This is a genomic window from Dechloromonas sp. CZR5 (assembly GCF_008711155.1).
Classification (GTDB): Bacteria; Pseudomonadota; Gammaproteobacteria; order Burkholderiales; family Rhodocyclaceae; genus Azonexus.
On record NZ_VUYQ01000001.1, the window covers coordinates 55,715 to 111,709 of the forward strand.

Here is a 55,995-nt window from a genome sequence, read left to right on the forward strand (position 1 = left end):
ACGACGATCGCGTTGCCGCCGAGGGTTACGGTTTGGGACATCGGATGCTCCACAGGGTTGAATGAGCAGGTTGGACGAAGCGTGCCGGGGTTGGTTCAATCGGGGCGGCGACCGCCGGGTCGTCGCCCCGATTCGTGGCGGATGCGTCAGGCGCCCAGTCCGAGCGCCTTGGCTACGCCGGCGCCGTAGGCCGGATCGGCCTGGGTGCAGTTGGCGATGTGGCGGCGCTTGATTTCCTCCGGCGCGTCGCCCATGGCGCGGGCGGTGTTCTCGAAGAGGCGCTGCTGCTCGTCGGCCTTCATCAGGCGGAAGAGGTTGCCGGCCTGCGAGAAGTAGTCGCCGTCCTCGCGGTGGTTCCAATGGTCGGCCATGCCTTCGATGGACAGCGGCGGCTCGCGGTAATCCGGCTGTTCATCCCACTGGCCGTAGCTGTTGGGCTGGTAGCCGAGGGTGGCGCCGTGGTTGCCGTCGATGCGCATGGCGCCGTCGCGGTGATAGCTGTGGAACGGGCACTTGGGCGCATTGACCGGAATCTGGTGGTGATTGACGCCGAGTCGGTAGCGCTGCGCGTCGCCGTAGGAGAACAGCCGGGCCTGCAGCATCTTGTCCGGCGAGAAAGAAATGCCGGGGACGACAGCGGCCGGGTTGAAGGCCGATTGCTCGACTTCGGCGAAGAAGTTCTCCGGGTTGCGGTTCAATTCCATGACGCCGACTTCGATCAACGGGTAATCCTTGTGCGGCCAGACCTTGGTCAGGTCGAAGGGGTTGTACGGCACCTGCGAGGCATCCTTCTCCGGCATGACCTGGATGTAGAGCGTCCATTTCGGATAGTCGCCGCGGTCGATGGCGTCGAGCAGGTCGCGCTGGTGCGATTCGCGGTCGCGGCCGATGATCTCCGTCGCTTCGGCATCGGTCAGGTTCTTGATGCCCTGCTGGGTGCGGAAGTGGAACTTGACCCAGTAACGCTCGTTGGCGGCGTTGATGAAGCTGAAGGTATGCGAACCGAAGCCGTGCATGTGGCGGTAGGTGGCCGGGATGCCGCGGTCGGACATGACGATGGTCACCTGATGCAAGGCTTCCGGCAGCGAGGTCCAGAAATCCCAGTTGTTGCGGGCCGAGCGCATGTTGGTGCGCGGGTCGCGCTTGACGGCGTGGTTGAGGTCCGGGAACTTGAGCGGATCGCGCAGGAAAAAGACCGGGGTGTTGTTGCCGACCAGATCCCAGTTGCCTTCCTCGGTGTAGAACTTGACGGCGAAGCCGCGGATGTCGCGTTCGGCATCGGCTGCGCCGCGCTCGCCGGCCACGGTGGTGAAGCGGGCGAAGAGCTCGGTCTTCTTGCCGATCTGGCTGAAGATCTTGGCGCGGGTGTATTGGGTAATGTCGTGGGTGACGGTGAAGGTGCCGTAGGCGCCGGAACCCTTGGCGTGCATGCGCCGCTCGGGAATGACTTCGCGGTCGAAGTGGGCGAGCTTTTCGAGCAGCCAGACATCCTGCAGCAAAACCGGGCCGCGCGGGCCGGCGGTCATCGTGTTCTGGTTGTCGACAACCGGCGCGCCGGCAGCAGTCGTGAGTTTCTTACCTTGCATGGTTCTCTCCTTGAGTGGCGGATGGGTCAGAAGTTGTCCGGCAGGGTGGCCAGCACATCGACGCAGATGTCCCAGCTGACGAAGGTATCGAACCAACGATCGATGTAACGGGAAATCATGTTGTCCTCCTGGGTTTAACAAGGTCGGTCTGACCTGATGGACTCAGTGTAGGGAGAGATGTTTCATTGAGCCAATTGATTGAGTGAATTTGGCTGATTGCTATTGCTAATTGAGTGGCGGGCGGGCCGCCATAAAGAAAATGGCGCATCGGATGGATGCGCCATGGCTTGTCGGGCGGGCCCCGCGAGGTGGCGGGGCGGGAGTCTGCTTACTCCGGGGTGTTCTGGCGGGCGCCGGGGCGGGCCTTCTCGGGCGACATCAGCATGACGTGCAGCAGGCGGTTGCAACGGTCCAGCGTCCAGGCGATGGCTTTGGCGCCGCTGGAGATGATCAGGTTGCGGGTGGCCTTGCGGAAGTGGAAGAGGGTCTGGACGAGAATCATCGTGACGACCATGCCGATGACCAAGTGGGTGACGTAGAGGTGGAGATCGCTGTTCATCGTGTGTTCCTTTTCTTGTTGGGGTGGGGCGGTCGCCACTGTAAGAAAGATGTTGCGCTGCAACAAACGATGATTTGTCAGTCGATGCATGAGAAAATCTCAGTCGTATGCCTTATCGACTTCCTCCCCTGAATTCCTTGCGTGCCTTCGAGGCCGCGGCCCGCCACCTCAGTTTCAAGCTGGCGGGAGAAGAACTGTCGGTCACGCCGACGGCGATCAGCCATCAGATACGCAGTCTGGAGGATGCGCTCGGTTTTCCCTTGTTCCATCGGCTGACGCGCGCCATCGAACTGACCGCCAAGGGACGCGCCATGCTGCCCAAGGTACGCGAGGGGCTGGACGCCTTTGCGGCCGCCATCGAGAGCACGCGCTGCGACGAACAGAGCGGGCGCCTGCACGTGTCGTCGCCGCCCACCTTCCTGTCGCGCTGGCTGATCCGGCACCTGCCCGGGTTTGCCGTCCGGCATCCGGAAATTCAACTGCACATGGCGGCATCGCTGGGCATGATCGACTTGCCGGACGGTTCGGCGGGAACGGTGCCGGAGGCGCTGCCCGAGCATCCCGGGCGCGAGGACGAGGCGGAAATCTCCATCCGCTTCGGCCGGGGAAGCTACCCCGGTTGCCAGGTCGAGCGGCTGTTTTCGCCGGTCTATGCGGCGGTGTGCAGCCCGCGCCTGCTGTTCGGTACGCAAGCCCTGAAGGTGCCGGGCGATCTGGCCCACCAGGTCTTGTTGCACGACGATACGATTCCCGAACTGATGGTCCGCCCGACCTGGGCCGAATGGTTGGCGCTGGCCGGGGTGAGCGGTGTCGACAGCGATGCCGGGATGCATTTCAGCGACTCGGGCCTGGTCCTGTCGGCGGCCATCGACGGCGTCGGTATCGCCCTCGCCTCGACGCCGCTGATCGAGGCCGAGGTGGCGGCCGGCCGCTTGGTGGTGTTGTTCGACATCGTGATCCGTCGGCCGCAGTCCTACTTTCTGGTCATTCCGGACGCGGTTGCCGGGCGCCCGGTGGTCCGGGCCTTTCGCGCATGGCTGCTGGAAGAGGCCGGACGGATGGCGGCGGCGCAGGCGGGCTGAACCGCCAGCCGGCCCTCAGTGTGAAGCGGTGTGCAGGCGCCGGTGCAGGCGGCGGATGCCCAGCCAGGTCGCGGCGGCGATCAGCGGCAGGAGCAGGCCGACGGCCTGGTCTACCGGAATCCCGATTCCCCAGCCCTTGAGCGCCTTCAAGGCATACGAGGCAAGACCGAGGCCGTAATACGAAATGGCCACCACCGACAGGCCTTCGACGGCCTGCTGCAATTGCACCTGCCGGTTGGCGCTGCGGCTCAGGCTGGCGAGAACGCTCTGGCTCTGCCGTTCCTGGGCCAGATTGACGCGGGTGCGCAGCATGTCGTTGGAGCGCCCGATCTTGCCGGCCAGCGCTTCCTGGCGGGCTGCCACCGACAGGCAGGTATCCATGGCCGGGGCCAGCCGCCGCTCCATGAATTCGCCGATGGTCGGCACGCCTTCGATGCGGTGCTCGCGCAGTTCGCCGATGCGGGTGCCGACGATGCGGTAATAGGCTTGCGCCGCGCTGAAGCGATAGCCCGTGCGGAAGGATTGGGCGCGGACACGGGTATCGAGACGGGAGAGGTCGCGGAGCAGCCCCTCGGCATCGCCGTCGATGTCGAGGCTGCTCATCCGGCTGCCCAGTTCGGTCAGATCTTCCTCGATATCGCCAAGCAGGGTCGCGCCCTCGCGGGCCAGCGGCAGGGCGAGCAGGGCCATCATCAGGTAGGTCTCGATTTCGCCGAGGCGCTGAACCAGCCGGCCCATCTGCGATTCGCGCAAGTCGATGTCGCGGATCAGGAATTTGGAGAAACCATCCGGCCCGACCTGAAAGTCGGTCCATATTTCGCCACCCGACAAGACCTGGCTGCCGACCAGGGGCGGTACCGGGAACAACTGCTTCAGGCGGCGGTCGGCGATGCCCAGCGGGCTGCCGCGTTCGGCGATCAGGTGCGAGGCGACGATCACCGAACCCTGCAGCGTCGCCAGCCAGTCGGCCGGCACGTGGCGCAGGGCGGTGAGCTGGAAATCGCCGCCATCCTCGCCGGCCTCGACGAAACTGAAGGTCGAGAACTCGCTATGTCTCTCCCACTTCAGCCGGAAATGGCCGAAGTCGTGAAAGAAATGCTGCGCGCCGGCGGCCGGCGCCGCCACGCCGAAGCGTGCGCACAACGTGGCGAGCCGGCTGTCGTGCATGGCCGGGTCGTCGTCGGTGTGAATGGCCAGGTGCGAAATGCGGGCCGGCGCCTCGAGCACCATGAAGGGCCGGGCGTGGATTTCGCCGGCCAGGCGCAGGCGCAGCGGGTGGTTGAGGTGGCCGGCAAGGCACAGCATGGCGCGGCGCTCTCAGTTGTAGCCGAGGATGGCGTCCGGACTGTCGTCGGTCTGGGCGGGATTGGGGGCGCCGATCGCCGGCACGCCTGCTGCGTCGTCGCACCCCTCCTGGATGGGCAATTGCTCGGACGGCACGGCGGGCTGGCGAGGTGTCACGGGGGTGGCTGGGTTCATGGCTTGTCTCCGGTTGTGGTGATGGATCGTTTGTGGCGCCAGGCCAGGTAATAACGGCAGAGCAGCGGGGCGCAGGCGGTGAGCAGCACGACGCGCAGCACGTGGGTGGCAGTGACCAGCGGTACGCTGAGGTGCATTTCGCGGGCCGTGATGCTCATCTCGGCCATGCCGCCCGGCGATGCGGCGAGCAGCAGCGAAGCGAAGGGAATGGGAATCAGCCAGCCGATGGTGCCGACGAAGAGGGCGCAGAGCACCAGCGTCAGTGCCGTGGCGCCGGCGCTGACGCTGAGGAAGCGGGGCGCGGCGCGGAAGAAGCTGGGCGAGAAGCGGGTGCCGAGCGCCGTGCCAAGCAGCAGTTGACCGCCATTGACCAGCCAGCCGGGCAGGCTGGTCAATGGCAGGTTGGCGGCGGTCAGCACGCCGATGCAGAGCAGCGGGCCAAGCACCCAGGCGTTGGCGATGCGCAGTTTGGCGAACAGGACGACGCCGGTCAGCGAGGCGGCGAGCAGCAACGGAAAGCGCATCCAGTCGACGGTGCCGGCCAGGGCACGGAAGGTTTCGTGGCCTTCGCGGGCGCCGTGGTGCAGCGCGAAGGGAATGATGCTGACGACGAGCATGACGCGCAGGGCATGGGCGGCGGCGATGCGGTCGATCTGCCCGCCGTGGCGCTCGGCCAGCACGACCATTTCCGAGGCGCCGCCGGGCAGTCCGGCGAAAAAGGCGGTGGCCGGGGTGACCTGTCCCCAGCGTTCGAGCAGGCGGGCGGCGGCAAGCCCGAAGATGACGGCGCTGCCGGCCATGAGCAGGATGGCCGGCATGTGGCGGCCGAGTTCGCCGAGCACGGCGGGGGTGAAATAGAGGCCGAGGGCGGTGCCGATGGCCCATTGCCCGGCCTGGCGGCCGCCGGGCAGCGCCAGCAGGGGCAGCCCGGCGACGCGCAGGATGGCGATGGAGAACAGCGGGCCGAGCATCCAGGGCAGCGGCAGGTGGGCGGCAGCGGCGGCCCAGCCGGCAACGGCGGCAATGACGAGGGCGGCGGCAGTCCAGACGGTTTGTCGGGTGCGGGAGGTGGGCATGGTGGCTCTCAGCCGGGCAGGTGAGGCGACAGGAAAAAAAGGCGCCCCGCCGAGAGGGAAAGGCGGGGCGCAAAGTGCAGCGACATTGCGTTACTGCAGGGAGAGAGTCAGAAAATCCATACCGCGTCGCCGGGCAACTCCAGCCAGCGCTTGCCCGGTGCTTCGTGGCGCTTGCCCCAGGCGCGCAGCAGATCGTTGCCGGCGTGGAAGACGTATTCGTAGCGGTCGCCGAGGAACATCGAGGTGACCAGGTCGACTTCCGCCCGGTTGTGGCCGCTGGCGTCCGCCAGGTGAGCCTGTTCGACGCGGACCACCGCCTTCGCCTCGTGGCCGATGGCGGCGTTGGTGCGACGCAGGCCCCACACCGACACGCCGTTGTCCAGATCGATGCGCGCCTCGCCGCCTTTGATGTCGCCGATACGCCCGGTCATGATGTTGTTGCTGCCCATGAAGTCGGCGACGAAGAAGGTCTGCGGCTGGCCGTACATCTCGGTCGGCGTGCCCTGCTGCTCGATGACGCCGCCGTTGAGCAGCAGGATGCGGTCGGACATGGCCATCGCTTCCGACTGGTCATGGGTGACGACCAGTGCCGAGAGCTGCAGCTCGACGATCAGGTTGCGCAGCCAGGCGCGGGCCTCTTCGCGCATCTTGGCGTCGAGGTTGGAAAGCGGCTCGTCGAGCAGGATGACCGGCGGGTTGTAGACCAGCGCCCGGGCGATCGACACGCGCTGTTGCTGGCCGCCCGAGAGCTGGTGCGGATAGCGTTCGGCGAGGTGGTCGAGGCCGAGGTTCTTGAGCGCCGCATGCACGCGCTGGACGATCTCGTTCCGTGCCACCTTGCGGAGGACCAGCGGGTAGGCGACGTTGTCGAACACCGTCTTGTGCGGCCACAGCGCGTAGGACTGGAAGACCAGGCCGAGATCGCGCTTTTCGGCCGGGATGTCGATGCCGGCGGCGGCATCGTAGATCGTCCGGCCGGCGATGGTGACGCTGCCCTGGTGCGGTTGCTCGAGGCCGGCGACGGCGCGCAGCAGGGTGGTCTTGCCGGAACCCGACGGGCCGAGCAGCGAGACGACTTCGCCGCGGCGCAATTCCATCGAGACGCCCTTGAGGATGGGGTTGCTGCCGTAGGACAGGGCGAGGTTGTCGACGGTGAGGATGGTCTTGTCAGTCATGAAGTTTTACTCCGAAGCGCAGCGCGACAGCCAGGCCGATGCCGACCAGCGCCATGTTGATCAGGGAAAGGGCGGCGACCACATCGACGGCGCCGGAAGCCCACAGGGAGACGATTTGCGCACCGATCACCTCGGTGCCGGGGGAGAGCAGATAGACGCCGGTCGAGTACTCGCGCTCGAAGATCATGAAGACGAGCAGCCAGGCACCGAGCAGACCGTTGCGGATGAGCGGCACGGTGATGTCGCGCGAGACGCGGGCGCGGGAGGCGCCGACCAGGCGGCCGGCTTCTTCCAGCTCAGGGCCGACCTGCATCAAGGCGCTCTGGATCAGGCGCATGCCGTAGGCCAGCCAGACCACGGCGTAGGCGAACCACACCGAGAACAGGGTCGAGCGGGCCGGGGACAGGAAGGGTACGAACAGGAAGACCCAGAACACGGCCAGACCGGCCATCAGGCCCGGCACGGCGCGCGGCGTCAGGACGATGTAGTCGACGAAGCGGGAGATAGCGTCGTTCTGGCGGTGCGTGGCCAGGCCGACGGCCAGGTAGCAGCCGACCGCCAGTGCGCCGCCCAGGGTGCCGATGAGGATGGAGTTGATGATCGAACGGATCATCGTCTGCTCCTCGAACACGGCGTGGAAGTGGTCGAGGGTCAGCACGTCGAGCAGATTGACGCCCTGGCCCCAGCTGCTGACCACCGAGCGCAGTGCGATGCCGGCCACCGGGACGACGACGGTGACGAACAGCCAGACGAGGATGAGCGCCAGTGCCAGCCATTTCCACGGGCCGAGGGAGAGCGGACGCTGGCGGGCCGACTTGCCCTTCATCGCCACGAAGCGCTGCGCCGACTTGAGCAGGAAGCGCTGCAGCAGCACCAGCGGGAAGGTGACGGCGATGATGCAGGTCGCCACCGCCGCCATCAGGTGATAGGACGGGGTGCCGAGCTTGTTGGTCAGCTTGTACAGGTAGGTGGTGAGTACCAGGTGGCCTTCCGGATCGCCGAGGATCAGCGGCAGGCCGAAAATCTCGAAGCCGAGGAAGAAGACCAGCACGCCGACGTAGAGCAGGGCCGGCGACACCATCGGGATGGACACATCGCGGGCGACGCGGAAGGGGCTGGCGCCGGACAGGCGGGCCGCCTCCTCGACGTCGGAACCGAGATTGCGCAGGGCCGACGACGAGTACAGATAAACGTGCGGTACGTGGGTCAGGCCGGCGATGACGATGATCGACGCCAGCGAATAGATGTTCCATGGCACGCTGCCGAAGAACTTGGCGAACCACACCGAGAAGAAGCCGACCGGGCCGAGCGACACGACGTAGCCGAAACCGAGGACGACCGGCGAGACGAAAATCGGGATCATGATCGGCGTTTCCAGCCACTTGCGGCCGGGCAGGTCGGTGCGGACCATGATGAAGGCGAGGATGGCGCCGAGCGGAATCGCGATGGCGCCCATGCCGAAGGCGACGGCCATGGTGTTCTTGGCGGCTTGCCAGAAGTCCGGGTCGTCGAAGATGAAGGCGTAGGACTCCAGGCTCGGCATGGCGGCCGGCATGAAGAAGGGGCCGGACAGGACGCTCTGGTAGATCACCAGGCCGATGGGGAAGAAGACGGAGAGGGCGAGCAACGCCACCACTACCCGTCGGGGCAATGTTTGCAACATGGGAGTACCTCGGAAGAAAGGGGGAGGCGGTTGGTCGCAAGGTCCCCGTCACTCCCGGCTGAGCGGGAATCCAGGCGGGGGGTCCTGGGCGCCCGCGGGGGCGGGAGCGACGGGGGCTTGCCGGTCGGCCGGGGCTTACTTGCCCTTGACCGTGCTATTCCACTGCTTGAGGAATTCGAGACGCTTGGCCTGGTCGAGATAGGTGAGCAGGCCGGTATTGATGGCCACCGGGCGCAGTGCGTCGCCGAGCTGCTTCTTCAGGCCGCTGGCCGTGGTGTCGCCTTCGACATCGGGGCGAATGGCGTAGAGATCGGCCTTGCTGGCGATGATCTCCTGGCCTTTCTTGGACAGCACGAAATCGAGCCACAGCTTGGCGGCATTCGGGTTCTTCGCCTTCTTGGCGATGAACATCACGCGGCTGATGACCAGCGTGTAGTCCTTGGGCAGCACGATGCCGATCGACGGGTCCTTCTGGGCGCGGGTCAGCGCGTAGGCGGCATTGAGGTTGTAGCCGATCAGATTCTCGCCGGAGGCGATGCGCTCCATCATCGTGCCGGTCGACGCCTGCACCTTGGCCTGTACCGCACCGAGCGCCTTCTGCAGCTCGGCGAAGCCGGCGGCGTTGACCTGCTTGTCCTGGGTGACCAGCATGAAGCCGACGCCGGACTTTTCCGGATCGTAGGTGTTGACCTTGCCCTTGAACTTCTCGGTCTGCGTGTTGAGCAGCTTGATGAAGTCGGCGTGGGTCTGCGGCACGTCGGCGGCCGGGATCAGGCGCTTGTTGTAGACGAAACCGATCGGCTCGTAGGTGGTGCCGAAGGCCTCGTTCTTCCAGTTCGCCCAGTCGGGCAGCTTGGCCGTCTCGGGTGACTTGTGCGGCTGGGCGTAGCCGTCGTTGACCAGCTTGATCTGCAGGTCCATCGACGACGACCAGGTGACGTCGGCCGAGCTGCCGGCGGCGGTTTCGGAGATGAAGCGGTTGTACAGCTCGGTGGTGCTCATGTTGCTGTATTCGACGTTGACCGCCGGGTACATGGCACGAAATTCGCGGATCAGGTGGTTGGCCTGTTCGTTGTCGGTCACGCCGTAGATGACCAGCTTGCCTTCCTTTTGTGCGGCAGCGGCGAGTTCGGCCGTGGATTGGGCCAGGGATGGGGCAATGCCGAAGGCGGCATTGAGGGCGGCCATGGTCAGGCCGGCGAGCAGGCCGCGCTGGAAGCGGCGACGGGTTGTATTCATGTTTGTCTCCTCAGTTCGATTCTGGCATCCGGTCCGGGCTTTGTCAGGCGCCGGCCGGATCGCTCAGTGTCCAATTTACGTATTGCAGCTTTCGATTCGCTTTCGCTGGAGCGGGGAAAACGATTTATTTTTACGGCTTCCGTTTTCCCCGTGCCCGCCGCTTAGAAGCGGTAGCGGGCGCCCATCATCAGCGACGACGGCGAGAAGTTCGGCGGCAGGCCGGAATCCTTGTCGTAGCCTTGGCAGGTGCCGCCGGCGCACAGCGAGTTCTGGCCGCCGTTCTTGTTGGTGACCTTGGCGTAGTAGGTGTAGAGGTCGGTCTGCTTGTCGAGCGCGAACTCGTAGCCGACGCCGTAGTGATCGGAGTCGCGGTCGGTGCTCAGGCGGTCGTCGAGGTGAGCATAGACGGCACGCACGGTATGGCGCTCCATGAAGGGCACGGCGGCGCCCAGCCACCAGACGTTGCGATCCAGACTCTTGTTGGTGACGGCACCGGACTGGGTGTCTTCGCCGTGCAGGAACTGGGCGTACAGCTTGGCAAACTTCAGGTCGTAGGTGGCGGCCAGGTTCCACGACTTGCGGTGGGCGTTCTCGGTGGCCGGGGCGGTGACGGTGCCCATCTTGGCGTAATCGAGGTAGCCGGCGCCGACGAAGAGCGGACCGTTGCTGTAGGTCAGGCTGGCGCTGACCCCCTTGCCTTCGCCCTCGGGGCCGGTGCTGCTGTTGCCGGGGGTGCCGCCGGTGACGCCGACATCGGCCTTGTTGTTGTTCTCCATGCCGGCCGAGTAGGCAATCTTGCCCTGGAAGCCGGCCAGCTTCGGGGTGGCGTAGAACACGGCGTTGTCAAAACGGCTGGCCGCCGCCGAGGACCACAGGCGGAAGGCGGTGGCGCCGCCGATGGTGAACGGATCGGACGCGCTGGTGATCGAGTAGATCGGTGCGTAATCGCGACCGAAGCGGATGTCGCCGAAGGTCTTGCTGTTCAGGCCGAGGAAGGTGTTGCGCGAGAAAATGGCGACGCCGGTGCTGTTGACCGAGGCCGACGAGGCGCTCCCCTGGCCGGGGTTGCTGACGTTGGACGAGTGGCCGGTGTTCTGCCCGTTGTCGATGGAAACGCCGGCTTCGAGCTGGAAGTAGGCGGAGAGGTCGTTGCCGAAATCGCGTTCGCCCTTGAAGCCGAGGCGGCTGGCCGAGCCGAGGCCGCTCTGGATGCGTGCCCGGGAGCCCTGGCCGTAGTTGCCGTATTCGACGCCGGCGTCGATGATGCCGTAGATGGTCAGGCCGGCCGGCATGGACAGGCCCTTGCTCTTGGCCGGCGCACTGGCGGCCTGGGCGGCGCTCTGGGCCGACTTGCTCGCCTCGTCGGCCTTCTTGGTCGCTTCTTCGGCTTTCCGGGTGGCGGCGCTGGTGGTGGCCGCGGTGGCTTGCAGCATTTCCTCCAGCTTTTCCAGGCGGGCTTTCTGGGCGGCGATTTCGGCGCGCAGATCGTCGAGCGGGGCGGCGTGGACGGTGCCGGCGATGGCCAGCGGTGCAAAGCAGGCCAGGACGGCCCGGTACAGGGATTGTTGACGCATTGTCTCCTCCTGGAGGTTGTTGTGGATGTGCAATTGAGCCGACGGGTGCCGGCTGGGAATGCATTAAAGGGGGGGAAGCTTTCGATTTGCTTTCGGTCGGCCGGCGCGGAACAATGCCGTCAAAGAGCCTGCCTTGAGCGGGCCAAAAGACAAGAATCGGAGACAAACATGAAGATCCTGCTGGTCGAAGACCATCCGGAATTGTGCGAGTGGGTGGCCAAATCCCTTCGTCAGTCCGGCTATGCGGTGGATATCGCCGACTGCGGCGAACACGCCGAACACTACCTGCTGACCGGGGAGTACGACGGCGTGCTGCTCGACCTGTCGCTGCCCGGCAAGGATGGCCTGGACGTGCTGAGAAGCCTGCGTGCCCGCGGCTCGCAGGTGCCGGTATTGATCTTCACGGCGCGCGGTTCGGTCGACGACCGCATCCGCGGTCTCAACCTCGGCGCCGACGACTACCTGCCCAAGCCCTTCGAGCTCGGCGAACTGGAAGCCCGCCTGAAAGCCCTGCTGCGTCGTTCCTCCGGGCAGACGCCGGTGGTGCGCCTGGGGGCGCTGGCCTTCGATACGGTGAGCCGTCTGCCGACGGTCAATGGCGTACTCCTATCACTTACGCCGCGCGAACTGGCGGTGCTGGAGGCGCTGCTCGGCCGCATCGGCCGTCCGGTGGCGCGCGACGCGCTGTTCGAAAAGCTGTTCAGCATGGAGCAGGATGCCCGTCCCGAAGCCATCGAAATCTACGTGTCCCGCTTGCGCAAGAAGCTGGAAGGGAGCGGCGTGGCGGTGACGACGGTACGCGGCCTCGGCTACCTGATCGCGACAACCGGCGAGGGGGCGGCTTGATTTCCCGCGTGCGCAGCCGCCTGCCGGCCAAGAGCCTCAAGCGCGGCCTGGCGGTCTGGCTGGTCGGCGTCCTGTCGGCCTTGTTGCTGATCGATGCCTGGTTCAGCTATCGCGATGCGCTGGCCGCCGCCAACCAGGCCTATGACCGTTCGCTGTCGGCTTCGCTGAAAGGCATCGCCGAACGCATCTACGCCACCGACAGCGAGGTGGTGGTCGACATTCCCTATTCGGCGCTCGAGCTGTTCGAGGCCGGGAGCTCGGATCGCGTGTTCTACAGCGTCGGGCATCCCGGTGACGAAGCGATTACCGGCTACGAGGGGCTGCCGGCGCCCAAGGTGCTGACCCCCAATGTCGCGGTGTTTTACGACGGCGTCTACAAAGGCCATACCCTGCGCCTGGGGGCGATGCTGAAACCCTTGTATCGCACCGAGTTTCCCCGGCCGGTGCTGGTCATCCTGGGCGAGACGACCAACTCCCGGCAGGAGGTGGTGCAGAGTCTGTTCTTCGGTGAAGTCGGCCGCAAGACGCTGCTCGTGGTCGTTGCCCTGGTCGTCGCGCTGGTCGCTACCCGGCAGGCGGTCAAGCCGGTGGAGCGGCTGGGCCAGGCTATCCGCAACCGCCCGGACGACGATCTGACGCCGATCCAGGCCACCGAACTGCCGCGCGAAGTGGTGCCGCTGGTCGATGCCATCAACCTGCACATGGATCGCATCGAACGCATGGTCGAGGCGCGCCGCCGCTTCATCGCCGATGCCGCCCACCAGCTGCGCACGCCGCTCGCGGTCCTCAATACGCAGGCCGAATACGCCTTGCGGCAAAGCGAGGTCGGCGAAATGCGACCGGCTGTCGAGGCTTTCCACAACAGCCTGGGCAGCGCCATCCGCCTGACCAACCAGTTGCTGGCGCTGTCGCGGGCGGAACCGGTCAACGGTCTGGTGGCGCCGCCGCAAAGGGTCGATCTGGCGGTCGTGGCACGCGATACGGTGGTCGAGTTGCTGCCCCTGGCCGTACGCAAGCAGATCGACCTCGGTTACGAAAGGGAGGACGACCTCCCGGCCATGGTCAGCGGGCAAACGGTCCTGCTGCGCGAGATGATCGCCAACCTGATCGACAACGCCCTGCGCTATACGCCGGAGGGCGGCTTGGTCACGGTCACGGTGGCGCACCGAGAGGATGGCGTCTACGTCATGGTGCGCGACAACGGGCCGGGCATCCCCGAGGCCCAACGGCAGAACGTGTTCTTGCGCTTCTTCCGCCTGGAGACCACCGACACGCTGGGGAGCGGGCTGGGCTTGTCCATCGTCCGCGAGATCGTGCTCGCCCATGATGGCGAGATCGAGCTCGCCGATGCGCCGGGAGGCGGTCTGCTGGTGAGCGTGCGCCTGCCGGCTGCCTGATCGCCGTCGGCCAACGGCTCCCGGGAGGGCTGGCCGGGCGCGCGGTGCCGGGGACAATGAGCAGGACCGGGCACGCGCTCCGCAGGGATGGCCGGCGTATGGCTATCCGGCGTGTTCCGCGTGGGACAGGCGAAACGCATGGCTGGCCTGGCGCAGGCGATCGGCCAGCTCGCTCAGGTCGTCGGCGGCGAGCGAGGTATCGTCGACCGCCCCGAGGCATAGTGCGCTGCGTTCGCCGATGCTGCCGGCGGCATCGGCGATGCGGGCGGCAGCCTGGTGTTGCGCGAGCAGGCCGCCGGCAATCTCGGCAATGAGGGCGTGCATGGTGTCGGCATCGCGGCGGATGGCGTTCATCGTCTGGTGCGCCGACTTCACTTCGCCGACCCCGCCTTCGACTTCCTGCTGCCCGAGGGCGATATCCTCCATCGCCGACGTGATGTTTTTCTGGATGTCGGCGATGATCTCGGCGATATAGGTGGTGGCGCTCGTTGTCCGGTCCGCCAGCTTGCGAACCTCGTCGGCAACGACCGCAAACCCTCTTCCCTGCTCTCCGGCGCGTGCCGCCTCGATCGCCGCATTGAGCGCCAGCAGGTTGGTCTGCTCGGCAATCTCCCGAACGGTGGTGACCATTTGCGAAATGTCGAGCGATCGCTGCCGGAGTTCGTTCATCGTCGCTGCCGCGTCGCCCACGCGGCGGGCGCTGTTCTGTATGCTGTCCAGGGCGCTGTCGATCACTCGCTCCCCATCCATCGCGCCGGCCTTGGCCTGGTCCACCGATTGCTGGGTCTGGCCTGCCTTGTCGGCAAGCTGCCCGGCGTTTCCGATCAGTTCGGCGACGCAGGCGGATATCGCGCTGGCGGCATCGCTCTGGGCGGCGACCTGGTCGTTCAGTCGCCTTGCCGACTGCCCGATGGCCCCGGCGGCAGCGCATGTCCTGTCACCATGGTCGCGCATGCCCCGAATCAGTTCCGACAGGCCTTGCTGCATGCGACCCAGTTCGCCGATCAGGCTGTTGCGGTGGCCCGCTGCATGGCTGATTTCCTGGCCCAGGTCGCCAGCGGCGATGGTCTGGACGATGCGCTGGGCCTGCTGCGGTTCTCCGCCCAGCGTCCGGATGATCGAGCGCGGAATGTGGGTGGCGAGAAGCAGGCCGGCGAGGAGGGCGACCAGGCCGCAGGCCATCAGCAGGGTGGTGCGCTGGCTCGACTCGTCGGCCGCCGCCCGGGCTTCTTCGGACATCGCCCTTTCCTGAAGGCGGATCAGCCTGTCGATGGTCTCCAGATAGGCAGCCTGCGCCTTCTTCAGTTCATTGGCGAGAATTTCCTGTGCGCTGTCCTTCCAGTTCTTCGCCATGAAATCGAGGAAACGCTTTTCCGGGTCGCCATAGGCTTGCTCCGAAGAGCGCATGCTGTGCAGCAGTCCCCGCTCCTCGTCGTTGAGCGGGAAGGCGGCGAGCTGGCCCTGCAGTTCCTGGCGGGTGCCGGTTGCCGCCTGAATGTCCTCCATGAGCCGGCGGGCGGCGGCCGTATCCTCCTCGCTGAGCAGGGTATGGGTCAGGAAACGGGTTTCGTGCAGGCTGTTGATGAGTTTCTGGGCGATGGCCGTTTTTGGAGCCCGCTCGCGGGCAACGCTATCGACCATGTCGCGGATGCTGAACAGGCTGGAGACGGCCAGGCTCAGGGTGAGGGCCAGGAGGAGCAACATGCCGGCGAAGCCGCCGGCAATCAGGTAAGTCAGTCGGATTCTGGGCATCGGAGTCGGTCTTTTCGAAGAAATGGCGGGGCCGCCCCGGGTGGGGACGGTACGACGAAAAAGGTGACGATGCCTAGCGCGCGCCAGCCGGCAGGCGGGCACGATGGCTGGATGCAGGGTGCGGCGACGCGTTGCGTGCGGGGGCTGGGAGGGGGATTGCGGGCGGACGGCAGGCGATCATTTTTGGCTCCATGTTCGACCGCCTGCGGGGCGGTCGTTTTTTATCGTGGAGTCATTTAAGGCCGCCCGGCTTTCGATTCGCTTTCAGGGCGCGGCGGGCTTGGCCCGCATGCGGCAGGCGCTTACTTCTTCTTGCTGCCGATTTTCGATTCCTGGCCGGCCATCAGGCGCTGGATGTTCTGCCAGTGCTTGCCGATCAAGGCCATGCCGAGGATGCCGACGACGACCGTCTGGTTGGTGGCGCCATGCATCAGCACGGCGATGACCGGCGCGGCGGCAGCGGCGATCAGCGCGGCGAGCGACGAGTAGCGCGACACGTAGGCGACGAACAGCCAGGTGCCGGCGACGGCCAGGCCGAGAATCGGGTCGAGGGCGAGCAACACGCCGGCGGCCGTCGCGACGCCCTTGCCGCCCTTGAATTTGAGGAAGATCGGGTAGAGATGGCCGATGAAGACGGCCAGTGCCACCAGGGCAATCACCGTATCGCTGAAGCCTGCCTGCCGGGCGGCGATGACGGCGACGGCACCCTTCAGCGCATCGCCGATCAAGGTCATCAGCGCGGCCTTCTTGTTGCCGCTGCGCAGCACGTTGGTGGCGCCGGGATTGCCCGAACCGTAGGTGCGCGGATCGGCCAGTCCGAAGATCCTGGACGAGATCATCGCGAAGGGAACGGAACCGAGAAGGTAGGCGGCAAGGATGGCGAGGGCGGTTTGCATGGGTGAAATGTGTCGCAAGGGGTACAATCGCGGCGAATTTTACACCTCAGCAGCGGTCGACCGCCCCATGGACATCATTTTCATCGAAGAATTGCGCGCCGAAACGTGGATAGGCATCTATCCGCGCGAAAAGGCCATGGCCCAGACCGTCGAGATTTCGCTACAGATCGGCGTGTCGACGGCATCGGCCGGGGCCAGCGACGATATTCGCGATACGGTCGATTACGCCGTCGTTGTCGAGCGCCTGCGCAACGACCTGGCCGGCAGCCACTTCAACCTGCTGGAAAAGCTGACCGAGCACATCGCCACCTACCTGCTGGAAAATTTCGCCGCCCAGTGGGTACGCGTCTCCGTCGCCAAGCTGGGCATGATGCCGGGCGTCAAGCGCGTCGGCGTGATCATCGAGCGCTCGGTCTGAGCCGGCCGGAAGCCGCGCGGCTTCCGGTCGTACCGATTGCGGCTCAGAGGATTTCGGTCAGCACCTCGCGCTGTCCCAGTTCCTTGAAAAAATGGAAGGCTTCCAGCCCGAGTGCGTCGCGGGCCGACAAGACGCCGATCGGGCGGCCATCGGACAACACCACCGGCAGATGACGGAAACCGCCTTCGTGCATGAGATGCAGGGCATGGCCGAAGGGCTTTTCGGGGCCGACCGTTTGCGGATTGGCCGTCATGATCGAACGCACGGGCGTGGTATTGGCGTCGAGTCCCGCCGCCAGCGCCTTGAAGGCCAGGTCGCGCTCGGTGCAGATGCCGAGCAGATGGCCATCGTCGGGGGCGACGACGAGCACCGCGCCCTCGCGGTTGTCGCGCATGTGGGCGGCCACCGCGCGGATGCTCTTTTCCGGCGTGGTGGTCAGGAAGTGGCGATTCTGGATGATCTTGATTGCGGGTCTGTTCGGCATGCCATGTCTCCTCTGTCGGGTTGGGGTCCAATCAGGAGACAAACGCTGTTTGAAAAAAATTCGCGGCGATAAATATTCGTTCTGCCGGCATTAATAAACACTGGCCAAGGCCGTCATCACGGCAAAACCGGCGACGAGTCCGGCTGTCCCGGCGCCAATGCGCCCGGGGCGGTGCGAGGCCGGGATCATCTCGTGGCTGACTACCCAGAGCATGGCGCCGGCCGCGACGGAGAGGGCGAGCGGCAGGGCCGCCCCGGCCACGCTGCTGGCGACGACGCCGAACAGGCCGCCGAGCGGCTCGACCAGACCGGTGGCGAGCGCGATCAAGGCTGCCCGCACGGGTGCCGCACCGAGCGTGATCATGGCGCTGGCCACGATCCAGCCTTCCGGAATGTTCTGCAGGGCGATGCCGAGGCTCATGCCATGGTCGGCACCGGCGGCTGCCGCGACACCGACGGCGAGGCCCTCGGGGATGTTGTGAATCGAAATGGCGGCAACGACGAGCGATACGTTGGGCAACACGGCGTTCGTGTCGACATTCTCGACGTGTGCGTGCGGCAGGCGGCGGTCGAGGGTCTGCATGGCGCCGGCACCGGCCAGCAAGGCGACGGCGGTGGCCACGCCGAGCGTCCACGGTGCCGGACTGGCGACAACCATCTGGACGGCCGGGGCGAGCAGCGAAAAGAGGCTGGCGGCGAGCATCATGCCGCCGGCGAGCCCGAGCATCGGGGCCATCAGGCGTTCGGAGGGACGGCGCAGCATGAGTACCGGAATGGCGCCGAGTCCGGTGGCAGCACCGGCCAACAGGCTGGCTTCCAGCCCGTGGGCCGCCATCGGGTGGGCGGCCAGCCACTGCATTGCCTGTTCGATGCCGAAAACGGCGCCGACCACGGCCATGAGCAGGCCGACCCAAAGGTGGCGGCGGGCGGCCGGTTTTTCGTAATGCTGCAGAACGATTTGGGTCATGGTGGCACTCCGGTTGAATACGTTTATGCCACTGTATGCCGTTGCTTGTTATAGCTCCAATCGATTGATTTAATCGTCGCGATTTGTTTGTTTAATTTTCAGGCCAAGGCGACTTCAACCACCTTGGGGGCCAGTGCGCGCAGGATGTCGTGCGGGTGAATGCCGACCAGGAAGCCGCGTCGGCCGCCGTTGATGTAGATCAGCGGCAGGGCGAGGATGGTCTTTTCGATATGTACCGGCATTGGTTTCTTGGTGCCGAAAGGGCTGGTGCCGCCGACCAGGAAACCGGTGTGGCGGTTGGCGACCTCCGGCTTGCACGGCTCGACCTTCTTGCATGGAATCTGGCGCGCCAGTTCCTTGGTCGATACCTTGCGGTCGCCGTGCATCAGCACGATCAGCGGCTTGGCGTTCTCGTCTTCGAAGACCAGCGTCTTGACTACGGCGTGTTCATCCACATTCAGCTCTCGGGCCGACACCTTGGTGCCGCCGTGTTCCTCGTAGGCGTAAAGGTGCGTGGAAAAGGGAATCTTGTGGGTCTTGAGGAACTTGGTGGCCTGGGTTTCGGGGGCGTGTTCGGTTTTGCTCATGGGGTGTCGGTAACGGGGGTGAGCCACTTGAGTAGCGTGGCGTAGAAATGTCCTGGCTCGAAAGGCTTGCTCATGAAGTCGTTCATGCCAGCTTCGAGGCAGCGTTGGCGATCTTCGGCGAAGGCGTTGGCCGTCATGGCGACGATGGGGACGCTGGCGCCGTTGGGCAGTTGCCGGATGCGGCGCGTCGCTTCCAGGCCATCCATTTTCGGCATCTGCATATCCATCAGGATCAGGTCATATTTCCTGGCTGCGGCAAAATCCAGGGCCTCGGCGCCATTTTCCGCCAACTCGACCACCAGGCCGACATCCTGCAACAGCAATCCGGCGATTTCCCGATTGATCGATTCGTCTTCGACCAGAAGGATGCACGCTCCGGAAAACGCCTGCCGCAGGCGGACCTCCGGGGATTCATCCGGGGGGGCGGGTAGGGGTTCGTCGGCATCGTCCTTGGCGAGCCTGGCAGTGAACCAGAAAGTGCTGCCAACGCCAGGTGTGCTCACGACGCCGACGGTACCGCCCATCAGTTCGGCCAGCTTGTGGTTGATGGAGAGGCCGAGACCCGTGCCGCCATACTTGCGGGTCGTGCTGCTGTCGGCTTGTTCAAAGGCGAGGAACAGCTTGCTTTGAATTTCGGCGGGAATGCCGATGCCGGTGTCGTGGACTTCCAGGCGCAGCAGTACGGCATCGCCAAAATCCTGCGCGATGCTCGCCCGCAAGGTGACGCTGCCGCGCTCGGTAAATTTGATGGCATTGGTGGCGTAGTTGAGCAGCGTCTGCTGCAGGCGGGTCGGGTCGCCACGCAGGCGCCTTGGCAATTCCTCGTGGTTGATCCGGAGTTGCAGATTCTTGGCGGCCGCCCGGTCATGGAGCATGGCTGCCACGTTGTCGAGCAGGGTTGCGATGCAGACGGGGGCTTCCTCCAGGGTCAGGCGGCCCGCATCGATCTTGGACAGGTCGAGGATGGCATTGATCACTTCGAGCAGGTGATAGCCGGCGGCCTCCAGCTTGTCGAGCTGCTCGTGCTGGGCCGGAGAGAGTTCGCCACGGCGGATCAGGTGGGCCAGACCGGTGATTGCGGTCAGCGGGGTACGAATCTCGTGACTCATGTTGGCCAGAAAGGCGCCTTTGGCCAGGTTGGCGCTTTCGGCGGCGGCCTTGGTTCGTACCAGGTCGGCCGTGCGTTCGGCGACAAGATCTTCCAGATGTTTGCGATGGCGCTGCAATTCGTTCTCGAACAGCATGCGTTCGGTCACGTCGCGGGAAATGCCGAAGGTGCCGATGATATTGCCCTGGCTGTCGCGCAGCGGGCCTTTCGTGACATAGAAAGTTCTGCGCCCTCCCGGGGTGTCGAGATTTTCGTAGCGGTTCTCGACGATGCCAGTGGCAATGAGGCGGCGGTTGGTTGCGAGCAGTTCCTCGGCCTGCTCCTTGGGGAAGATGGCTGAATCATCGTGGCCGATCACTTCCTTCACCGGTTTGCCGACGAAATTGCTAGCGGCGCGATTGAAGACCAGGTAGCGCCCTTCGATATCTTTGGCAAAAATGGCATCGGTCGAACTGTCCGAAACGGTTTCGATCAGTTTCAGTGTGTTGAATTGCTCGGCAATCGCTTTGGTGTACTGGCCCCAGTAGCGGCTGAGCAGAAAATAGAGCAGCAGGGAAGTGACCGCGACAAAAGCCCAGCCCTTGAGCGTGCTGATCTGGAGCATCTCGTTCGGGTTAGCCGTGACCAGCAGGATGGCCTTGTCGGAAAACAGAATCCAGGCAGCGGCAAACGCGGCGTAGATCAGCACGATCTTGATCACGCTATGCCATTTGTCCTGCGCAAATGAATTCGCGAGCACAGGGGTGTCGCTTTCCGGGGTGGTCAGGGATGCAGGCATATGGTCCAGTCGGTCAGGGCAAGAGGGAGGTGGCAGGCTCTCAGTGACTTTCCGCCTGCGGGCATGCGTGGATCAATGCGAGCAGCAGGGCGAAGCAGCCGAGCACCATGCCGCCGATGCCGATCTGGAACAGGGTGACGATTTCGAAACCCATGAACCAGCGTTGTCCGGCGAGGCGGATGGCGCCGGCGCACAGGCAGACCAGCAGGCCGGCAATGCCGGCGAAGGTGCCGAACGGACGGAGCGTGTTGGACATGGCTGTTTCCTCCGGGTGGCCACGATAATTCCGATGATAGGGGTAAGCCGGGGGCGAGGGAAGCGTTGATCGCCGCCGGATAGGCGATGCCCTGTCCCGAAGCCGCTCTCAACCGCGAGGGTGATGCTCTGAATGCAGGCTTTTCAGGCGTTCGCGGGCGACGTGGGTGTAAATCTGGGTGGTTGAAATGTCTGCATGGCCGAGCAGCAACTGCACCACGCGCAGGTCGGCGCCGTGATTGAGCAGGTGGGTGGCGAAGGCGTGGCGGAGTACGTGAGGCGACAGCCTCGCCGGGTCGATGCCGGCCAGCAGCGCATAGCGCTTGATCAGTTGCCAGAAGGCCTGGCGGGTCATGGCGCCGCCGCGGGCGGTCACGAACAGCGCGTCGCTTTGCCGGCCGCCGAGGATGTCCGGTCGCGCTCCGGTCAGGTAGCGCGCGATCCAGTCGATGGCGACCTGCCCCAGCGGCACCAGGCGCTCCTTGCTGCCCTTGCCCAGCGCCCGCAGCACGCCATCGGCCAGCCCCACTTCATGCAATTTCAGGTTGACCAGTTCCGAGACACGCAGGCCCGTGGCATACAGGGTTTCCAGCATGGCGCGGTCGCGCTGGCCGAGCAGGGTGTCGAGATCAGGCGCCGCGAGCAGCGCCTCCACCTGCTGCTCCGACATCACCTTGGGCAGGCGCGAGGGCAGGGTGGGGTTGGCCAGTTTCAGCGTCGGGTCGGTGAGCAGGCGGCCACGCCCGACCTGCCAGCGATAGAAGCGGCGCAGTGTGGACAGGTAGCGGGCTTGCGAGGTGGCCCGGGTCTGTCTCGCCAGGTGGGCGATGAAGCCGGTCAGCGTCGCTTCGCGGACATCGAGCAGCGGTTCATGTGCCTGTTCGGCCAGCCAGCCGGCCAGTCGGCCGAGATCGGAGCGATAGCTGTCCAGCGTTGCCTTGGCGAGGCCATCTTCCAGCCACAGGGCATCGCAGAAATTGTCGATTTCGCCGAGATCAGCCGGCCGGGGTGGCACCGATGCCCTCGTGCCGGAGCAGCCAGCGTTTGACGTCGAGCAGGAAGCCGCCGCGTTCGCGGGCAAAACCGCCGAGTCCGCCGCCGGTGGCGACGACGCGGTGGCAAGGTACGACCAGCGGGTAGGGGTTGGAGCCACAGGCCTGGCCGACGGCGCGCGGCGCGTTCTTCAGGTTGCGGGCGACCTCGCCGTAGGTGTGCGTCTGGCCGGTGGGAATGGCCGAGATCTGCTCCCAGACGCGGCGCTGGAAGTGCGTACCGGCGGGGCGAAGGGGCAGGCCGAAGGCAAAGTTCGGATCGGCGATGTAGGCCTTGAGCTGGCGTACCGCCTCGGCGGCCAACGGCGTCGTGGGGGCGATTTCGGGACGTGGTTCGAGAAAGTAGATGCCGGTGATCTCGTCGTCGTCGCATTGCACGCCGAGGCAGAAGCCGGGGGCGGCGACAATGGCCTGGTAATTCACGGAATTCATGTTGCCTCCTGTCGAGTCGGGTTGACGGTTGACCGTCGAATGCCGAATGAATTCAAAAAGCCGACAGACCTGTCTGGGCGCGGCCAAGGATCAGCGCATGCACATCGTGGGTGCCCTCGTAGGTATTCACCACCTCCAGGTTAACCACGTGGCGGATCACGCCGAAATCGTCCGAAATGCCGTTGCCACCGAGCATGTCGCGCGCCGTGCGGGCGATGTCGAGGGCCTTGCCGCAGCTGTTGCGCTTCATCATCGAGACGATTTCCGGCGTTGCGCTGCCGTCGTCCATCATGCGCCCGAGACGCAGCACGCCCTGGATGCCGAGGGTGATCTCGGTCTGCATGTCGGCCAGCTTTTTCTGGATGAGCTGATTGGCGGCCAGCGGCTTGTCGAACTGCCTGCGCTCCAGCGTGTATTGGCGGGCCGTGTGCCAGCAGGCCTCGGCGGCGCCGAGGGCGCCCCAGGCGATGCCGTAGCGCGCGGCGTTGAGGCAGGTGAATGGACCCTTGAGGCCATTCACCCCCGGCAGCCGGTTCTCTTCCGGGACGAAGACCTCATCCATGACGATCTCGCCGGTGACGGCGACGCGCAGCCCGACCTTGCCGTGAATGACCGGTGCCGACAGCCCCGTCATGCCCTTGTCGAGGATGAAGCCGCGGATCACGTTGTTGTCGTCCTTGGCCCAGACGATGAAGACATCGGCGATCGGTGCGTTGGAAATCCAGTTCTTGCTGCCCGATAGCTGCCAGCCGCCCGGAACGGCACGCGCCCGGGTCGACATGCTGCCGGGGTCGGAGCCGGAGTTGGGTTCGGTCAGGCCGAAGCAGCCGATCCATTCGCCCTTGCTGAGCCTGGGCAGGTATTTTTCCTTCTGTTCTTCGGAGCCGAACGCGAAGATCGGCAGCATGACCAGTGAGGATTGCACGCTGAGCATGGTGCGATAGCCGGAGTCGACGCGCTCGATCTCGCGGGCGATCAGGCCGTAGGAGACATAGTTCAGACCGGCGCCGCCGAACCTTGGCGGCAGGGTCGGGCCGAGCAGCCCCATGTCGCCCATGTCGCGGAAAATCGCCGGGTCGACCGTTTCGTGGCGGAAAGCATCGCGCACGCGCGGCTTGAGCGCCTTCTCGGCAAAGCTGCGCGCGGCATTGCGCACCTGGCGCTCGTCGGCGGCCAGCTGGCTGTCGAGCAGCAGCGGGTCTTCCCAGTTAAAGCTTGGTTTGCTCATGCGCTCTCCTCAGTTTGCTTTTTTTGTGCCGCCGGGCGGCTTTTTTGTGGGCCCGGGCTGTCCACGGGACAACCCGGGCAGGCGCTCAGGCGCGAACGTGCCCGTCGCCGAGTACTACCCATTTCTGGCTGGTCAAGCCTTCCAGGCCGACCGGACCGCGGGCGTGGATCTTGTCAGTCGAAATGCCGATTTCGGCGCCCAGTCCGTATTCGAAGCCGTCGGCAAAGCGGGTCGAGGCGTTGATCATGACCGACGCGGAATCCACCTCGCGCAGGAAGCGCATGGCCTTCGGATGGTTGTCGGTGACGATGGCTTCGGTGTGCTTGGAAGAGTACTGATTGATGTGGGCGATCGCCTCATCGATGCCGGCGACGACCTTGACCGAGATGATCGGCGCGAGGAACTCGGTGTAGTAGTCCTCGTCGGTGGCCGGTACGGCTTCCTTGACCAGGGCGCAGGTTTCCGGACAGCCGCGGATTTCCACGCCCTTGCCGGTCAGCATGGCGGCGATGGGCGGCAGCTGGGTTGCGGCGACGGAACGGGCGACGAGCAGCGATTCGGCCGTGTTGCAAGTGCCGTAGCGCTGGGTCTTGGCGTTCTCGACGATCTTCAACGCCTTGGCCGGATCGGCGTCGTCGTCGATATAGACGTGGCAGTTGCCGTCCAGGTGCTGGATCATCGGCACGCGGGACTCGGCGAGCAGGCGGGCGATCAGGCCCTTGCCGCCGCGTGGCACGATGACGTCGACGAATTCGCGCATGGTGATCAGCTCGCCGACGGCGGCGCGGTCGGTGGTGTCGACGACCTGCACCGCGTTGGCCGGCAGGCCGGCGAGCTGCAAGGCTTCCTGGATCAGGCGGGCGATGGCGCGGTTGCAATGGATGGCTTCCGAACCGCCGCGCAGGATGGCGGCATTGCCGGATTTCAGGCAGAGCGCGGCGGCATCGGCGGTGACGTTCGGGCGGGCTTCGTAGATGATGCCGATGACGCCGAGCGGAACGCGCATCTTGCCGATCTGGATGCCGCTGGGGCGGAACTTGAAATCGCTCATTTCACCGATCGGGTCGGGTAGCTTGGCGACTTGTTCGACGCCTTCGGCCATGTTGTCGACGCCCTTGTCGGTCAGCGTCAGGCGGTCGACCATCGCCGGCTCCAGGCCAGCGGCGCGGGCAGCGTCGAGATCCTGGGCGTTGGCGGCGAGGAGCACCGCCTTGTCGCGGCGAATGGCCGCCGCCAGCGCCATCAGCGCGGTATTCTTCTCGGCCGTCGAAGCCGACGCCAGGCGGTGCGAGGCGGCACGGGCCTGGCGGCCGACGGTCCGCATGTATTCCTTGATATCCATCGTTGTGATCGTGCGAGGTAAAGAGGCATTATAGCCAGACAAATTAGAGGGAACTTCTGGAACCGGGTAAACTCTTATCCGCAACGAATTTAGGGTTATCCATCGAGGAACAGATGGCAGAAAAATTGATACTGCCGGCCGAGGTCAAGGTCTGTGCAACTTGCAGCTACTGGGATGGCGAACGCCAGGTGGATGCGGAAATGAAACTGGTGGTGGTTTCCGATGAATGCGAGGGCGAGTGCCTGGTGCAGGAAAAGACCAAGCCGGGTCTTCATGACGTGCGTCAGGAATGCTCCTGCATCTGGGAAGATATCGGTCCCGACACACCGGCCGAACCATCCGATCCGTCAGGACAATAGGCGGCTCAATCGGGTTTGCCGGGGGCGAGCTTGGAGGGGCTAAATCCGGGCCGCCGTGAGGCGCAGTCCGAGGCGCAGGAATTCTTCCCAGACATTGCCGTGCCCGATGCCCTTGACCAGACGGTCAATCTTGCCGGCGTGCCGGAGCGCTGCTTCGAGCGCAGGGCTGTTCAGGCGCTGCAGTGCCTTCTTGACCGGCACGGCACGCGGTCCCCATACCTTGGCATCCTTGAGTAACTGATCGACCGGTCTTCCGGCATCCATGCCGGCGCGAATGACGGTCAGCGCCCGGATTTCCTCGCTCATTGCCCAGAGCACCAGCGGCGGTGCCTCGCCTTCCTGCATCAGGCCGTCCAGCGTGCGGGTCAGGCGGCCGATGTCGCCGGCCAGCAGGGCTTCGCGCAGTCCTTCGATATCGTAGCGGGCGACGTTGAGCACGGCGTCGCGAATCTGGGCCATGCTCAGTTGGCCGGCCGGGTAGAGCAGCCCCAGCTTCTGGATTTCCTGGTGGGCGGCGAGCAGGTTGCCTTCGACCCGTTCGGCGACGAATTTCAGGCTTTCCAGGTCGGCGCTCTGCTGCTGGCGGCGCAGTCGGCCGGCGATCCAGCCGGGCAGTTCGGCCAGCGGCGGCGCGTTGAGCTTGAGCGCGACGCCGGCATTGACCAGTGCGGTGAACCAGGCGGCCTTTTCCTCGCGCCAGTCGAGTTCGGGCAGGGTGATGAGCAGCATGTTGTCCGGCGACAGGCTCTGACACCATTGCTGCAGCGCCGCGCTACCTTCCTTGCCCGGCTTGCCGGTCGGGATGCGCAGGTCGATCAGTTTCTTGTCGCCGAACAGGGACATGTTGCCGCCGGCGGCCAGCAGCTGGCCCCAGTCGAACTGCGGCAGCACGGTAAGCACTTCGCGTTCGCTGTAGCCCTGCTGGCGGGACCGGGCGCGGATGGCGTCGGCCGCTTCGAGGACGAGCAGCGGCTCGTCGCCGTACAGCACGTAGAGCGGCCGCAATTCCCTTTCGAGATGCGCAGCGAGCTGTTCGCCCTTGAGCAGCATTACTGGTCGTCGTCCTCGGCGTCCGGATTCTTCGGCTTGATGATGCTCAGCCGGCGCATGATCTGGTTGACCAGGTCGTTGTTCATGTCGCGCCAGAGCAGGCCTTCTTCCAGATCCTTGGCCAGCACGTTCGAGTCGTCGAAGGTGATGTCACGGCTCAGGTTGATTTCGTTGGCCGGAACCAGGACCTGCCCCTTCTGGTTGACGACGCGGAAGCGGTAGTCGAGTTGCAGGCGGTATTCGCGCACCCGGCCCTGGGCATTGACGCTGAGAATGGTCTTCTGTCGCGTGTCGCTCAGTTGCTGGAAGATGGCGTCGGCTTCCTTGGCCTCGTCGACGATGGTCGTGCTGCCGCTGGCCTTGATATAACGCTGCAACCAGATGTTGACCTCGGCCGTATCGGGCAGCGCGATATGCATCGTCTTGTACGGCAGGTTGCCGCTGCCCACCCCGCGCAGATGGAAGCCGCAGCCGGCCAGGGTAGCGGCGATGATCAGGGCGAGTAGCCCACGCGATAGCGGGCGCAGCAGCGGCATGGCGTTTCCTTACACGACGATGTTGACCAGGCGGCCGGGAACGACGACGACCTTCTTCGGCGCCTTGCCTTCCATGAACTTCTGCGCATCCTCGTTGGCCAGTGCGGCGGCTTCGATGGTTGCCTTGTCGGCCTCTGCCGGCACGCGGATGCTGCCGCGCAGCTTGCCGTTAACCTGGATGACCAGTTCGATCTCATCCTGCTTCAATGCAGCCGGGTCGGCCTTGGGGAAGGCGGCAAGGCCGGCATCGGCACCCGGCTTCAGCTCGGCGTAGAGCGCCTGGCCGATGTGCGGGACGATGGGGAAGAGCAGCAGCGTGGCCGACTCGAGGACTTCCTGGGCCAGGGCGCGGCCGGCGGCATCCTTGAGGTCGCACTTGTCGTAGGCGTTGAGCAGTTCCATGACCGCGGCGATGGCGGTGTTGAACTGCTTGCGGCGGCCGTAATCGTCGGCGACCTTGCCCATGGTCTGGTGCAGCTTGCGGCGCAGGTCGGCCTGGGCGGCAGACAGTCCGTCGTTGCTGGTGCTGGCGGCAACCAGTCCGGTCTGTTCATGGTCATGTACCAGCTTCCACAGGCGACGCAGGAAGCGGAAGGCGCCCTCGACGCCGGCATCGGACCATTCAAGCGACTGGTCGGGCGGGGAGGCGAACATGATGAACAGGCGGGCCGTGTCGGCGCCGTACTGGTCGATCAGGGCTTGCGGATCGACGCCGTTGTTCTTCGACTTCGACATCTTCTCGGTACCGCCGATCACCACCGGCAGGCCGTCGGCCTTCAGCGTGGCGCCGGTCGGGCGGCCGCGTTCGTCGGTGACGACGTCGACGTCAGCCGGGTTGATCCACTGCTTCTTGCCGCCATCCAACTCGCGGTAGAAGGTCGGGGCGACGACCATGCCCTGCGTCAGCAGGTTGGCGAAAGGCTCGCCGAGGTCGCCGATCAGGCCGACATCGCGCATCAGCTTGGTGAAGAAGCGCGAATAGAGCAGGTGCAGGATGGCGTGCTCGATGCCGCCGATGTACTGATCGATGCCGCCCTTGCACCAGTAGGCGACGCGTTCATCGACCATGGCGGTGGTGTTGTCCGGGCAGGCATAGCGCAGGAAATACCAGGACGACTCGAAGAAAGTGTCCATGGTGTCGGTTTCGCGCCGGGCATCGCCGCCGCACTTCGGACACTTGCACTCGTAGAACTCGGGCATCTTCGCCAAGGGCGAACCGGCGCCGGTGATCTCGACGTTCTCGGGCAGCACGACCGGCAGTTGGTCGTCCGGTACCGGCACGTCGCCGCAGGTCTGGCAGTGGATGATCGGGATAGGGCAGCCCCAGTAACGCTGGCGAGAAATGCCCCAGTCGCGCAGGCGGAACTGCACCTTCTTGTCGCCGAGATCCTTGGCGGCGAGGTCGGCGGCGATGGCGTCGACGGCGGCTTCATAGCCGAGGCCGTCGTACTTGCCGGAGTTGACCAGCTTGCCCTTGAGCTTGTCGGCGTACCACTCGGCCCAGGCCTGGTCGCTGAAGGTTTCGCCATCAACGGCGACGACCTGCTTGATCGGCAATTTGTACTTCAGGGCAAAGGCGAAATCGCGCTCGTCGTGCGCCGGCACGGCCATCACGGCGCCGTCGCCGTAGCTCATCAGCACGTAGTTGCCGACCCAGATTTCGACCTGTTCGCCGGTCAGCGGATGGGTGACGTAGATGCCGGTCGGCAGGCCCTTCTTTTCCATCGTGGCGATGTCGGCCTCGGCGACGCCGCCCTTCTTGCATTCCTCGATGAAGGCGGCCAGTTCCGGATTGTTGGCGGCAGCCTTGGTGGCCAGCGGATGCTCGGCTGCGACGGCGACGAAGGTGACGCCCATGATGGTGTCGGCGCGGGTGGTGAACACCCACAGCTTTTCGTCGGGGTTTTCAACGCGCGGGAAGGCAAAGCGCACGCCGGTGCTCTTGCCGATCCAGTTCTTCTGCATCAGGCGAACCTGTTCCGGCCAGCCCGGCAGGTTGTCGAGTTCGGTCAGCAGTTCCTCGGCGTAGGCGGTGATCTTCATGTAGTACATGGGGATCTCGCGCTTTTCGATCAGCGCGCCGGAACGCCAGCCGCGGCCGTCGATCACCTGTTCATTGGCGAGCACGGTGTGATCGACCGGGTCCCAGTTTACGGTGCCGAGCTTCTTGTAAACCAGGCCCTTTTCGTAGAGGCGGGTGAACAGCCACTGCTCCCAGCGGTAATACTCGGGAGTGCAAGTGGCGAATTCGCGCTCCCAGTCGATGGCGAAGCCGAGCGACTTGAGCTGCGAACGCATGTAGTCGATGTTGGAGTAGGTCCAGCCGGCTGGCGGTACGTTATTTTGCAGTGCAGCATTTTCGGCGGGCATGCCGAAGGCGTCCCAGCCCATCGGCTGCAGCACGTTGTAGCCCTGCATCTTGTGGAAGCGGCTCAGCACATCGCCAATGGTGTAGTTGCGCACATGGCCCATGTGCAGTTTCCCGGACGGGTACGGGAACATCGACAGGCAGTAGTACTTCGGCTTGGAAGCGTCTTCAATGGCGCGGGCTGCGCCGGTCTGGTCCCAGTGGGTCTGGGCGGCGCGCTCGATGTCGGCCGGGGAGTATTTGTCCTGCATGGGCATGGCGGAATTCATTCGCTGGAAATCGGGGAATAACCGCGGATTATACCGTCTGATGCCGCCTGCTCAGTCGGTGCCGGCAAAACTGCCGGAGGGCGCCTGCACTATGCCGTTTTCAGGCGAAAGCATAGGCCTCTCGCATGCCGGCATCGTGCCGAGCGCGATTGGGACTGGCTGGATTGACCGGGGGAGCGGTATTTCCGGCGCCTGCACGCGCAGGAAATACCTGGGGTTTCAGCGTCGCCCGGTCACGCCACTTTTTTTTGCGGGTACATGTTGTCCCAGGTGTTCTGCCAGTAGCGATAGGCATTCTGCGCCGCCACGAGCGACAGCATGGACATGCGGGTCTGGTGACGCCACATCCAGGACATTTGCGGGGCTGGGGTCAGGTTGTAGGACGGCGTATTGCCGACTTCATCCTCGACGATGGCCAGGAAGCGCTCGACGCTCAGACCCCAGAATTCGGAGCCTTCCGACTTGCCGGTGAGGTATTCGGCCTCGCTGGCCGCGCGGCGCCACAGCTTGAGGGCGAGCTCATCGGAAATCCCCGCCTTTCGGGCGACCCAAGGCAGGATCATGGGGGCGTTCATGCTGTTCATTGGTGTTCTCCTTTTACGTTGCGGCGGTAACCGCTTGTTAGCTAAGACTGCCTTGTGGGCAAAAAGTTTTGTGCACTGCAATATTTTTCACAGTATAAATCCGTGCCTTGTTTTTTTGCGTGAAGTATTGCAAAGAAAGGCTGATTTTTTGTCGATCTGTCGCTTTTTTTGACGTAGCGCCGGGCCGTGTTTTGGGGGTTTGTGGGGGCTGATTTGATGATTTTTCGCTGGCTTCACATTTGTTGCTGTTTTGTTACTTACTCCTGACTGGTTGCTGACTGTCCCCTGACGATTTTTGTGACTGCTTGAGTTAGAGTCCTCCGCGGCAATTGAAAACAATCAGGGGGTTATATGCGAATGCCGGGAATGCGTTGGATGCTGTTAGGAGTTTTGAGCTTGTGCGCGGCTGGGCCTGTTCTGGCTCAAGGGGTTCAGGCGGCCAAGCAGGCCGTTTCCCCGACGAAGGGGGAGGCCGTGGGGCGTCGCCTTGAGTTGGCGGATGATCTGCTGGAGCAGACGCAGCGGGTGTTCCGGTTGTACGTGCAGATTTTGCTGGATGTCGAAGCGGAAAAGTCGCGTCTTCGCAAGGCCGAAGCCGTCGCGCTGGTTTCGGGAAATATCGACCGCTTGAGCAAGGAGCCGTTGGCGCCCGCCCAGCTTGCGCTACTGACCGAGTTGGACGCCATCTGGTCCGACATGTTGCGGCAGGTCGGTTCGACGCCAAGCAAGGAAGGCCTGGCGGCGTTGCTGCCGAAGAACGAGAAGCTGTTGGCGACCTCGGAAAAACTGGCGGATTCGCTGGCCTCCGATCAAAAGGGCAAGGCCGATGTGATGCACCTGATCGGGCGTCAGGAGATGCTGATCCAGCGAATCGCACGTAATTACTTTGTCTATCACGCGGGATACAAAACGCCTGCGGTCAAGGCGTCATTGCAATCGCTGCTCGACCGGTTCGTGATGGTCGAGGAGCAGATGTCCGAGTTCGGCTCGTCCAATCCCAAGTTCAAGCAGCAGATCGAGCTGGCCAATGTGCAGGTTATCTTCCTGAAGAATCATGTGGCGGGTCTGGACGGGGCGGGCAAGGCGGAGTGGGAAAGCATGTCTCGCCTGGCAACGCGTTTGCGGGAGGCGATGCACGAACTCCGCCAGGTGGTCGAGAAAGGCTGATTGCTCTCGGTGCGAGGCAGCACCGTTTCCTCCGGGTAGATCGGGGTATTTCAACAGAAGGCGCGGCGCGAGTCGCGCCTTCTGTTTTGAGGCAAGGGGCGGCAACGGCTCATGCGTCGGGGGCGGGGGCTGGTATCCTTCGTCCTTCTGTCCGCGCCCTGATGGCGACCCCCTAGTTCATCCAATATGTCCGATCTGCTGAATAACCTGAACCAACCGCAATTGCAGGCGGTTACCCTGCCGTCCGTCCATGCGCTGATCCTGGCCGGAGCCGGCAGCGGCAAGACGCGCGTGCTGACGACGCGCATCGCCTGGCTGATTTCCACCAGCCAGGTCGGGCCGCACGGCGTGCTGGCCGTGACCTTTACCAACAAGGCGGCCAAGGAGATGACGGCGCGCCTGTCGTCGCTGGTGCCGATCAACGTGCGCGGCATGTGGATCGGCACTTTCCACGGCCTGTGCAATCGCCTGCTGCGTGCCCATTATCGGGAGGCCGGGCTGCCGCAGACCTTCCAGATTCTCGACTCGGCCGACCAGCTGGCCATGGTCAAGCGCCTGCTCAAGAACCTGAATATCGACGACGAGAAGTATCCGCCGCGCGAGCTGTGCCACTTCATCAATGCGCACAAGGAGCAGGGCGTTCGCGCCGGGCAGGCCCAGGTTTACGACAACTACACGCAAAAGCGCGTCGAGATTTACGCCGAGTACGAGGCGCAATGCAATCGCGAGGGGGTGGTCGACTTCGCCGAGCTGCTCCTGCGCTGCTACGAATTGCTGCAGCGCAACGAACCTTTGCGCGCGCATTACCAGCAGCGCTTCCGGCATATCCTCGTCGACGAGTTCCAGGATACCAACGTACTGCAGTACGCCTGGCTGAAATTGCTGGCCGGGGGCGGGGCAAGCGTCTTCGCGGTCGGCGACGATGACCAGTCGATCTACCGTTTTCGCGGTGCCGAGGTCGGCAATATGCGGGATTTCGAACGGGAATATGCCGGTCCGAATATCATCCGCCTGGAGCAGAACTACCGCTCGCAGGGCAATATCCTGGCGGCCGCCAACGCCATCATCAAGAACAACCGCGAGCGTCTCGGCAAGAATTTGTGGACCGACGCCGGCGAGGGCGAGCCGATCCGTGCTTTCGAGGCCTATTCTGATCTCGACGAGGCGCGCTTCGTGGTCGAGGAGGTGCGCGAACTGGTGCGCGATGGCGTATCGCCGACGCAGATTGCGCTGCTCTACCGCTCGAACGCCCAGTCGCGCGTCCTTGAAAACGAGCTGTTCACCAAGAATGTGCCGTACAAGGTTTACGGCGGCCTGCGCTTCTTCGAGCGACAGGAAATCAAGCACGCGCTGGCTTACCTGCGCCTGCTGGGCAATCCGGACGACGACACGGCTTTCCTGCGCGTCGTCAATTTCCCGACTCGCGGCATCGGCGCCCGTTCGCTGGAAAACCTCCAGGCCACGGCGCACCAGATGAATTCCAGCCTGTACAACGCCGCCGCCTCGCTGACCGGCAAGGCAGGCCAGACGGTGGGTGCCTTCATCCGGCTGATCGAAGCGCTGCGCACCGAAACCGAGGGCCTGCCCTTGCCCGAGATGGTCGAGCACGTCATCGAGAAATCAGGCCTCGCGCAGCACTACCGGACCGAAAAGGAAGGCCAGGATCGCCTGGAAAACCTCGATGAACTGATCAACGCCGCCGCCACCTTCGTCGACGACGAAGGCGCCATCGGCGAAGGCGGCGCACTGGTCTCCTTCCTGACCCTGGCGTCGCTGGAGGCCGGCGAGCATCAGGCCGGCGAGGGCCAGGAAGCGGTTCAGCTGATGTCGGTGCATGCTGCCAAGGGGCTGGAGTTCGACGTGGTGTTCATCACCGGCCTGGAGCAGGGCCTGTTCCCGCACGAGAACTCGGTCAACGAGGGCAAGGACGGGCTGGAGGAGGAGCGCCGGCTGATGTACGTGGCGGTGACGCGGGCGCGCCAGCGGCTCTACGTGTCCTGCGCCCAGACCCGGATGCTGCACGGCCAGACGCGCTATTGCATGCCCTCGTCCTTCCTCGACGAGATCCCGGAAAGCCTGATGCGCAAGCTGAACAAGAAAGCCGAGCCGGCCTCGTCGGTACCGGCCTACGGGTCGTTCGGCGGCGGTTATGCCGAACCCGCCTCGGCGACCGGTCTGCGGGTCGGCCAGACGGTCGAGCATGCCAAATTCGGCGTCGGAGTCATCGTGTCGACCGAGGGGCGCGGTGCCGATGCGCGCGTGCAGGTCAATTTCGGCGGTGCGGCCGGCATGAAGTGGTTGTCGCTCGAATACGCCAAGCTGACACCGGTGTGAGGCGGGCGTGATGCCGCTGCCGGGATGGGGTGAACGATGACTTTTGCCTGGTTCCTGAAAACGCTCTTGAGCACCCTGCTGCTGCCGCCGGGCAATGCCCTGGCCTTGCTGGCCCTGGCCTGCTTCCGCCGCCGCAAGCGCTGGGCGTTCGCGGTGGCCGTGTCGGGCGGCGTCTTGCTCTTGCTGCAGTCCCTGCCGCTGGTGGGAACGGCCTTGATGGGCACGCTGGAAGACCGCGCCGGCGCCTGGTCGCCGGACACCGCCGGGGCGCAGGCGATTGTCGTGCTGGGGAGCGGCCTGATCAGGCCAGTCGCCGAGTTCGGCGGTGAAACGGCCAATGAACGTACGCTGGTTCGCGTCCGGCGCGCTGCGCAACTGGCGGGTGAGACGCAGTTGCCGGTTCTCGTCAGCGGCGGGCGTCCGCTCCCGGCGGTCTCGTCGGAGGCTGCCGCAATGGCCGCCGTCCTCGAGCACGAGTTCGGCGTGTCTGTGCGCTGGCGGGAAGAGGACAGCCTCGATACGCCGGGCAACGCCTCCTTGTCGGCACGGATGCTCGCACCGGCCGGGGTGAAGCGCATCGTGCTGGTGACCCAGGCGTTTCACATGCCGCGCGCCCGCCTGCTGTTCGAGGCACAGGGGTTTGACGTGATTCCGGCTCCGACCCATTTCGTCTCGAAGAATGGCGCCGGTTTCGAGGCACTCAGCCTTTTCCCGTCCGCGTCGGCGCTGCACAATTCCTATTACGCCCTGCACGAGTGGCTGGGCATCCTCTGGGTGCGCATTTCCGGCGGCTGAGAGCGATAGGCGGCGGCGTTGACGGTGGATGGATGGGCGGCGCGGTGATACCCTCGCACTCTCGACTTCAGCGGAGATGACCATGCCTCACGCCATACGTATCCACCAGACTGGCGGCCCGGAAGTGCTGCTATGGGAAGCGGTCGATGTCGCCGCGCCGGCCCCCGGTGAGGCGCGTGTCCGCCACCATGCGGTCGGCCTGAACTACATCGATGTCTATCACCGCAACGGACTCTATCCTGTTCCGCTACCCTCCGGGATCGGTCTCGAGGGGGCAGGGGTCGTCGAGGCGGTGGGTGAGGGTGTGGACGACGTGCGTGTCGGCGACCGGGTCGCCTATGCCGGCGGGCCGATCGGCGCCTATGCCGAGGTGCGCAATATCCCGGCGCACCGCCTGCTGCGGCTGCCCGACGGCATCGGCTTCGAAACCGGGGCGGCGATGATGCTGCAGGGGCTGACGGCAGCCTACCTGCTGCGCCGCACCTTTCGCGTCCAGGCCGGCGATGCCGTGCTCATCCATGCGGCAGCCGGCGGTGTCGGCCTGCTCGCCACCCAGTGGGCCAAGGCGCTCGGCGCGCTGGTCATCGGCACCGTCGGCTCGCCGGCCAAGGCCGAGCTGGCCAGTGCGCACGGTTGCGACCATGTGATCAACTACAGTACCGAAAATTTCACCGCCCGGGTCCGCGAAATCACCGGCGGCGAGGGCGTGGCGGTCGTGTACGACGGCGTCGGCAAGGATACTTTCGCGGGTTCGCTGGACAGCCTGCGTCCGATGGGCATGATGGTTTCCTACGGCAACGCCTCCGGGCCGGTGCCGCCGCTCGATCTGATCCAGCTGTCGCAGAAGGGCTCGTTGTTCGTCACCCGTCCGACGCTGATGAACTACACGGCAAAGCGCGCCGATCTGGTGGCCCTGGGCGATGAGCTGTTCGGCGTGGTCGGGTCGGGTCAGGTCCGGGTGGAGGTGCATCAAACCTATGCCCTGAAAGATGCCGTCCAGGCGCACCGCGATCTCGAGGCACGCAAGACGACCGGTTCGACCCTGCTGCTTCCATGATGGCGAAGATCAAGGCCGGATTGCTGTCGTTGCGCGACCTCTTCGCCACGGCGTGGTGGATCATCCTGATCGTCGGCATCGGCTTTGTCGTCGCCTTCCAGTTCGTCGAGCCGGCGCCGCCCAAGCGCATCGTCATCACGACCGGCGGTCAGGCCGGCGCCTACTACCAGTTTGCCCAACGTTACGCGGCGATACTGGCCAAGAACGGGATTGCGCTGGAGGTCAAGGCCTCGGCCGGCTCGCTGGATAACCTGGAGCGCCTGAAGAAGGACGAGGCACAGATCGGTTTCGTCCAGGGCGGCGTCGTCGAGCCGAAGGCCGACCCGGATGCCGAGGACGATTCCGGCCTGTTGTCGTTGGGCAGCATGTTCTACGAGCCGGTATGGGTTTTCTACCGGAGCGAAAAGGACATCACGCGCCTGACCGATCTGCATGGCAAGCGCATCGCCATCGGCCAGGAAGGCTCGGGCGTCCGCCAGCTGGCCCAGCAGCTGCTGCAAGCCAACGATATTCCAGCTGGCGACCACCTGGTACCGCTGTCCGGCCTCAAGGCCGCCGAGGAGTTGCAGCAGGGGCGCATCGACGCGGCCTTCATCATCGCCGCCGAGCATGCGCCGGTCGTCCAGGTGCTGTTGCGCTCGCCCGGCGTCAAGCTGATGAGCTTTTCCCAGTCCGGCGCCTATCAGCGGCGTTTCCCCTTCCTCACCAAGCTGACTTTCCCGCATGGCGTGGCCGATCTGGTGCGCGATTTCCCGCCGGAAGACATCAAGGTGCTGGCGCCGACCGCCAATCTGGTCGTCCGCGACGACCTGCACCCCGCGTTGCAGACGCTGCTCCTGCAGGCGGCCAGCGAAGTGCACGGCAAGAGCGGCTTTTTCCAGGATGCCGGCGAATTCCCCGCCTACAAGGACCAGATGCTGCCGCTCTCCCCGGATGCGGCGCGCTACTACAAGTCGGGGCCGCCCTTCCTCCAGCGCTACCTGCCGTTCTGGCTGGCGGTTCTGGCCGACCGCCTGATCGTCCTGCTGGTGCCCATCTTCGCCCTGCTCATCCCGTTGCTCAAGGTGGCGCCTGCGATCTACACCTGGCGCGTGCGCTCCAAGGTCTTCCGCTGCTACGGCGAACTGAAGTTCCTTGAGGATAGCCTGAAGAATCACTTCGATCCGGCCAAGCTGGACGACTACCGGAGCCGCCTCGACGCGCTCGACGAAGAGGCTGCCGAGCTGCACGTGCCGCTGGGTTTCACCGACCTTGTCTACACGCTGCGCGAACACGTCAATCTGGTGCGCGGCATCCTGCAAAAAAGGGAATCGCAGGCATGAAAGCCTTTCTCGTCGCCAATCCCAAAGGGGGCTCCGGCAAAAGCACGCTGGCTACCAACCTGGCCGGTTATTTCGCCAACCAGGGCCACGAGGTCATGCTCGGCGACATCGATCGCCAACAGTCGTCGCGCGAATGGCTGGGTATCCGCCCCTTCGAGCTGCCGACCATCGACACCTGGGAGATCGGCCACGACAACATCGCCCGGCCCCCCAAGGGAACCTCGCGCGTCGTGCTGGATACCCCGGCCGGCCTGCACGGCAAGATGCTGGAACGTGTGCTCAAGCTATCGACGCGGGTCATCGTGCCGGTCCAGCCGTCGATGTTCGACATGCTGGCGACACGCCATTTCCTGACCGAATTGCTGTCCGAGAAGGCCGTGCGCAAGGGCAAGGCCGATGTGGCGGTGATTGGCATGCGGGTCGATGCCCGGACCCGCGCCGCCGGCGAACTGGAACGCTTCTTCGCGACCTTCGAATTGCCCGTGCTGGCCTATCTGCGCGATACGCAGGTCTACGTCCAGGCGACGGCAGCCGGCATGACCCTGTTCGATCTGCCCCGTTCGCGTGCCGAGCGTGACCTGGAGCAATGGCAGGCGATCATCGACTGGGCCGAGGCGACCTAGGCGTCTATCTTCTGCGGTATCGATCGGTGTCTACAGCTGATAGGTCAGTTGCTGCACTGTCGTTTCCTCGCCGAGTTTTTCCAGAAACCAGGTGAGCGCCAGTCCTTCCTGCCGATTGCGCCAGGCAACATTGATCGGCAGTTCGTGGCGCGGATCGGCCAGGCTCTTCTCCACCAGGCGGCCGGCGGCAATTTCGGGGGCTGCGATCCAGCGCGGCAGGTGACCGACGCCCAGTCCGGCGATCTGGGCGCTGGCCTTGGCGCGGATGTCCGGGACACGCAAGGTGTCCTGCCCCTCGATCAGGCCGATGGTCCGGGCATCGAGTTCGCGCGACGTATCGGCGATGACCACGGCGCGGTGGCGCAACAACTCGTTGTGTGGAATGGGGCCATCCCAGGCGGCCAGCGGGTGTCCCGGCGCAATCGCGAAAACGAATTCCGTGCGCCGTATCAGCAGTCGGCTCGATATGCCGCTGATCGCCGGGCGATCGCCCGGCGCGCCGATGGCGAGGTCGGCACGCCCCGTCATCAGTGCGTCCCAGGTGCCGGCGAGCACTTCCGAATTGATCCGGATCTGCGTCGGGTGCCCGCCGGCGTAGAACGCCTCGATCAGCGGAAACAGGCGTTCAATGGGGATGGTGGCGTCAAGGGCGATACGCAGCTCCGCCTCCCAGCCATCGGCAATCCGCTGGATGCGGCGTTCCAGGTCGCTTGCGGCCCGCAGCAGGTGCCGCCCCTCGTCAAGCAAGGTGCGTCCGGCCAGATTGAGCGTCGCACGCCGCCCTTGCCGCACGAAGAGCGTGACCCCCAGATCGTCTTCCAGTTTGCCGATGGCGTGCGACAACGCCGAGGGGACACGATGCAGGGCCGAAGCCGCGGCCGTGAAGCTGCCGTGCCGCTCGATGGCGTCCAGAATCTGCAGGAGTTCGAACGAAATCTTCATGTGAATTTTATTGAACGATAGAGCCGAAATAATTCGCCGATGTGAATCGAACTCTAGGCCTATTATGGAAACAAAGCTATACGATCAATTCACAAAGGATTTGCGATGATTCAGATTCGACCCTCCGATGCGCGCGGCTATGCCGACCATGGCTGGCTGCGAGCGAAGCACAGCTTTTCCTTTGCTGATTACTACGACCCGGCGGAAATGGGCTGGGGGGCGCTGCGCGTCATCAACGAGGACCGTGTCGCCCCGGGCTCTGGCTTCGGACGCCATGGCCACCGCGATATGGAGATCGTCACCTACATCCTCTCCGGCGCCCTGGAGCATCAGGACAGTCTGGGCAACGGCGGCATCATCCGGCGCGGCGAAGTCCAGCGCATGAGCGCCGGCAAGGGCATCCTGCACAGCGAATTCAATCCGTCGCCGGATGAGGAAACCCATCTGCTGCAGATCTGGATCGAGCCGGTGGTGCAAGGCACCAAGGCCAGTTACGAGCAGCAGCCCATGGCGATTGATGCGATGCGCGGCCGCTGGCGTCTCGTCGCCTCGCCCGACGGCGCCGACGGCAGCACGACCATCGGCCAGGATGCGCGGTTGTGGGCCAGCATGCTGGTGTCGGGCGAACCGCTGTCCTATGCCATCGCCGCCGGCCGTCTGGCCTATGTTCACGTCGTTTCCGGCGCGCTGAACCTCAACGGTCAGGTTTTGCGGGCCGGCGACGGCGCCAAGATCGCCGACGAAACCGATTTGCGTTTCCAGGCCGACGAGGCAGCAGAAATCCTGCTGTTCGACCTTCCTCCCAACGTTTAACCCCTTCTCTCTCTATATTTCCCGAAAGGAAGTTCCATGAGCAAAACTGTTGTCGTCTATCACTCCGGTTACGGTCACACCCAGCGCGTCGCGCAGTCGGTTGCGGAAGGCGCCGGCGCCGACCTCCTTGCCATCGATGCCGAAGGCAATCTGCCGGAAGGCGGCTGGGACAAGCTGAACGCCGCCGATGCCATCATCTTCGGCACGCCGACCTACATGGGCGGCCCGAGCTGGCAGTTCAAGAAGTTTGCCGACGCCTCGTCCAAGGCCTGGTTTACCCGCGCCTGGCAGGACAAGGTGTTTGGTGGCTTCACCAACAGCGCCAGCCCGGTCGGCGACAAGGGGGCGACGATGATCCAGCTGCAAACCCTCGCATCCCAGCAAGGCGGCATCTGGGTCAGCCTCGGCCAGTTGCCGGCAAACACCAAGGCGGCCACCCATGCCGACGTCAACCATCTGGGCGGCTCCGTCGGCCTGCTGGTCCGGTCGCCGTCTGACGCCGCGGTCGAGGAAATTCCGCAAGGCGATCTCGATTCCGCCAAGGCCTACGGTCAGCGCGTCGCCACCATCGCCGCCCGCCTGCGCGGCTGATGAGCACGGTGTGCCGGGGCTTCAAAAGCCCGGGCGCACTGCTATAGTGCAAGCATTCCCCTTCGTTTCGGAGTGCTTGCATGGCAATGATCACCTCCCTGGTCGACCTTTCGGTACTGCTGGTCGAGCCGTCATCGATGCAGGCGCATCTGGTGCAACGCATGCTTGCCAACCAGGGGGTAAAAAAAGTCACGGTTGTCGAGACGGCCAGCGCAGCGCTGGCTGCCTTGCGTGCCAGTCACGATGGGACGGTCGTCGTCAGCAGCCTGTACCTGCCGGATCTGGCCGGTACCGAACTGGTCGCGGCCATGCGCGCCGAAGCGGCGCTGGAAACCGTGCCCTTCATTCTCGTTTCCAGCGAAACGCGACCGCAGGTGCTCGAACCGGTACGCCAGTCCGGTGCCTGCAGCATCGTCGCCAAACCCTTCACTGAACAGCAGCTGTCGCGCGCACTCTACGCTGCGGCGGACTACCTGAATCCGCCGCAGGACGTCGATGTCGCAGAAATCGAAAGCGTGCGCGTACTGCTCGTCGATGACAGCATGGCCTCGCGCCGCCATCTGCGTCGCCTGTTGACCGAGCTGGGCATCGAGCGCATCACCGAAGCCGCCGACGGCAAGGAGGCGGTCACCCTGCTGGAGCAGTCGATGGTCGATCTGGTCATCACCGACTACAACATGCCGGAAATGGATGGCCGCGAACTGACTGCCTACATCCGTACCCAGAGCTGGCAAGCCGAAGTGCCGATCCTGATGGTGACCAGCGAACAGAACATGGGTCGTCTTGCCGCCGTCGAGCGGGCCGGGGTATCGGCCATCTGCGACAAGCCGTTCGAGGCCGGCAGCATCCGCCGCTTGATCAGCGACGCCTTGACGCGATAAGGCGGGCGAGCGGCCCGCGCAGCACCACCGCCAGGGCCAGCACGACGAGCAGGGGATCGATGAGCGCCTGCCAGAGATTGGCAAACAGGCCGCCGACGTAGGCCAGCAGGTCGATGCTCAGGATCAGGAGCCAGGGCATCTGGCGTTTCCACCACAGCGCGATGCCTACCGGCACCAGGGCGGCCAGCAGGGGCCAGGGCTGGTAGCCGAGCGCGTACAGGTCGCCGGGAACGATTGCGCTGGCTGATACGCCGAGCCCCGCCGCCATGCCGATCACGGCAAGCGCCGATAGGCGGCCAAGCGGCGATGGCTGGCGCCCGGCGAGTTGCAGCACGGCCAGGAACAACAGCGTTGTCGACGGCGGGCCGAAGACTGCCAGCATGATGGGTGCGATGCCGACGAGCAGTGACAAGGTCGTGGCGGCGAGGGCGGCGCGGGCGCGGAAGGTCCCGAACGGCACCAGCGTGGCCAGGGCGCCGAACAGCAGGCCGTGGGCAAGCAGGCCGTAGGCGGCCTCGAGGTTCATTGGGCCGCCTCCGGCGTGCTGGCGTTGGGCAGGCGTTCCAGCTTGTCGACGATGCGGCCGGTTGCCGCGAGGCGCAGCCAGGGAGCGCCTTCGTTCGCTTGCCCCAGCGGCAGCATGAGGCCGCCATCGGCCAGTTCCCTTGGCGCTTGGCCCAGGCGGCTGCCGAGGCCGCCGAAGGCGTTGACGGGCAGGCGTTGTGTGCGGTTCCAGCTGCGGCCGCCGTCGGTCGATAGGCTGTGGATGATCGAGGCCCCGGCCCAGCGGCCAAGCGGGTAGGCCTCGTACCACAGGTGGAGCCAGCCGCCTTCGGACCACAGGATGGGGCGGCCGAGCCCCTGGGCGTGCATGAAGGTGGCGCCGGCCGTGCTTTCCCGGCTGGCGATCTTGCCGATGTCGCGCCACTTCTTGCCATCGCCGGTTGCCATCCAGATGGCGGCGTTTTCGGCGTCGCCGCGCTCCAGCCAGGCAACCGCCAGCGTACCGTTGGGCAGGCGCGTCAGGCTAGGCGGTTCCGGCGAGAGCCGGGCGGCGGGCGGTAGTTCGCTGACGGCGACGGTGGGCTCGGCGGTCGCGGACAGAGCGGGCTTCGGGGCATCCGGGATGCGCCAGCCGGCAGCGGCGAGGGCGATGCCGAATGTGGCCAGATGCAGCCAGGAACGGCGCGGCATGGGCGCGTCAGGCATGCCGGAACGCTCCGTGGCGGCGAGAAAAAGGCCGCATGACGCGGCCTTGGTGGCGATGTTTCAAGCCGGTTTAGCGAACGATTTGGTTCAGTTCGCCCTTGGCGTAGCGCTCGGCCATCTTGTCGAGGCCGATTGCCTTGATCTTGCTGGCGTTGCCGGCGGTGCCGAAGGCTTCGAAGCGGGCAACGCAAATCTTCTTGGCTGCTTCGCGGGCCGGCTTCAGGAAATCACGCGGGTCGAACTTGTCCGGATGCTCGGCCAGGTAGCGACGGATGGCCCCGGTCATGGCCAGGCGGATGTCGGTGTCGATATTGACCTTGCGCACGCCGTGCTTGATGCCCTTGACGATTTCCTCGACCGGCACGCCGTAGGTTTCCTTCATGTCGCCGCCGAATTCGCGGATCTCGGCGAGCAGTTCCTGCGGCACGGAGGACGAACCGTGCATCACGAGATGGGTGTTCGGGATGCGGGCGTGGATTTCGGCGATGCGGTCGATGGCGAGGATGTCGCCGGTCGGCTTCTTGGTGAACTTGTAGGCGCCGTGGCTGGTGCCGATGGCGATGGCCAGCGCGTCACAGTTGGTCTGCTTGACGAAGTCGGCGGCCTGCTCGACGTCGGTCAGCAGGTCTTCGCGGGTCATGTGGCCTTCGGCGCCGTGGCCGTCTTCCTTGTCGGCCTTCATGGTTTCCAGCGAGCCGAGCACACCCAGTTCGCCTTCGACGGAAACGCCGATGGCGTGGGCGAATTCAACGACCTTGCGGGTGACTTCGACGTTGTATTCGTAGCTGGCGACGCTCTTGCCGTCGGCCATCAGCGAGCCGTCCATCATCACCGACGAGAAGCCCGAGCGGATGGCGCCCATGCACACCGACGGCGACTGGCCGTGATCCTGGTGCATGACGATGGGGATGTGCGGATAGGCTTCGAGCGCGGCCAGGATCTGGTGGCGTAGGAAGGGCTCGCCGGCGTATTTGCGGGCACCGGCCGAGGCCTGCATGATCACCGGGGCGTCGACCTGGTTGGCCGCCTCCATGATGGCCCAGACCTGTTCCATGTTGTTGACGTTGAAAGCGGGCAGACCGTAGCCGTTTTCGGCGGCGTGGTCGAGCAATTGGCGCATGGAAACGAGCGGCATGGAAACTCCTGTGCAGTAATGTCTATCTGTGAATTATCTATTTTAGTTGATTTGGTGCTCGCCGACGCGGACGATCTTCAGCGTGTTGGTACCGCCCGCCGTGCCGATCGGTTCGCCGATGGTGAGCACGATCAGGTCGCCCTTTTCCACGACGCCACGGTCGATCAGCAGTTGTTCCGCCTCGGCCAGCAGGCGGTCGCGGTCGCTGTGCTGCTGGGTCATCTGCAAGGCACAGACCTCGCGGTAGAGGGCCATACGGGCGACGGCGTCGGCATCCGGGGTGAGCGCGTAGATCGGTACGCCGCAGTTGATGCGGCTCATCCACAGGGCGGTCGAGCCGGACTGGGTCAGCGCCGCGATGGCCTTGACCTTGAGGTGGTGCGCGGTCCAGATCGCCGCCATGGCGATGGACTGGTCGATACGGGTGAATACGCGGTCGAGGAATTCGCGGTCGAGGGTGACTTCCGCCGAGCGTTCGGCCTCGATGCAGATGCGGGCCATCGATTCGACGGTGTCGACCGGGTATTTGCCGCTCGCCGTCTCGGCCGACAGCATCACCGCGTCGGTGCCGTCGAGCACGGCGTTGGCGACGTCGGAGACTTCGGCACGGGTCGGCACCGGCGAGGAGATCATTGACTCCATCATCTGCGTGGCGGTGATGGTCAGCTTGTTGCGGTCGCGCGCCATGCGGATCATCTTTTTCTGCAGGGCCGGGACGCTGGCGTCACCGACTTCGACAGCCAGGTCGCCGCGGGCGACCATGATGCCGTCGGAGGCATCGAGGATTTCGGAGAGGTTGGTGATGGCCTCGACTCGCTCGATCTTGGCGATCAGGACGGCCTGGCTGCCGGCAGCGCGCAGCAGCTGGCGGGCCATGTACATGTCAGCGGCGCTTTTCGGGAAGGAGACGGCGACGAAATCGACGCCAATCTGGGCCGCCGTCTTGATGTCTTCCATGTCCTTCGCGGTCAGTGCCGGGGCAGTCAGGCCGCCGCCCTGGCGGTTGATGCCCTTGTTGTTGGACAGCTCGCCACCGACCAGCACTTGGGTATGAATCTCGTTGCCGCGGACGAGCAGTACCTCGAGCTTGAGGCGCCCATCGTCGAGCAGCAGGATGTCGCCACTGACGACGTCCTTGGGCAAATCCTTGTAGTCGAGGCCGACGCGCTCCTGGTTGCCGAGCGGGCAGGCGGCATCGAGGATGAAGGAGTCGCCGATGCCCAGCGTGATCCTGTTGTTCTCGAATTTGCCGACGCGGATTTTCGGGCCTTGCAGGTCGCCGAGGATGCCGACGGTGCGCCCCAGCTTGGCGGCGGCGGCACGAATGCCATCGGCGCGGGCCTTGTGGTCCTCGGCCGTACCGTGCGAGAAGTTCATGCGCACGACGTCGATGCCGGCTCGCACCAGGCGTTCGAGGGTTTCCTGGGATGAAGATGCGGGGCCTAGCGTGGCGACGATCTTGGTATGGCGCGACATCGGTTGTCTCCCTGTCGGATGGGCTTTTAGGTCGGTCGGGTGGCCGGCCCCGGCGTGCGGGGCCGGCACAAGGGGCGAAGATTACGCGGCGCGCTCTTCAAGAACGGCGATGGCCGGCAGGGTCTTGCCTTCGAGGAATTCCAGGAAGGCGCCGCCGCCGGTGGAGATGTAGCCGACGTCGTCGTGGATGTGGAACTTGGCGATGGCGGCCAGCGTGTCACCGCCGCCGGCGATGGAGAAGGCCTCGGAGTGGGCGATGGCCGAGGCCATCATCTTGGTGCCGCCGGCGAATTGCGGCAGTTCGAAGACGCCGACCGGGCCGTTCCAGACGATGGTGCCGGCGTTGGCGATGACTTCGGCGAGCTTGGCGGCGGTTTTCGGGCCGACGTCGAGGATGCGGTCGTTGGCGTGCACATCGTCAACCGAGATCTTGTTGGCGCGGGCCAGGGCGGACACTTCGTCGGCGACGACGACGTCGGTCGGCAGCGGCACTTCGGCGCCGCGTTCCTTCATGATGTCCATGATGGCATGGGCCTCCTTGACCAGGTCCGGCTCGGCCAGCGACTGCCCGATGCGCTTGCCGTCGGCGAGCAGGAAGGTGTTGGCGATGCCGCCGCCGACGATCAGCTGGTCGACCTTGTCGGCCAGCGACTTGAGGATGGTCAGCTTGGACGAGACCTTGGAGCCGCCGACGATGGCGACCAGCGGGCGCTTCGGATTGTGCAGGGCCTTGGACAGGGCGTCGATCTCGGCGCCCATCAGGATGCCGGCACAGGCGACGGGGGCGTACTTGGCGATGCCGTGGGTGGTGGCTTCGGCGCGGTGAGCGGTACCGAAGGCATCATTGACGTAGATGTCGCACAGCTTGGCCATCTTCTGGGCCAGTTCCTCGTTGTTTTTCTTCTCGCCCTTGTTGACGCGGCAGTTTTCGAGCAGGACGACTTCGCCCGGCTTGACCTCGAAGCCGCCATCGACCCAGTCGGTGATCAGGCGTACCGAGGTGTGCAGCATCTGGCCGAGGCGCACGGCAACCGGCATCAGGCTGTCTTCGTGATTCAGCTGGCCTTCGGTCGGGCGGCCGAGGTGGGAGGTGACCATGACGGCCGCCCCCTTCTCCAGGCAGTACTTGATCGACGGCAGCGAGGCACGGATGCGGGTGTCCTCGGTGATGTTGCCGGCTTCGTCCTGCGGCACGTTGAGGTCGGCGCGGATGAAGACGCGCTTGCCGGAAACATCGAGGTCGGTCAGCTTGATGACGTTCATGGGTTATCTCCTGAGTTTTGGTTAGGTTGGATTCTGTGGCCCGTGCGTTTGCCAGAGTTGCGACCAATGGTCGGCCACTTCGAGCATGCGGTTGGCGAACCCCCATTCGTTGTCGAACCAGACGAAGAGGTTGACCAGATGCGTGCCGGCGGTGCGCGTCTGGCTGCCGTCGACAATGGCCGAATGGGGATCGTGGTTGAAATCGATCGAGGCGTGCGCCGCCTCGGAATAGGCGACCAGCCGCTTGAGCGGGCCGCGCGCGGCGTTGCCGAGCAAGGCGTTGATGCTGTGGGCCGATACCGGACGCTGCGTGCTGATGGTCAGATCGATGGCCGAGACATTGGTGGTCGGCACGCGGATCGCCTTGGCCTGCACCCGGCCGGCCAGTTGCGGCAGCAGGCGCTCGACGCCGCGGGCCAGCCCGGTCGACACCGGGATGATCGACTGCATCGCGGAACGGGTGCGGCGCAAGTCGTCGTGGTGGTAGCCGTCGATCAGCGGCTGGTCGTTCATCACCGAATGCAGGGTGCTGAGCAGGGCCTGCTCGATGCCGACTTCGCGGTCGAGCAGATCGAGGATGGGGACGATGGCGTTGGTCGTACACGAGGCGGCCGAGACCAGTTTTTCGTTGCCGTGCAGGCTGTCCTGATTGATGCCGGCGATGATGGTCGCATCGACATCGTCGGCGCTGGCACCCGGGTGCGAGAGCAGCAGGCGGGGGCAGCCCGCCTCGAGAAAGCCGGCCAGTTCGCTGCGTCGGCCGTATACACCGGAACATTCGACGAGCAGGTCGATGTCTCCCCAGCGCACCGCGTCGGGCGTGCGGGCGTGCGTGACGCGGATGGCGTGATTGTCGATCAGCAGTTTGCCGTCCACCGCTTCGACCAGGCCGGGAAAACGGCCATGCGTCGAGTCGTAGCGGGTCAGGTAGGCCATGCTGTCGAGGTTGGCCGGTTCGTTGATGGCGACAACCTGCAGGTTGTGCGCGACCGGGGACTCCAGCAGCGCGCGCAGGAAGCAGCGGCCGATGCGGCCGTATCCGTTTATGGCAAGTCGTTTGGGCTTCAGCAACTTAGTTGGCGGCCTGGGCCGGCTCCTTCTTGGCTTCTTCGCTGTCCGCGGCGAAGCCGGTTTCGTTCGGATCGTAACGCACTTCGGCGACTTCGAGCGGCTCCCTCGGCAAGCAAATGCTGAGAAGGCCGACGCCGAAGATGCTGGAGTCGGAGTAGAAGATCACTGTGCCCTGTCCCTTGAAATGCTGCTTCGTGCGCGCCTTGTCTGTACCGAAAAAGAACGGGATGAGATGCTTTCCGGTGCAGTAGGCATGTTGTGAAGTCGGCTTGCCGAGGATCGCTGCCGCATCGGCATACTTCATTCCGGGCTCGACTTTGGCGAAGGGGCTGTCGGCCGACGGTGTCGCGGCGATGACGGCTTGCTCGCCTTCGGCGTATTGTTTTTCGTCGGCGGCCAGGGTGGGCAGGGTCGGCGAGAGACAAAGGGCTGCAACGGTGAGGCGGGCGAAACGTGTTTGCATCTTGATCTTCTGCTCGCGTGTAGTGACTTGGCTCTCTCCGGCTTGAAACAACTCGCCCCGCAACAGCGGGGCGAGGGGTACAGCTTATGGGTCTTACTTGGCGGCCATCCAGGCGCGGGCGGCGTCGAGCATGCGGCAGGAGTAGCCCCACTCGTTGTCGTACCAGGCCAGGACCTTGACCAGCACGGAACCGTCTTCACCCTTGATGACGCGGGTCTGGGTGGCGTCGAAGGTGGAGGAGACGGTGGTGTGGTTGAAGTCGGACGATACCAGCGGCTCGTTGTTGACGTCGAGGATACCCTTCAACGGGCCGTTGGCAGCAGCGGTCATCAAGGCGTTGATTTCTTCCTTGGTGGTGGCGCGCTCGGCAGTGAAGGTCAGGTCGACCAGCGAGACGTTGATGGTCGGCACGCGCAGGGCGAAACCGTCGACCTTGCCAACCAGTTGCGGCAGCACCAGGCCGACAGCCTTGGCGGCACCGGTCTTGGTCGGGATGATGTTGGCAGCAGCGGCGCGGGCGCGGCGCAGGTCCTTGTGGCGGACGTCAACGGTCACCTGGTCGTTGGTGTAGGCGTGGATGGTGGTCATCAGGCCTTGCTTGATACCGATGGCGTCGGACAGGATCTTGGCGACCGGGGCCAGGCAGTTGGTGGTGCAGGAAGCGTTGGAGACGACGGTCATGTCGGCCTTCAGGGCGCCTTCGTTAACACCCATGACGATGGTGGTGTCGACGTCGTCGCCGCCCGGGGCGGAGATCAGCACGCGCTTGGCGCCTTGCTCGAGCAGGGCGGCTGCCTTGGCCTTGGTGGTGTAGGCACCGGTACATTCGAGCAGCAGGTCGACGCCGTGCTTGGACCAGTCGATGTCCTTCGGGTTCTTGGTCGAATAGAACGGAATCTTTTTGCCGTCGATGATGATGCAGTTCTCGCCTTCGGTTTCCACGGAGGTGCGGAAGCGGCCGTGCGTGGTGTCGTACTTCAGCAGGTGGGCGTTGGTGGTCAGGTCACCGGAGGCGTTGATCGCCACGACCTCGAACTCGTTCTGCAGGCCCTGCTCGTAGATGGCGCGCAGCGTGCAGCGACCGATACGACCGAAACCGTTGATTGCAACCTTGATAGCCATGTGTTTTTCCTCTCTGCGTTAAGTATCAAATCAGGACAACAGCGCCTTCGCCGTAGAAACGACGTTGGCGACGGTGAAACCGAACATGTCGAACAGCTGGTTGGCCGGGGCGGACTCGCCGAAGCGGTCGATGCCGATCACGGCGCCATGCAGGCCGACGTACTTGCGCCAGAAGTCCGGGTGAGCGGCTTCGATGGCGATGCGCTTCTTGCAGCCGCCGAGCACGGAGGCCTTGTATTCGGCACTCTGGCGGTCGAAAACGTTGGAGCAGGGCATCGAGACGACGCGGGTCTTGATGCCTTCACCGGCCAGTGCGGCCTGAGCGTCGAGTGCCAGCTTGATTTCGGAGCCGGTGGCGATGAAGGTGATCTGCGCTTCGCCATCGGCTTCGGACAGCACGTAGCCGCCCTTGGCGATGTCGGCGTCGCTTGCCTTCTGGGTGACGGTCGGCAGGTTCTGACGCGACAGGGCGAGGATGCTCGGACCATCGGTGCGCTCGACCGCAGCGGTCCAGGCGATGGCTGTTTCGGTCGCATCGGCCGGGCGCCAGACGTCGAGGTTCGGGATGATGCGCATCGACGGAATGTGCTCGACCGGCTGGTGCGTCGGACCGTCTTCGCCCAGACCGATGGAGTCATGGGTATAGACCATGATCTGGCGCTGCTTCATCAGCGCGGCCATGCGGATGGCGTTGCGGGCGTAGTCGGAGAAGACCAGGAAGGTCGCAGTGTAGGGAATCAGGCCGCCGTGCAACGCGATGCCGTTGGCGATGGCGGTCATGCCAAATTCGCGTACGCCGTAGTAGCAGTAGTTGCCGCCTTCGGTGCGGGTGACGCCCTTGCTGCCCTTGACGAAGGTCAGGTTGGAACCGGCCAGGTCGGCCGAGCCGCCGAAGATTTCCGGCACGGCCGGGACCAGCGCGGCGATGGCGTTTTGCGAAGCCTTGCGCGAGGCGATGTTCTCGGCCTTCTCGCGGCAGCTGGCGATGTAGGCGGCCTTGGTGGCTTCCCAGCTGGCAGGCAGTTCGGCCTTCATCACGCGGCGCTCGAACTCGGCTGCTTCGGCCGGGAAGGTGGCGCGGTAGGCGGCGAAGCGCTTGTCCCAGTTTTCCTGGAAGACGGCACCGGCCGGTTTGCGATTCCAGGCGGCGTAAACGTCGGCCGGGATTTCGAAAGCCGGGTGATTCCAGCCGATGTATTCGCGGGCCGCGGCGATTTCGTCCTTGCCGAGCGGTGCACCGTGGCAGTCGTGCGAACCCTGCTTGTTCGGCGAACCAGCACCGATCGTGGTCTTGCAGCAGATCAGGCTCGGCTTGTCGCCGACGGCCTTGGCGGCGAGCAGGGCTTTTTCGATGGCGTCGGCGTCATGACCGTCAACAGCCGGAATGACGTGCCAGCCGTAGGACTCGAAACGTTTCGGGATGTCTTCGGTGAACCAGCCTTCGACATGGCCGTCGATCGAAATGCCGTTGTCGTCCCAGAAAGCGATCAGCTTGCCCAAGCCAAGGGTGCCGGCCAGCGAGCAGGCTTCGTGCGAAACGCCTTCCATCAGGCAGCCATCGCCCATGAAGACGAAGGTGTTGTGATTGACGATCTCGTGGCCCGGCTTGTTGAACTCGGCGGCCAGCACCCTTTCGGCCAGCGCGAAGCCGACGGCGTTGGTGATGCCCTGGCCGAGCGGGCCGGTGGTGGTCTCGACGCCCGGGGTGTAGCCGTATTCCGGGTGGCCCGGCGTCCTGGCGTGCAGCTGGCGGAAGTTCTTGATGTCGTCGATCGAGACGTCATAGCCGCTCAGGTGCAGCAGCGAGTAGATCAGCATCGAGCCGTGGCCGTTCGACAGCACGAAGCGGTCGCGGTCGGCCCACTGCGGGTTGGCCGGGTTGTGGCGCAGGTGACGTCGCCAGAGGACTTCGGCGATCTCGGCCATGCCCATCGGGGCGCCCGGGTGTCCGGAATTCGCCTGCTGGACGGCGTCCATGGCGAGGGCGCGGATGGCGCCAGTCAAGGGTGAAAACTTGGGAGTGTTGCTGACGCTCATGTTCCGGAAATCCAGCCTGCTGAAAAGCCTAAATTATCCGGGAAAACCCTTTTTTTGGGTAGGGCGCGAGGCCAATAAGGCAGGCTTTTCGGGCCTGCTTTCGATCAGATTTGCTGAATCCTGGGATCAGTACCAATCGTCGTCAGGACGGCATGATCATGGTATGGATGTTGGCCGTTACGCTGCACCCGGTTTTCGGGCGGCCGGGTGCAGCGGATGAGCGCTTACCGGTAACCAGTATCCTTGTCGCTGTGGATGATCCAGGTCAGGTAGAAGTCCGTGCCGAAGCCCGCATTCTGCGAGAAGATCAGCCGGCCCTTGCCCTTGTAGGCCATTTCCCAACGCGCCCGGTCACTGCCGAAATAGAACGGAATCCAGGCCTTGCCGGTGATGTAGGCGCCCTGGTCGGTCGGCGGCCCGGCTGCGTCCATGGCTTGCTGGCGCGACATGCCGATGCGCAGCTTGGTGAAGGTGGTGCCGCCAGCCGGAACGCCGGTGATTTCGCCGTCCCATTCACGTTCCCCCTTGACCATCGTGCCTTGGCCGGACTGGACCTGACTGATGTCGGTCACCGGCTTGTTGGCGGAAATGTCGTAGGGGCCGTGCATCAGCCGGCCGCTGCGCGCGGCGGGTGTGGCCGCTGCCGGGGCAGGGGCGGCCGCCGCGGCCGGCTTGGCCGGCTCGCAGTCGACCGGCTTTTCGGCAGTCTTGTTCTTGGCGTTCTTGGCGCTCTTGGACTTGTCCGTCTTTTTCTTGGCCTTGGGGTCTTCCGGCGGACATTCGGGCTTGGCCGGCGCCGGGGCGGAGGCCTGCTGTTGCGTTGCTGCTGCGGGTGCCGGCGCCGCGGCGGCTTCTTCGGACTTGGGCTCGTTGCTCTTGCAGCCGGCAACCAATGCGCCGGCGGCGAAGATGAGCGCGAGGGTGGTTTTGTTCATCGCGGTCGTCCTATGACGTTGGGGAAGGCGTGAATGTAGCAGTTCAGGCGGTGTGATAGCCAGTGACCCGGTCGACTTCGTTTTTCGAGCCGAGGATGACCGGCACGCGCTGGTGCAGGCTGTCGGGCTGGATGTCGAGGATGCGCCGGCGGCCGGTGGTTGCCGCGCCGCCCGCCTGCTCGACCAGGAAAGCCATCGGGTTGGCTTCGTACATCAGGCGCAGCTTGCCGCCCTTGTCCTTGAGCTTGCTGTCCATCGGGTACATGAAGATGCCGCCGCGGGTCATGATGCGATGCACGTCGGCGACCATGGAGGCGACCCAGCGCATGTTGTAGTCCTTGCTGAGCGGCCCCTCCTTGCCCGCCTGCATTTCGGCGACGTAGCGCTGGACCGGCGCTTCCCAGAAGCGCTGGTTCGACATGTTGATGGCGAATTCCTTGGTGTCGGCCGGAATCTGCACGTTTTCCTGGGTCAGGATGAACTGGCCCTGCTCGCGGTCCAGCGTGAACACGACGACGCCGTCGCCGACGGTCAGCACGAGCAGCGTGGTCGGGCCATAGACGGCGTAACCGGCGGCAACCTGGGTCGTGCCGGGCTGCAGGAAGGCCTGTTCGGCCGCTTCCGGGGTGCTCAGGTCGGCGCCGTCCGGGCATTTCAGCACCGAGAAGATGGTGCCGATGGAAACGTTGACGTCGATGTTGGACGAGCCGTCGAGCGGGTCGAAGGTGAGCAGGTATTCGCCCTTGGGGAAACGATGGGGAACGAGGTGCGGCAGGTCCATTTCCTCGGAGGCCATGGCGGCGAGGTGGCCGCCCCATTCGTTGGCGTCGAGCAGGATGTCGTTGGACAGTACGTCGAGCTTCTTCTGCGCCTCGCCCTGCACATTGTCGCTGCCGGCTTCGCCGAGCACGCCGCCGAGACCGCCCTTGCCGATGGCGATGGAGATGGCCTGGCAGGCGCGGGAAACGATGTCGATCAGCAGCTTCAGATCGCCGGTGATGACACCCTTGTTGCGTTGCTCTTCGGTGAGATAGCGCGCCAGCGTGCGTTGCTGTGCCATGAAAACTCCTGCGTCCGTGACAAAGGCGCGATTTTACTCCGGGACGTGGCTGGCGTGCAGGAAGGCGAAAGCCGCAGCGGCGTTCAGCGGCCGGCTGAGCAGGTAGCCCTGGACTTCGTCGCAGCCGTTGGTGCGCAGCAGGTCGAGCTGGTCATCGGTTTCGACGCCTTCGGCGATGACCTTGAGGCCGAGCGAGTGGGCCAGCGCAATGGTGCCGAAGGCGATGGCGCGGTCGTTGAGGTCGTGCTCGATGTCGGCGACGAAGGAGCGGTCGATTTTCAGGTGGTCGATGGGAAACAGCTTGAGGTAGGCGAGCGACGAGTAGCCGGTGCCGAAATCGTCGATGGCCAGCGTAACGCCCATGCGGCCGAGGCGTTCGAGAATCTGCGTGGCTTCCTGCGGATTTTCCATCACCGAGCTTTCCGTGATTTCCAGCTCAAGGAGTTCCGGCGGCAGCTGCGAGGTGGTCAATGCGTTGGCCACCGTTTCGCAGAAATCGCGGCGCCGCAGCTGGCGGGCCGAGACGTTGACCGCGACGCGCATGGGGCGCAGCCCGGCGTTGATCCAGCGGGCCATTTCGCGGCAGGCGGTATTGAGAACCCAGTCGCCGATGTCGTTGATCAGGCCGGTCTCCTCGGCGACCGGAATGAAACGGGCCGGAGAGATCAGGCCTTCGCTGGGGTGGTGCCAGCGTACCAGCGCCTCGACGCCGATCGGTGTCCGGTCGGCGGCGTTGAACTGCGGTTGGTAGTCTAGATTCAGTTCGTTGCGGGCGATGGCGTGGCGCAACTTGCGCTCGATATGCAGGCGTTCCGCGGCGGAGTGGTTCATTTCCGCCGCGAAGAACTGGTAATTATTCCGGCCGGCCGCCTTGGCGTGGTACATCGCGGTGTCGGCGTTCTTCAGGATAATGTCGGCGTCGGGGCCGTCGTCGGGGAAGATGCTGATGCCGATCGACGGGCTGGTGTGCAGCTCGTGGTCGTTCGTTTCGATGGGGATGGACAGCGCGGCGGTGACCTTGCTGGCGATGCTGGCGGCATCGGCCGGCGAACTGATGGCCGGCAGGATGATGACGAATTCGTCGCCGCCGATGCGGGCGACGAAATCGGTTTCGCGGACCAGCCGGGACAGCCGGCTGGCGACCTCGCGCAGCAGCTCGTCGCCGACTTGGTGGCCCAGGGTGTCGTTGATGATCTTGAAGCGATCCAGGTCGAGGAACATCATCGCCACCTTCCATTGGTGGCGACGGGCATCGGGCAGTATCTGGGCCAGCCGCATGAGCAGGGCCAGCCGGTTGGGCAGGCCGGTCAGGGGGTCGGTCTGGGCGATGTGGCGCATGCGGTCTTCGGCCTGCTTGCGCTCGGTGATGTCGGCCAGAATCCAGACGTAGTGCGCGGGCATGCCGCTTTGCGGATCGTCGACCCGGTTGACGCGCGTGCCGACCGGCAGCGTCGAACCGTTCTTGTGATTGACCGTGAGTTCCCCGCTCCACGAACCGCGCTGGGCCAGTTGCACCTGCAGTTCGTCGGCGTTCTGGCCCGGATCGAGGTTGAGCAGGCCGAAGACGGTCTGGCCGAGCAGCTCGAACGTTTCGTAGTCGGTCATCTGGGTGGTGGCCGGATTGATCGACAGGATACGATGGGCATCGTCGGTGAAGATGATGCCGGCGGGCGTATGGCTGTAAACCTTCTGGGCCAGCTGCTCCCGTTCGGCGCTGTGGCGGCGCTCGGTGATGTCGGTATAGACCGTCACGAAGCCGCCTTCGGGAAGCGGCACGCCGCGCACCTCGAGGATTTTCCCGTTGGGCCGGGTGCGTTCGAAGTGATGGGAGGCTGGTGTCAGGGCACGCTTCATCAGCGACTGGACGATCGTTTCCTCGTCGCCCGGACCGTACTCGCCACGCCGGGCGTTGAAACGGAACATTTCCTCGATGGGCGTTCCCGGCTGGGTCAGCGCCGGCGGGAAATCGAGGAGGCGCTGGAATTCGGTGTTGCAGAGCTCGAGGTGGGTGTCGGCGCTGAACAGGCTGACGGCGCTGGGAATGCTCTCGATAATCGTGTGCAGTTGGGAATGCTGCTTGCCAAGGGCGGTTTCGGCAGCCTTGCGCTCGGTGATGTCGGTGTAGGTGGTGATGAAACCGACCAGCTGGTCGCCCATGTAGAGCGGCTCGCCCTGGACTAGGTGGGTGGTGCCGTTCGGGCGGGTGCGTTCGAAACAATGCGCCTCGAATTTCCTGGCCAATGCGGTAATCCGTTCGACGTGCGCTTCGGCATCGCCGGGACCGTATTCTCCGCGGTGGGCGGGAATGCGGATCAGGTCCGAGAACAGGGCGCCTTCGAATACCGTTTCGGCGGGCAGGCCCAGTACCTTGAGCAGCCCGTCGTTCCAGATGCGCAGGCGCAGACTTTCGTCGAACACGCTGATGCCTTGCTGCATGTTCGACACGACGGCTTGCAGGTAGGCCAGTTGGCGCTGAATGTCGCCTGGGGGAAGCGGTGGGGCGTCCTGGGAAATCAATGGGATCAATGAGTCGGTTGATTCATGCCAAATGATAGCGCAGTCCCACGGGGGTTATGGCAAAAATGCTGATTTTTTTAATTGCGGCAGATGCTAGCAGTCGCGCCATTTGATCGAGCAGCCGATGGAGGCCGCCTGTTCTAGCGGTCCCTGCCCACTGCGGGCAATCCCGACCATGGCCGCAAACAGCTCGCGGGGCGCGTCGGCCGGTGCCGGTTCGCGTCCCGAGGCATCGAGCCGGCCACGATATTGCAAGGTCATTCCGGCGTCGTAGCCGAAGAAGTCGGGCGTGCACACGGCGCCAAAGGCGCGGGCGACCGTCTGGCTTTCGTCGTAGAGGTAGGGGAACGGAAAGGCCAACTGCTCGGCCCACTGTCGCATCTTGTCCGGCGCATCGTCCGGGTAGGCCTCGACATCGTTGCTCATGACGGCGACGCAGCCGATGCCGTGTTCCGCCAGCTCCCGGCAATCGCGGATCAGGCGGTCGATGATCGCCTTGACGTAAGGGCAGTGGTTGCAGATGAACATGACCAGCAGGCCTCGGGGGCCGCGGCAACTGGCCAGCGTATGACGTTGGCCATCGACGCCGGGCAGGTCGAAGGCGGGGGCGGGTTGGCCGAAATCGCACACCGGTGGGTTCAGGGCGACCATGATGCTCCACTCCAAAAGGCATTTCGCCCATAATAGCACCGATGAATTTGCCACGTTTTTACTGCCGAGAAGCCTTGTCGCCGGGGGCGCATGTCGAACTGCCCGAACCGGTGGCGCGCCACGCCGTGCGTGTGCTGCGTCTGCCGCCGGGTGCCCGGATGATCCTGTTCGATGGCCGGGGCGGTCAGTACCCGGCGCTCATCGAGCGGATCGAGCGCGATCGTGTCTATGCCGAACTGTCTGCCTGGGAGGATGCGGAGTGCGAGTCGCCGCTGTCGATTACCCTGGTCCAGGCCCTGCAGGCCGGCGACAAGATGGATTTCACCATCCAGAAGGCGGTCGAGCTGGGAGTGCGCGACATTGTTCCGGTGGAGAGCCGGCGCAGCGTACT

At 64.7% G+C, this 55,995-nt stretch carries 54 protein-coding genes (2 of these 54 only partly in view); 15 read left to right on the forward strand and 39 right to left on the reverse strand.

The annotated features are described in order from the left end of the window. The 3 genes from tpx to F1002_RS00295 form a co-directional block, all read right to left on the reverse strand. Window positions 1-41, reverse strand: partial view of a thiol peroxidase gene (tpx, locus tag F1002_RS00285; protein WP_150427041.1) — the start only. The gene continues 460 nt to the left of window position 1, outside the view; only the first 41 of its 501 coding nucleotides appear in the window; it begins with the start codon at window positions 39-41; its stop codon lies beyond the left edge, outside the window. 105 nt (window positions 42-146) lie between these two features. Beyond that, window positions 147-1,586, reverse strand: coding sequence for a catalase (locus F1002_RS00290; protein WP_150427042.1), 1,440 nt, complete (start codon window positions 1,584-1,586; stop codon window positions 147-149). Between the two features lie 328 nt (window positions 1,587-1,914). Beyond that, complete coding sequence (locus F1002_RS00295) at window positions 1,915-2,145, reverse strand: hypothetical protein (RefSeq protein WP_150427043.1); 231 nt, start codon at window positions 2,143-2,145, stop codon at window positions 1,915-1,917. A gap of 107 nt (window positions 2,146-2,252) precedes the next feature. Here F1002_RS00295 and F1002_RS00300 point away from each other — a divergent pair, with 107 nt between their 5' ends. Beyond that, entirely contained in the window at window positions 2,253-3,227 is a 975-nt protein-coding gene (locus F1002_RS00300) for a LysR substrate-binding domain-containing protein (protein WP_150427044.1), read from the forward strand. A 15-nt stretch (window positions 3,228-3,242) separates the two neighbouring features. On the opposite strand, the gene F1002_RS00305 is transcribed toward F1002_RS00300, so the two are convergent. From F1002_RS00305 to F1002_RS00330, 7 genes are all read right to left on the reverse strand, one after another. Then, the gene (locus F1002_RS00305; protein ID WP_150427045.1) at window positions 3,243-4,532 is read right to left on the reverse strand and encodes a DUF3422 family protein; all 1,290 of its coding nucleotides are present in this window, start codon (window positions 4,530-4,532) and stop codon (window positions 3,243-3,245) included. A gap of 12 nt (window positions 4,533-4,544) precedes the next feature. Further along, on the reverse strand, window positions 4,545-4,706 hold the full coding sequence (locus tag F1002_RS20895) for a hypothetical protein (RefSeq protein WP_191090260.1): 162 nt from the start codon (window positions 4,704-4,706) through the stop codon (window positions 4,545-4,547). Beyond that, entirely contained in the window at window positions 4,703-5,782 is a 1,080-nt protein-coding gene (locus F1002_RS00310) for an AbrB family transcriptional regulator (RefSeq protein ID WP_150427046.1), read from the reverse strand. Before F1002_RS00310 ends, F1002_RS20895 begins: the two co-directional genes overlap by 4 nt. A gap of 107 nt (window positions 5,783-5,889) precedes the next feature. After that, the gene (locus F1002_RS00315) at window positions 5,890-6,957 is read right to left on the reverse strand and encodes an ABC transporter ATP-binding protein (RefSeq protein WP_046536975.1); all 1,068 of its coding nucleotides are present in this window, start codon (window positions 6,955-6,957) and stop codon (window positions 5,890-5,892) included. Beyond that, window positions 6,950-8,620 (reverse strand): iron ABC transporter permease, encoded by a 1,671-nt coding sequence (locus tag F1002_RS00320; RefSeq protein ID WP_150427047.1) that lies wholly within the window; start codon window positions 8,618-8,620, stop codon window positions 6,950-6,952. Before F1002_RS00320 ends, F1002_RS00315 begins: the two co-directional genes overlap by 8 nt. Before the next feature lie 135 nt (window positions 8,621-8,755). Beyond that, complete coding sequence (locus F1002_RS00325) at window positions 8,756-9,859, reverse strand: ABC transporter substrate-binding protein (RefSeq protein WP_223879399.1); 1,104 nt, start codon at window positions 9,857-9,859, stop codon at window positions 8,756-8,758. A gap of 161 nt (window positions 9,860-10,020) precedes the next feature. Then, window positions 10,021-11,433 carry a porin gene (locus F1002_RS00330; RefSeq protein ID WP_150427048.1) on the reverse strand — a complete coding sequence of 471 codons (1,413 nt, stop codon included), beginning with the start codon at window positions 11,431-11,433 and terminating at the stop codon, window positions 10,021-10,023. Window positions 11,434-11,601: 168 nt separating this feature from the next. On the opposite strand from F1002_RS00330, the gene F1002_RS00335 reads away from it, so the two are divergent. Together F1002_RS00335 and F1002_RS00340 are read left to right on the forward strand one after the other, a co-directional pair. Next, window positions 11,602-12,279, forward strand: coding sequence for a response regulator (locus F1002_RS00335; RefSeq protein WP_150427049.1), 678 nt, complete (start codon window positions 11,602-11,604; stop codon window positions 12,277-12,279). Next, entirely contained in the window at window positions 12,276-13,676 is a 1,401-nt protein-coding gene (locus tag F1002_RS00340; protein ID WP_150427050.1) for a sensor histidine kinase, read from the forward strand. The genes F1002_RS00335 and F1002_RS00340 overlap by 4 nt, the downstream gene beginning before the upstream one ends. Window positions 13,677-13,778: 102 nt before the next feature. Here F1002_RS00340 and F1002_RS00345 read toward each other — a convergent pair whose 3' ends face one another. Together F1002_RS00345 and plsY are read right to left on the reverse strand one after the other, a co-directional pair. Next, entirely contained in the window at window positions 13,779-15,428 is a 1,650-nt protein-coding gene (locus tag F1002_RS00345; protein ID WP_150427051.1) for a methyl-accepting chemotaxis protein, read from the reverse strand. A gap of 302 nt (window positions 15,429-15,730) precedes the next feature. Next, on the reverse strand, window positions 15,731-16,324 hold the full coding sequence (gene plsY / locus F1002_RS00350; protein WP_150427052.1) for a glycerol-3-phosphate 1-O-acyltransferase PlsY: 594 nt from the start codon (window positions 16,322-16,324) through the stop codon (window positions 15,731-15,733). Between the two features lie 67 nt (window positions 16,325-16,391). Here plsY and F1002_RS00355 point away from each other — a divergent pair, with 67 nt between their 5' ends. Then, window positions 16,392-16,742, forward strand: coding sequence for a dihydroneopterin aldolase (locus F1002_RS00355; protein ID WP_150427053.1), 351 nt, complete (start codon window positions 16,392-16,394; stop codon window positions 16,740-16,742). A gap of 43 nt (window positions 16,743-16,785) precedes the next feature. On the opposite strand, the gene F1002_RS00360 is transcribed toward F1002_RS00355, so the two are convergent. The 9 genes from F1002_RS00360 to F1002_RS00400 all read right to left on the reverse strand — a co-directional run bounded on the left by F1002_RS00360 (window position 16,786) and on the right by F1002_RS00400 (window position 24,974). Beyond that, window positions 16,786-17,226 (reverse strand): cyclic nucleotide-binding/CBS domain-containing protein, encoded by a 441-nt coding sequence (locus F1002_RS00360; protein WP_150427054.1) that lies wholly within the window; start codon window positions 17,224-17,226, stop codon window positions 16,786-16,788. Window positions 17,227-17,316: 90 nt separating this feature from the next. Beyond that, complete coding sequence (locus F1002_RS00365; RefSeq protein ID WP_150427055.1) at window positions 17,317-18,192, reverse strand: ZIP family metal transporter; 876 nt, start codon at window positions 18,190-18,192, stop codon at window positions 17,317-17,319. 98 nt (window positions 18,193-18,290) lie between these two features. Then, entirely contained in the window at window positions 18,291-18,779 is a 489-nt protein-coding gene (ybaK, locus tag F1002_RS00370; RefSeq protein WP_150427056.1) for a Cys-tRNA(Pro) deacylase, read from the reverse strand. After that, entirely contained in the window at window positions 18,776-20,665 is a 1,890-nt protein-coding gene (locus tag F1002_RS00375) for a PAS domain-containing sensor histidine kinase (protein WP_150427057.1), read from the reverse strand. Before F1002_RS00375 ends, ybaK begins: the two co-directional genes overlap by 4 nt. Window positions 20,666-20,705: 40 nt before the next feature. Next, complete coding sequence (locus F1002_RS00380; RefSeq protein WP_150427058.1) at window positions 20,706-20,921, reverse strand: hypothetical protein; 216 nt, start codon at window positions 20,919-20,921, stop codon at window positions 20,706-20,708. 108 nt (window positions 20,922-21,029) lie between these two features. Further along, window positions 21,030-21,935: a site-specific tyrosine recombinase XerD gene (xerD, locus tag F1002_RS00385; RefSeq protein WP_150427059.1), complete on the reverse strand. Its 906-nt coding sequence runs from the start codon at window positions 21,933-21,935 to the stop codon at window positions 21,030-21,032. Further along, a complete protein-coding gene (locus tag F1002_RS00390; protein ID WP_150427060.1) occupies window positions 21,916-22,404 on the reverse strand; it encodes a methylated-DNA--[protein]-cysteine S-methyltransferase in 489 nt (162 codons plus the stop codon). Before F1002_RS00390 ends, xerD begins: the two co-directional genes overlap by 20 nt. Before the next feature lie 52 nt (window positions 22,405-22,456). Then, window positions 22,457-23,632: an acyl-CoA dehydrogenase gene (locus F1002_RS00395; protein ID WP_150427061.1), complete on the reverse strand. Its 1,176-nt coding sequence runs from the start codon at window positions 23,630-23,632 to the stop codon at window positions 22,457-22,459. 85 nt (window positions 23,633-23,717) lie between these two features. Then, window positions 23,718-24,974: a glutamate-5-semialdehyde dehydrogenase gene (locus tag F1002_RS00400; RefSeq protein WP_150427062.1), complete on the reverse strand. Its 1,257-nt coding sequence runs from the start codon at window positions 24,972-24,974 to the stop codon at window positions 23,718-23,720. 113 nt (window positions 24,975-25,087) lie between these two features. Here F1002_RS00400 and F1002_RS00405 point away from each other — a divergent pair, with 113 nt between their 5' ends. Continuing rightward, window positions 25,088-25,333 (forward strand): hypothetical protein, encoded by a 246-nt coding sequence (locus F1002_RS00405; RefSeq protein ID WP_150427063.1) that lies wholly within the window; start codon window positions 25,088-25,090, stop codon window positions 25,331-25,333. A 39-nt stretch (window positions 25,334-25,372) separates the two neighbouring features. Here the strand turns inward: F1002_RS00405 and holA are convergent, their stop codons facing one another. The 4 genes from holA to F1002_RS00425 all read right to left on the reverse strand — a co-directional run bounded on the left by holA (window position 25,373) and on the right by F1002_RS00425 (window position 30,140). After that, window positions 25,373-26,383, reverse strand: a complete 1,011-nt coding sequence (gene holA, locus F1002_RS00410) for a DNA polymerase III subunit delta (protein WP_150427064.1) — start codon at window positions 26,381-26,383, stop codon at window positions 25,373-25,375. Beyond that, window positions 26,383-26,919 (reverse strand): LPS assembly lipoprotein LptE, encoded by a 537-nt coding sequence (gene lptE / locus F1002_RS00415; RefSeq protein ID WP_150427065.1) that lies wholly within the window; start codon window positions 26,917-26,919, stop codon window positions 26,383-26,385. The genes holA and lptE overlap by 1 nt, the downstream gene beginning before the upstream one ends. A gap of 9 nt (window positions 26,920-26,928) precedes the next feature. After that, window positions 26,929-29,538 (reverse strand): leucine--tRNA ligase, encoded by a 2,610-nt coding sequence (leuS, locus tag F1002_RS00420; RefSeq protein ID WP_150427901.1) that lies wholly within the window; start codon window positions 29,536-29,538, stop codon window positions 26,929-26,931. Window positions 29,539-29,789: 251 nt separating this feature from the next. Next, on the reverse strand, window positions 29,790-30,140 hold the full coding sequence (locus F1002_RS00425) for a hypothetical protein (protein WP_150427066.1): 351 nt from the start codon (window positions 30,138-30,140) through the stop codon (window positions 29,790-29,792). 366 nt (window positions 30,141-30,506) lie between these two features. Between F1002_RS00425 and F1002_RS00430 the strand changes: the two genes are divergently transcribed. From F1002_RS00430 to F1002_RS00455, 6 genes are all read left to right on the forward strand, one after another. Then, entirely contained in the window at window positions 30,507-31,307 is an 801-nt protein-coding gene (locus F1002_RS00430) for a hypothetical protein (RefSeq protein WP_150427067.1), read from the forward strand. 186 nt (window positions 31,308-31,493) lie between these two features. After that, on the forward strand, window positions 31,494-33,641 hold the full coding sequence (locus tag F1002_RS00435; RefSeq protein WP_150427068.1) for a UvrD-helicase domain-containing protein: 2,148 nt from the start codon (window positions 31,494-31,496) through the stop codon (window positions 33,639-33,641). A 36-nt stretch (window positions 33,642-33,677) separates the two neighbouring features. Continuing rightward, window positions 33,678-34,436: a YdcF family protein gene (locus tag F1002_RS00440; RefSeq protein WP_150427069.1), complete on the forward strand. Its 759-nt coding sequence runs from the start codon at window positions 33,678-33,680 to the stop codon at window positions 34,434-34,436. An 82-nt stretch (window positions 34,437-34,518) separates the two neighbouring features. Then, the gene (locus F1002_RS00445) at window positions 34,519-35,493 is read left to right on the forward strand and encodes a quinone oxidoreductase (protein WP_150427070.1); all 975 of its coding nucleotides are present in this window, start codon (window positions 34,519-34,521) and stop codon (window positions 35,491-35,493) included. Further along, a complete protein-coding gene (locus tag F1002_RS00450) occupies window positions 35,490-36,815 on the forward strand; it encodes a TAXI family TRAP transporter solute-binding subunit (RefSeq protein WP_150427071.1) in 1,326 nt (441 codons plus the stop codon). The genes F1002_RS00445 and F1002_RS00450 overlap by 4 nt, the downstream gene beginning before the upstream one ends. Beyond that, window positions 36,812-37,438, forward strand: a complete 627-nt coding sequence (locus tag F1002_RS00455; RefSeq protein WP_150427072.1) for a ParA family protein — start codon at window positions 36,812-36,814, stop codon at window positions 37,436-37,438. The genes F1002_RS00450 and F1002_RS00455 overlap by 4 nt, the downstream gene beginning before the upstream one ends. 30 nt (window positions 37,439-37,468) lie before the next feature. Here F1002_RS00455 and F1002_RS00460 read toward each other — a convergent pair whose 3' ends face one another. After that, a complete protein-coding gene (locus F1002_RS00460) occupies window positions 37,469-38,380 on the reverse strand; it encodes a LysR family transcriptional regulator (protein WP_150427073.1) in 912 nt (303 codons plus the stop codon). Between the two features lie 105 nt (window positions 38,381-38,485). On the opposite strand from F1002_RS00460, the gene F1002_RS00465 reads away from it, so the two are divergent. From F1002_RS00465 to F1002_RS00475, 3 genes are all read left to right on the forward strand, one after another. Continuing rightward, entirely contained in the window at window positions 38,486-39,193 is a 708-nt protein-coding gene (locus F1002_RS00465) for a pirin family protein (RefSeq protein WP_150427074.1), read from the forward strand. Window positions 39,194-39,229: 36 nt separating this feature from the next. Beyond that, window positions 39,230-39,784, forward strand: coding sequence for a flavodoxin family protein (locus F1002_RS00470; RefSeq protein WP_150427075.1), 555 nt, complete (start codon window positions 39,230-39,232; stop codon window positions 39,782-39,784). An 80-nt stretch (window positions 39,785-39,864) separates the two neighbouring features. Beyond that, entirely contained in the window at window positions 39,865-40,665 is an 801-nt protein-coding gene (locus F1002_RS00475; RefSeq protein ID WP_191090262.1) for a response regulator, read from the forward strand. Here the strand turns inward: F1002_RS00475 and F1002_RS00480 are convergent. From F1002_RS00480 to F1002_RS00540, 13 genes are all read right to left on the reverse strand, one after another. Then, window positions 40,643-41,191 (reverse strand): hypothetical protein, encoded by a 549-nt coding sequence (locus F1002_RS00480; RefSeq protein WP_150427076.1) that lies wholly within the window; start codon window positions 41,189-41,191, stop codon window positions 40,643-40,645. The genes F1002_RS00475 and F1002_RS00480 overlap by 23 nt on opposite strands. Further along, on the reverse strand, window positions 41,188-41,874 hold the full coding sequence (locus F1002_RS00485) for an exo-alpha-sialidase (protein ID WP_150427077.1): 687 nt from the start codon (window positions 41,872-41,874) through the stop codon (window positions 41,188-41,190). The genes F1002_RS00480 and F1002_RS00485 overlap by 4 nt, the downstream gene beginning before the upstream one ends. A gap of 70 nt (window positions 41,875-41,944) precedes the next feature. Continuing rightward, window positions 41,945-43,009 carry a class II fructose-bisphosphate aldolase gene (fba, locus tag F1002_RS00490; protein WP_150427078.1) on the reverse strand — a complete coding sequence of 355 codons (1,065 nt, stop codon included), beginning with the start codon at window positions 43,007-43,009 and terminating at the stop codon, window positions 41,945-41,947. 42 nt (window positions 43,010-43,051) lie between these two features. Further along, window positions 43,052-44,485, reverse strand: coding sequence for a pyruvate kinase (gene pyk / locus F1002_RS00495; RefSeq protein WP_150427079.1), 1,434 nt, complete (start codon window positions 44,483-44,485; stop codon window positions 43,052-43,054). A gap of 81 nt (window positions 44,486-44,566) precedes the next feature. Continuing rightward, the gene (locus F1002_RS00500) at window positions 44,567-45,748 is read right to left on the reverse strand and encodes a phosphoglycerate kinase (RefSeq protein ID WP_150427080.1); all 1,182 of its coding nucleotides are present in this window, start codon (window positions 45,746-45,748) and stop codon (window positions 44,567-44,569) included. Between the two features lie 21 nt (window positions 45,749-45,769). Continuing rightward, entirely contained in the window at window positions 45,770-46,819 is a 1,050-nt protein-coding gene (locus F1002_RS00505; protein WP_223879400.1) for a type I glyceraldehyde-3-phosphate dehydrogenase, read from the reverse strand. A 1-nt stretch (window position 46,820) separates the two neighbouring features. Further along, window positions 46,821-47,282 (reverse strand): hypothetical protein, encoded by a 462-nt coding sequence (locus F1002_RS00510; RefSeq protein WP_150427081.1) that lies wholly within the window; start codon window positions 47,280-47,282, stop codon window positions 46,821-46,823. A 93-nt stretch (window positions 47,283-47,375) separates the two neighbouring features. Then, window positions 47,376-48,404: a type I glyceraldehyde-3-phosphate dehydrogenase gene (gap, locus tag F1002_RS00515; protein WP_150427082.1), complete on the reverse strand. Its 1,029-nt coding sequence runs from the start codon at window positions 48,402-48,404 to the stop codon at window positions 47,376-47,378. 30 nt (window positions 48,405-48,434) lie between these two features. Continuing rightward, window positions 48,435-50,441, reverse strand: a complete 2,007-nt coding sequence (gene tkt, locus F1002_RS00520) for a transketolase (RefSeq protein ID WP_150427083.1) — start codon at window positions 50,439-50,441, stop codon at window positions 48,435-48,437. 224 nt (window positions 50,442-50,665) lie between these two features. After that, the gene (locus F1002_RS21115) at window positions 50,666-51,376 is read right to left on the reverse strand and encodes a hypothetical protein (RefSeq protein ID WP_223879401.1); all 711 of its coding nucleotides are present in this window, start codon (window positions 51,374-51,376) and stop codon (window positions 50,666-50,668) included. A 43-nt stretch (window positions 51,377-51,419) separates the two neighbouring features. Beyond that, window positions 51,420-52,436 (reverse strand): class 1 fructose-bisphosphatase, encoded by a 1,017-nt coding sequence (locus tag F1002_RS00530; RefSeq protein ID WP_150427084.1) that lies wholly within the window; start codon window positions 52,434-52,436, stop codon window positions 51,420-51,422. A gap of 33 nt (window positions 52,437-52,469) precedes the next feature. After that, complete coding sequence (locus F1002_RS00535) at window positions 52,470-54,962, reverse strand: EAL domain-containing protein (protein ID WP_223879402.1); 2,493 nt, start codon at window positions 54,960-54,962, stop codon at window positions 52,470-52,472. Between the two features lie 84 nt (window positions 54,963-55,046). Beyond that, window positions 55,047-55,604, reverse strand: a complete 558-nt coding sequence (locus tag F1002_RS00540; protein WP_150427085.1) for a thioredoxin family protein — start codon at window positions 55,602-55,604, stop codon at window positions 55,047-55,049. A 41-nt stretch (window positions 55,605-55,645) separates the two neighbouring features. Here F1002_RS00540 and F1002_RS00545 point away from each other — a divergent pair, with 41 nt between their 5' ends. Continuing rightward, on the forward strand, window positions 55,646-55,995 hold the beginning of the coding sequence (locus tag F1002_RS00545) for a 16S rRNA (uracil(1498)-N(3))-methyltransferase (protein ID WP_150427086.1). Its footprint extends 388 nt past the window's final position; only the first 350 of its 738 coding nucleotides appear in the window; it begins with the start codon at window positions 55,646-55,648; its stop codon lies off the right edge, out of view.

Excerpts from the sequence above, each read along its gene's own strand:
- F1002_RS00290 (WP_150427042.1), bottom strand. The coding sequence starts at position 1,586 with ATGCAAGGTAAGAAACTCACGACTGCTGCCGGCGCGCCGGTTGTCGAC.
- F1002_RS00295 (WP_150427043.1), bottom strand. The coding sequence starts at position 2,145 with ATGAACAGCGATCTCCACCTCTACGTCACCCACTTGGTCATCGGCATG.
- F1002_RS00300 (WP_150427044.1), top strand. The coding sequence starts at position 2,253 with ATGCCTTATCGACTTCCTCCCCTGAATTCCTTGCGTGCCTTCGAGGCC.
- F1002_RS00305 (WP_150427045.1), bottom strand. The coding sequence starts at position 4,532 with ATGCTGTGCCTTGCCGGCCACCTCAACCACCCGCTGCGCCTGCGCCTG.
- F1002_RS20895 (WP_191090260.1), bottom strand. The coding sequence starts at position 4,706 with ATGAACCCAGCCACCCCCGTGACACCTCGCCAGCCCGCCGTGCCGTCC.
- F1002_RS00310 (WP_150427046.1), bottom strand. The coding sequence starts at position 5,782 with ATGCCCACCTCCCGCACCCGACAAACCGTCTGGACTGCCGCCGCCCTC.
- F1002_RS00315 (WP_046536975.1), bottom strand. The coding sequence starts at position 6,957 with ATGACTGACAAGACCATCCTCACCGTCGACAACCTCGCCCTGTCCTAC.
- F1002_RS00320 (WP_150427047.1), bottom strand. The coding sequence starts at position 8,620 with ATGTTGCAAACATTGCCCCGACGGGTAGTGGTGGCGTTGCTCGCCCTC.
- F1002_RS00325 (WP_223879399.1), bottom strand. The coding sequence starts at position 9,859 with ATGAATACAACCCGTCGCCGCTTCCAGCGCGGCCTGCTCGCCGGCCTG.
- F1002_RS00330 (WP_150427048.1), bottom strand. The coding sequence starts at position 11,433 with ATGCGTCAACAATCCCTGTACCGGGCCGTCCTGGCCTGCTTTGCACCG.
- F1002_RS00335 (WP_150427049.1), top strand. The coding sequence starts at position 11,602 with ATGAAGATCCTGCTGGTCGAAGACCATCCGGAATTGTGCGAGTGGGTG.
- F1002_RS00345 (WP_150427051.1), bottom strand. The coding sequence starts at position 15,428 with ATGCCCAGAATCCGACTGACTTACCTGATTGCCGGCGGCTTCGCCGGC.
- plsY (WP_150427052.1), bottom strand. The coding sequence starts at position 16,324 with ATGCAAACCGCCCTCGCCATCCTTGCCGCCTACCTTCTCGGTTCCGTT.
- F1002_RS00355 (WP_150427053.1), top strand. The coding sequence starts at position 16,392 with ATGGACATCATTTTCATCGAAGAATTGCGCGCCGAAACGTGGATAGGC.
- F1002_RS00360 (WP_150427054.1), bottom strand. The coding sequence starts at position 17,226 with ATGCCGAACAGACCCGCAATCAAGATCATCCAGAATCGCCACTTCCTG.
- F1002_RS00365 (WP_150427055.1), bottom strand. The coding sequence starts at position 18,192 with ATGACCCAAATCGTTCTGCAGCATTACGAAAAACCGGCCGCCCGCCGC.
- ybaK (WP_150427056.1), bottom strand. The coding sequence starts at position 18,779 with ATGAGCAAAACCGAACACGCCCCCGAAACCCAGGCCACCAAGTTCCTC.
- F1002_RS00375 (WP_150427057.1), bottom strand. The coding sequence starts at position 20,665 with ATGCCTGCATCCCTGACCACCCCGGAAAGCGACACCCCTGTGCTCGCG.
- F1002_RS00380 (WP_150427058.1), bottom strand. The coding sequence starts at position 20,921 with ATGTCCAACACGCTCCGTCCGTTCGGCACCTTCGCCGGCATTGCCGGC.
- F1002_RS00390 (WP_150427060.1), bottom strand. The coding sequence starts at position 22,404 with ATGAATTCCGTGAATTACCAGGCCATTGTCGCCGCCCCCGGCTTCTGC.
- F1002_RS00395 (WP_150427061.1), bottom strand. The coding sequence starts at position 23,632 with ATGAGCAAACCAAGCTTTAACTGGGAAGACCCGCTGCTGCTCGACAGC.
- F1002_RS00400 (WP_150427062.1), bottom strand. The coding sequence starts at position 24,974 with ATGGATATCAAGGAATACATGCGGACCGTCGGCCGCCAGGCCCGTGCC.
- F1002_RS00405 (WP_150427063.1), top strand. The coding sequence starts at position 25,088 with ATGGCAGAAAAATTGATACTGCCGGCCGAGGTCAAGGTCTGTGCAACT.
- holA (WP_150427064.1), bottom strand. The coding sequence starts at position 26,383 with ATGCTGCTCAAGGGCGAACAGCTCGCTGCGCATCTCGAAAGGGAATTG.
- lptE (WP_150427065.1), bottom strand. The coding sequence starts at position 26,919 with ATGCCGCTGCTGCGCCCGCTATCGCGTGGGCTACTCGCCCTGATCATC.
- leuS (WP_150427901.1), bottom strand. The coding sequence starts at position 29,538 with ATGCAGGACAAATACTCCCCGGCCGACATCGAGCGCGCCGCCCAGACC.
- F1002_RS00425 (WP_150427066.1), bottom strand. The coding sequence starts at position 30,140 with ATGAACAGCATGAACGCCCCCATGATCCTGCCTTGGGTCGCCCGAAAG.
- F1002_RS00430 (WP_150427067.1), top strand. The coding sequence starts at position 30,507 with ATGCGTTGGATGCTGTTAGGAGTTTTGAGCTTGTGCGCGGCTGGGCCT.
- F1002_RS00435 (WP_150427068.1), top strand. The coding sequence starts at position 31,494 with ATGTCCGATCTGCTGAATAACCTGAACCAACCGCAATTGCAGGCGGTT.
- F1002_RS00440 (WP_150427069.1), top strand. The coding sequence starts at position 33,678 with ATGACTTTTGCCTGGTTCCTGAAAACGCTCTTGAGCACCCTGCTGCTG.
- F1002_RS00445 (WP_150427070.1), top strand. The coding sequence starts at position 34,519 with ATGCCTCACGCCATACGTATCCACCAGACTGGCGGCCCGGAAGTGCTG.
- F1002_RS00450 (WP_150427071.1), top strand. The coding sequence starts at position 35,490 with ATGATGGCGAAGATCAAGGCCGGATTGCTGTCGTTGCGCGACCTCTTC.
- F1002_RS00455 (WP_150427072.1), top strand. The coding sequence starts at position 36,812 with ATGAAAGCCTTTCTCGTCGCCAATCCCAAAGGGGGCTCCGGCAAAAGC.
- F1002_RS00460 (WP_150427073.1), bottom strand. The coding sequence starts at position 38,380 with ATGAAGATTTCGTTCGAACTCCTGCAGATTCTGGACGCCATCGAGCGG.
- F1002_RS00465 (WP_150427074.1), top strand. The coding sequence starts at position 38,486 with ATGATTCAGATTCGACCCTCCGATGCGCGCGGCTATGCCGACCATGGC.
- F1002_RS00470 (WP_150427075.1), top strand. The coding sequence starts at position 39,230 with ATGAGCAAAACTGTTGTCGTCTATCACTCCGGTTACGGTCACACCCAG.
- F1002_RS00475 (WP_191090262.1), top strand. The coding sequence starts at position 39,865 with ATGGCAATGATCACCTCCCTGGTCGACCTTTCGGTACTGCTGGTCGAG.
- F1002_RS00480 (WP_150427076.1), bottom strand. The coding sequence starts at position 41,191 with ATGAACCTCGAGGCCGCCTACGGCCTGCTTGCCCACGGCCTGCTGTTC.
- F1002_RS00485 (WP_150427077.1), bottom strand. The coding sequence starts at position 41,874 with ATGCCTGACGCGCCCATGCCGCGCCGTTCCTGGCTGCATCTGGCCACA.
- fba (WP_150427078.1), bottom strand. The coding sequence starts at position 43,009 with ATGCCGCTCGTTTCCATGCGCCAATTGCTCGACCACGCCGCCGAAAAC.
- pyk (WP_150427079.1), bottom strand. The coding sequence starts at position 44,485 with ATGTCGCGCCATACCAAGATCGTCGCCACGCTAGGCCCCGCATCTTCA.
- F1002_RS00500 (WP_150427080.1), bottom strand. The coding sequence starts at position 45,748 with ATGAACGTCATCAAGCTGACCGACCTCGATGTTTCCGGCAAGCGCGTC.
- F1002_RS00510 (WP_150427081.1), bottom strand. The coding sequence starts at position 47,282 with ATGCAAACACGTTTCGCCCGCCTCACCGTTGCAGCCCTTTGTCTCTCG.
- gap (WP_150427082.1), bottom strand. The coding sequence starts at position 48,404 with ATGGCTATCAAGGTTGCAATCAACGGTTTCGGTCGTATCGGTCGCTGC.
- tkt (WP_150427083.1), bottom strand. The coding sequence starts at position 50,441 with ATGAGCGTCAGCAACACTCCCAAGTTTTCACCCTTGACTGGCGCCATC.
- F1002_RS21115 (WP_223879401.1), bottom strand. The coding sequence starts at position 51,376 with ATGAACAAAACCACCCTCGCGCTCATCTTCGCCGCCGGCGCATTGGTT.
- F1002_RS00530 (WP_150427084.1), bottom strand. The coding sequence starts at position 52,436 with ATGGCACAGCAACGCACGCTGGCGCGCTATCTCACCGAAGAGCAACGC.
- F1002_RS00540 (WP_150427085.1), bottom strand. The coding sequence starts at position 55,604 with ATGGTCGCCCTGAACCCACCGGTGTGCGATTTCGGCCAACCCGCCCCC.